57 protein-coding genes, 1 other RNA gene and 1 pseudogene (2 of these 59 cut by a window edge) are annotated in these 57,671 nt (G+C 46.3%); 42 read left to right on the top strand and 17 right to left on the bottom strand.

Going from position 1 to position 57,671, the window contains the following annotated elements; all coding sequences use genetic code 11:
* Positions 1-130: the 3' portion of a DUF4198 domain-containing protein gene (locus DK430_RS02205; RefSeq protein ID WP_109077488.1), read on the top strand. Its footprint begins 704 nt before the window's first position; 130 of the gene's 834 nt are visible here — the last part of the coding sequence; the start codon falls outside the window, past its left edge; its stop codon occupies positions 128-130.
* An 87-nt stretch (positions 131-217) separates the two neighbouring features.
* Here DK430_RS02205 and topA read toward each other — a convergent pair whose 3' ends face one another.
* Complete coding sequence (gene topA / locus DK430_RS02200; RefSeq protein WP_109077487.1) at positions 218-2,824, bottom strand: type I DNA topoisomerase; 2,607 nt, start codon at positions 2,822-2,824, stop codon at positions 218-220.
* A 98-nt stretch (positions 2,825-2,922) separates the two neighbouring features.
* Here topA and DK430_RS02195 point away from each other — a divergent pair, with 98 nt between their 5' ends.
* Entirely contained in the window at positions 2,923-3,819 is an 897-nt protein-coding gene (locus DK430_RS02195; RefSeq protein ID WP_109077486.1) for a LysR family transcriptional regulator, read from the top strand.
* 44 nt (positions 3,820-3,863) lie between these two features.
* Here DK430_RS02195 and DK430_RS02190 read toward each other — a convergent pair whose 3' ends face one another.
* The 4 genes from DK430_RS02190 to pepN all read right to left on the bottom strand — a co-directional run bounded on the left by DK430_RS02190 (position 3,864) and on the right by pepN (position 9,043).
* Complete coding sequence (locus DK430_RS02190; RefSeq protein WP_109077485.1) at positions 3,864-4,700, bottom strand: PHP domain-containing protein; 837 nt, start codon at positions 4,698-4,700, stop codon at positions 3,864-3,866.
* An 8-nt stretch (positions 4,701-4,708) separates the two neighbouring features.
* Positions 4,709-5,329, bottom strand: a complete 621-nt coding sequence (locus tag DK430_RS02185; protein ID WP_109077484.1) for a Type 1 glutamine amidotransferase-like domain-containing protein — start codon at positions 5,327-5,329, stop codon at positions 4,709-4,711.
* A gap of 12 nt (positions 5,330-5,341) precedes the next feature.
* Positions 5,342-6,361 carry a quinone-dependent dihydroorotate dehydrogenase gene (gene pyrD, locus DK430_RS02180; protein ID WP_109077483.1) on the bottom strand — a complete coding sequence of 340 codons (1,020 nt, stop codon included), beginning with the start codon at positions 6,359-6,361 and terminating at the stop codon, positions 5,342-5,344.
* Positions 6,362-6,433: 72 nt separating this feature from the next.
* On the bottom strand, positions 6,434-9,043 hold the full coding sequence (gene pepN / locus DK430_RS02175) for an aminopeptidase N (RefSeq protein WP_109077482.1): 2,610 nt from the start codon (positions 9,041-9,043) through the stop codon (positions 6,434-6,436).
* 164 nt (positions 9,044-9,207) lie between these two features.
* On the opposite strand from pepN, the gene purE reads away from it, so the two are divergent.
* The 4 genes from purE (at position 9,208) to DK430_RS02155 (ending at position 12,805) form a co-directional block, all read left to right on the top strand.
* Positions 9,208-9,705 (top strand): 5-(carboxyamino)imidazole ribonucleotide mutase, encoded by a 498-nt coding sequence (purE, locus tag DK430_RS02170; protein ID WP_109077481.1) that lies wholly within the window; start codon positions 9,208-9,210, stop codon positions 9,703-9,705.
* 277 nt (positions 9,706-9,982) lie between these two features.
* Positions 9,983-11,071, top strand: coding sequence for a 5-(carboxyamino)imidazole ribonucleotide synthase (gene purK, locus DK430_RS02165; protein ID WP_109077480.1), 1,089 nt, complete (start codon positions 9,983-9,985; stop codon positions 11,069-11,071).
* 89 nt (positions 11,072-11,160) lie between these two features.
* The gene (locus tag DK430_RS02160; protein ID WP_109077479.1) at positions 11,161-12,351 is read left to right on the top strand and encodes an amino acid aminotransferase; all 1,191 of its coding nucleotides are present in this window, start codon (positions 11,161-11,163) and stop codon (positions 12,349-12,351) included.
* Between the two features lie 193 nt (positions 12,352-12,544).
* Positions 12,545-12,805: a SemiSWEET family transporter gene (locus DK430_RS02155; protein WP_109077478.1), complete on the top strand. Its 261-nt coding sequence runs from the start codon at positions 12,545-12,547 to the stop codon at positions 12,803-12,805.
* 68 nt (positions 12,806-12,873) lie between these two features.
* Here the strand turns inward: DK430_RS02155 and DK430_RS02150 are convergent, their stop codons facing one another.
* Entirely contained in the window at positions 12,874-13,431 is a 558-nt protein-coding gene (locus tag DK430_RS02150) for a TetR family transcriptional regulator (RefSeq protein ID WP_109077477.1), read from the bottom strand.
* Between the two features lie 146 nt (positions 13,432-13,577).
* Between DK430_RS02150 and DK430_RS02145 the strand changes: the two genes are divergently transcribed.
* From DK430_RS02145 to DK430_RS02120, 6 genes are all read left to right on the top strand, one after another.
* Positions 13,578-14,555 carry an HlyD family secretion protein gene (locus tag DK430_RS02145; RefSeq protein WP_109077476.1) on the top strand — a complete coding sequence of 326 codons (978 nt, stop codon included), beginning with the start codon at positions 13,578-13,580 and terminating at the stop codon, positions 14,553-14,555.
* Positions 14,556-14,557: 2 nt separating this feature from the next.
* The gene (rbbA, locus tag DK430_RS02140) at positions 14,558-17,305 is read left to right on the top strand and encodes a ribosome-associated ATPase/putative transporter RbbA (RefSeq protein WP_109077475.1); all 2,748 of its coding nucleotides are present in this window, start codon (positions 14,558-14,560) and stop codon (positions 17,303-17,305) included.
* Position 17,306: 1 nt separating this feature from the next.
* A complete protein-coding gene (locus tag DK430_RS02135) occupies positions 17,307-18,434 on the top strand; it encodes an ABC transporter permease (protein WP_109077474.1) in 1,128 nt (375 codons plus the stop codon).
* A 20-nt stretch (positions 18,435-18,454) separates the two neighbouring features.
* Positions 18,455-19,870 (top strand): efflux transporter outer membrane subunit, encoded by a 1,416-nt coding sequence (locus DK430_RS02130; protein WP_109077473.1) that lies wholly within the window; start codon positions 18,455-18,457, stop codon positions 19,868-19,870.
* A gap of 232 nt (positions 19,871-20,102) precedes the next feature.
* Positions 20,103-21,137: an ABC transporter substrate-binding protein gene (locus tag DK430_RS02125; RefSeq protein WP_109077472.1), complete on the top strand. Its 1,035-nt coding sequence runs from the start codon at positions 20,103-20,105 to the stop codon at positions 21,135-21,137.
* 80 nt (positions 21,138-21,217) lie between these two features.
* On the top strand, positions 21,218-21,427 hold the full coding sequence (locus DK430_RS02120; protein ID WP_109077471.1) for a TOBE domain-containing protein: 210 nt from the start codon (positions 21,218-21,220) through the stop codon (positions 21,425-21,427).
* Positions 21,428-21,542: 115 nt separating this feature from the next.
* On the opposite strand, the pseudogene DK430_RS02115 reads toward DK430_RS02120, so the two are convergent.
* From DK430_RS02115 to DK430_RS02100, 4 genes and pseudogenes are all read right to left on the bottom strand, one after another.
* Positions 21,543-21,698 (bottom strand): annotated as a pseudogene (locus DK430_RS02115) (TonB-dependent receptor domain-containing protein); the annotation flags it as partial.
* Positions 21,699-21,817: 119 nt separating this feature from the next.
* Positions 21,818-22,567, bottom strand: coding sequence for an ABC transporter ATP-binding protein (locus DK430_RS02110; protein ID WP_109077470.1), 750 nt, complete (start codon positions 22,565-22,567; stop codon positions 21,818-21,820).
* A complete protein-coding gene (locus tag DK430_RS02105) occupies positions 22,564-23,577 on the bottom strand; it encodes a FecCD family ABC transporter permease (RefSeq protein ID WP_109077469.1) in 1,014 nt (337 codons plus the stop codon). Before DK430_RS02105 ends, DK430_RS02110 begins: the two co-directional genes overlap by 4 nt.
* Entirely contained in the window at positions 23,577-24,578 is a 1,002-nt protein-coding gene (locus DK430_RS02100) for an iron ABC transporter substrate-binding protein (RefSeq protein WP_109077468.1), read from the bottom strand. The genes DK430_RS02105 and DK430_RS02100 overlap by 1 nt, the downstream gene beginning before the upstream one ends.
* A 159-nt stretch (positions 24,579-24,737) precedes the next feature.
* On the opposite strand from DK430_RS02100, the gene DK430_RS02095 reads away from it, so the two are divergent.
* From DK430_RS02095 to ttcA, 3 genes are all read left to right on the top strand, one after another.
* Entirely contained in the window at positions 24,738-25,220 is a 483-nt protein-coding gene (locus DK430_RS02095) for a hypothetical protein (RefSeq protein WP_109077467.1), read from the top strand.
* 12 nt (positions 25,221-25,232) lie between these two features.
* Positions 25,233-27,227, top strand: a complete 1,995-nt coding sequence (locus DK430_RS02090) for a TonB-dependent receptor plug domain-containing protein (RefSeq protein WP_109077466.1) — start codon at positions 25,233-25,235, stop codon at positions 27,225-27,227.
* Positions 27,228-27,363: 136 nt separating this feature from the next.
* Positions 27,364-28,296: a tRNA 2-thiocytidine(32) synthetase TtcA gene (gene ttcA / locus DK430_RS02085; RefSeq protein WP_109077465.1), complete on the top strand. Its 933-nt coding sequence runs from the start codon at positions 27,364-27,366 to the stop codon at positions 28,294-28,296.
* A gap of 66 nt (positions 28,297-28,362) precedes the next feature.
* Here ttcA and ygiD read toward each other — a convergent pair whose 3' ends face one another.
* The 7 genes from ygiD to rnpB all read right to left on the bottom strand — a co-directional run bounded on the left by ygiD (position 28,363) and on the right by rnpB (position 35,298).
* A complete protein-coding gene (ygiD, locus tag DK430_RS02080; RefSeq protein ID WP_109077464.1) occupies positions 28,363-29,169 on the bottom strand; it encodes a 4,5-DOPA-extradiol-dioxygenase in 807 nt (268 codons plus the stop codon).
* 202 nt (positions 29,170-29,371) lie between these two features.
* Positions 29,372-29,860, bottom strand: coding sequence for an NlpC/P60 family protein (locus tag DK430_RS02075; protein ID WP_109077463.1), 489 nt, complete (start codon positions 29,858-29,860; stop codon positions 29,372-29,374).
* Between the two features lie 52 nt (positions 29,861-29,912).
* On the bottom strand, positions 29,913-30,209 hold the full coding sequence (locus DK430_RS02070; RefSeq protein WP_005543400.1) for an integration host factor subunit alpha: 297 nt from the start codon (positions 30,207-30,209) through the stop codon (positions 29,913-29,915).
* A gap of 3 nt (positions 30,210-30,212) precedes the next feature.
* Positions 30,213-32,603, bottom strand: coding sequence for a phenylalanine--tRNA ligase subunit beta (gene pheT, locus DK430_RS02065; RefSeq protein ID WP_109077462.1), 2,391 nt, complete (start codon positions 32,601-32,603; stop codon positions 30,213-30,215).
* Positions 32,604-32,622: 19 nt separating this feature from the next.
* The gene (pheS, locus tag DK430_RS02060; protein ID WP_109077461.1) at positions 32,623-33,612 is read right to left on the bottom strand and encodes a phenylalanine--tRNA ligase subunit alpha; all 990 of its coding nucleotides are present in this window, start codon (positions 33,610-33,612) and stop codon (positions 32,623-32,625) included.
* A gap of 254 nt (positions 33,613-33,866) precedes the next feature.
* The gene (gene htpX, locus DK430_RS02055) at positions 33,867-34,742 is read right to left on the bottom strand and encodes a protease HtpX (protein ID WP_109077460.1); all 876 of its coding nucleotides are present in this window, start codon (positions 34,740-34,742) and stop codon (positions 33,867-33,869) included.
* A 167-nt stretch (positions 34,743-34,909) separates the two neighbouring features.
* An RNA gene (rnpB, locus tag DK430_RS02050) (RNase P RNA component class A) lies at positions 34,910-35,298 on the bottom strand.
* A 190-nt stretch (positions 35,299-35,488) separates the two neighbouring features.
* On the opposite strand from rnpB, the gene DK430_RS02045 reads away from it, so the two are divergent.
* From DK430_RS02045 to trpB, 27 genes are all read left to right on the top strand, one after another.
* Positions 35,489-36,271, top strand: coding sequence for a hypothetical protein (locus DK430_RS02045; RefSeq protein ID WP_109077459.1), 783 nt, complete (start codon positions 35,489-35,491; stop codon positions 36,269-36,271).
* Between the two features lie 80 nt (positions 36,272-36,351).
* Positions 36,352-37,287, top strand: coding sequence for a KpsF/GutQ family sugar isomerase (locus tag DK430_RS02040; RefSeq protein ID WP_109077458.1), 936 nt, complete (start codon positions 36,352-36,354; stop codon positions 37,285-37,287).
* The gene (locus DK430_RS02035; protein WP_109077457.1) at positions 37,287-37,841 is read left to right on the top strand and encodes a KdsC family phosphatase; all 555 of its coding nucleotides are present in this window, start codon (positions 37,287-37,289) and stop codon (positions 37,839-37,841) included. The genes DK430_RS02040 and DK430_RS02035 overlap by 1 nt, the downstream gene beginning before the upstream one ends.
* A gap of 260 nt (positions 37,842-38,101) precedes the next feature.
* Positions 38,102-39,649: an anthranilate synthase component I gene (gene trpE / locus DK430_RS02030; RefSeq protein WP_109077456.1), complete on the top strand. Its 1,548-nt coding sequence runs from the start codon at positions 38,102-38,104 to the stop codon at positions 39,647-39,649.
* A 10-nt stretch (positions 39,650-39,659) separates the two neighbouring features.
* The gene (locus tag DK430_RS02025; RefSeq protein WP_109077455.1) at positions 39,660-40,244 is read left to right on the top strand and encodes an aminodeoxychorismate/anthranilate synthase component II; all 585 of its coding nucleotides are present in this window, start codon (positions 39,660-39,662) and stop codon (positions 40,242-40,244) included.
* A 56-nt stretch (positions 40,245-40,300) separates the two neighbouring features.
* A complete protein-coding gene (locus DK430_RS02020; RefSeq protein ID WP_005543439.1) occupies positions 40,301-40,693 on the top strand; it encodes a tautomerase family protein in 393 nt (130 codons plus the stop codon).
* A gap of 11 nt (positions 40,694-40,704) precedes the next feature.
* On the top strand, positions 40,705-41,706 hold the full coding sequence (gene trpD, locus DK430_RS02015; protein WP_109077454.1) for an anthranilate phosphoribosyltransferase: 1,002 nt from the start codon (positions 40,705-40,707) through the stop codon (positions 41,704-41,706).
* Positions 41,707-41,802: 96 nt separating this feature from the next.
* Entirely contained in the window at positions 41,803-42,081 is a 279-nt protein-coding gene (locus tag DK430_RS02010; RefSeq protein WP_109077453.1) for a type II toxin-antitoxin system RelE/ParE family toxin, read from the top strand.
* 15 nt (positions 42,082-42,096) lie between these two features.
* Positions 42,097-42,369: a HigA family addiction module antitoxin gene (locus DK430_RS02005; RefSeq protein WP_109077555.1), complete on the top strand. Its 273-nt coding sequence runs from the start codon at positions 42,097-42,099 to the stop codon at positions 42,367-42,369.
* Positions 42,370-42,377: 8 nt separating this feature from the next.
* Positions 42,378-43,808 (top strand): bifunctional indole-3-glycerol-phosphate synthase TrpC/phosphoribosylanthranilate isomerase TrpF, encoded by a 1,431-nt coding sequence (trpCF, locus tag DK430_RS02000; RefSeq protein WP_109077452.1) that lies wholly within the window; start codon positions 42,378-42,380, stop codon positions 43,806-43,808.
* Between the two features lie 359 nt (positions 43,809-44,167).
* A complete protein-coding gene (hybO, locus tag DK430_RS01995; protein WP_109077451.1) occupies positions 44,168-45,316 on the top strand; it encodes a hydrogenase 2 small subunit in 1,149 nt (382 codons plus the stop codon).
* A 1-nt stretch (position 45,317) separates the two neighbouring features.
* On the top strand, positions 45,318-46,358 hold the full coding sequence (gene hybA, locus DK430_RS01990; RefSeq protein WP_109077450.1) for a hydrogenase 2 operon protein HybA: 1,041 nt from the start codon (positions 45,318-45,320) through the stop codon (positions 46,356-46,358).
* Entirely contained in the window at positions 46,351-47,577 is a 1,227-nt protein-coding gene (hybB, locus tag DK430_RS01985; RefSeq protein ID WP_109077449.1) for a Ni/Fe-hydrogenase cytochrome b subunit, read from the top strand. The genes hybA and hybB overlap by 8 nt, the downstream gene beginning before the upstream one ends.
* A complete protein-coding gene (gene hybC, locus DK430_RS01980; protein WP_109077448.1) occupies positions 47,577-49,286 on the top strand; it encodes a hydrogenase 2 large subunit in 1,710 nt (569 codons plus the stop codon). The genes hybB and hybC overlap by 1 nt, the downstream gene beginning before the upstream one ends.
* A complete protein-coding gene (locus DK430_RS01975; RefSeq protein ID WP_109077447.1) occupies positions 49,286-49,774 on the top strand; it encodes a HyaD/HybD family hydrogenase maturation endopeptidase in 489 nt (162 codons plus the stop codon). Before hybC ends, DK430_RS01975 begins: the two co-directional genes overlap by 1 nt.
* 97 nt (positions 49,775-49,871) lie before the next feature.
* The gene (gene hybE / locus DK430_RS01970; protein ID WP_109077446.1) at positions 49,872-50,381 is read left to right on the top strand and encodes a hydrogenase-2 assembly chaperone; all 510 of its coding nucleotides are present in this window, start codon (positions 49,872-49,874) and stop codon (positions 50,379-50,381) included.
* Positions 50,382-50,410: 29 nt separating this feature from the next.
* Complete coding sequence (hybG, locus tag DK430_RS01965) at positions 50,411-50,686, top strand: hydrogenase maturation factor HybG (protein WP_109077445.1); 276 nt, start codon at positions 50,411-50,413, stop codon at positions 50,684-50,686.
* A gap of 95 nt (positions 50,687-50,781) precedes the next feature.
* A complete protein-coding gene (locus DK430_RS01960) occupies positions 50,782-51,066 on the top strand; it encodes a hypothetical protein (protein ID WP_109077444.1) in 285 nt (94 codons plus the stop codon).
* The gene (locus DK430_RS01955) at positions 51,066-51,488 is read left to right on the top strand and encodes a hypothetical protein (protein ID WP_109077443.1); all 423 of its coding nucleotides are present in this window, start codon (positions 51,066-51,068) and stop codon (positions 51,486-51,488) included. Before DK430_RS01960 ends, DK430_RS01955 begins: the two co-directional genes overlap by 1 nt.
* A gap of 201 nt (positions 51,489-51,689) precedes the next feature.
* Positions 51,690-52,103 carry a DUF2628 domain-containing protein gene (locus DK430_RS01950; RefSeq protein WP_109077442.1) on the top strand — a complete coding sequence of 138 codons (414 nt, stop codon included), beginning with the start codon at positions 51,690-51,692 and terminating at the stop codon, positions 52,101-52,103.
* A 247-nt stretch (positions 52,104-52,350) separates the two neighbouring features.
* The gene (locus DK430_RS01940; protein ID WP_109077441.1) at positions 52,351-52,617 is read left to right on the top strand and encodes an oxaloacetate decarboxylase subunit gamma; all 267 of its coding nucleotides are present in this window, start codon (positions 52,351-52,353) and stop codon (positions 52,615-52,617) included.
* A gap of 15 nt (positions 52,618-52,632) precedes the next feature.
* Positions 52,633-54,429 (top strand): sodium-extruding oxaloacetate decarboxylase subunit alpha, encoded by a 1,797-nt coding sequence (gene oadA / locus DK430_RS01935; RefSeq protein ID WP_109077440.1) that lies wholly within the window; start codon positions 52,633-52,635, stop codon positions 54,427-54,429.
* Positions 54,430-54,439: 10 nt separating this feature from the next.
* Positions 54,440-55,744, top strand: coding sequence for a sodium ion-translocating decarboxylase subunit beta (locus tag DK430_RS01930; RefSeq protein WP_109077439.1), 1,305 nt, complete (start codon positions 54,440-54,442; stop codon positions 55,742-55,744).
* A 268-nt stretch (positions 55,745-56,012) separates the two neighbouring features.
* Entirely contained in the window at positions 56,013-56,246 is a 234-nt protein-coding gene (gene vapB / locus DK430_RS01925) for a type II toxin-antitoxin system VapB family antitoxin (protein ID WP_109077438.1), read from the top strand.
* A 3-nt stretch (positions 56,247-56,249) separates the two neighbouring features.
* The gene (gene vapC / locus DK430_RS01920; RefSeq protein WP_109077437.1) at positions 56,250-56,648 is read left to right on the top strand and encodes a type II toxin-antitoxin system tRNA(fMet)-specific endonuclease VapC; all 399 of its coding nucleotides are present in this window, start codon (positions 56,250-56,252) and stop codon (positions 56,646-56,648) included.
* A 246-nt stretch (positions 56,649-56,894) separates the two neighbouring features.
* The gene (locus DK430_RS01910; RefSeq protein WP_109077436.1) at positions 56,895-57,659 is read left to right on the top strand and encodes an SDR family oxidoreductase; all 765 of its coding nucleotides are present in this window, start codon (positions 56,895-56,897) and stop codon (positions 57,657-57,659) included.
* A gap of 9 nt (positions 57,660-57,668) precedes the next feature.
* Positions 57,669-57,671: the beginning of a tryptophan synthase subunit beta gene (gene trpB / locus DK430_RS01905; protein ID WP_109077435.1), read on the top strand. The gene runs 1,197 nt beyond the window's last position; the window shows 3 of its 1,200 coding nt (coding positions 1-3); it begins with the start codon at positions 57,669-57,671; the stop codon falls past the right edge of the window.

The following is a 57,671-nucleotide window of genomic DNA, read 5'->3' as shown; positions in this document are numbered from 1 at the left end:
AGTGGTACATAAAACACCGTTTAATGACCCTAAGGTGTGTCAGCATTCGGCAAATTACGCCACTATCGTGCTACCGGTCGGTGAAAAACGTGCCGAATATAAACCTCGCGAGCACCATCACCACCACTAACATAGCTTTATGAATAAAAAGTGCGGTCAAAAATTTAAGTATTTTTTCGACCGCACTTTTTTCACAAAAGATGAAAGGGAATTTAAGTTATTTCTTCCGCTCTACCCATTTTCCATCAATAAAATCTACAATCCATTTCGTCGCTTTGCCATTCTTTTCAGAAGTCACATATTGACGTTTTTCCTTACGGCTAAAACGAATAATCGCTTCGTTGCCTTCCGGATCAGTTTGCGGCGCATCCGCCAAATAGCTTAACTTTTCCGGTAAACGATCACGATATAACGCTAACTCCGCCACTTTAGGCGCACGGGTTTCGCGGGATTTCGGGAAGTTATGGGCTGACATAAACACACCGCCGGCGCCATCCCGTAACACAAAATAGGCATCGGATTTTTCGCATTTCAATTCAGGGAAATGAATCGGTTCTTCTTTCGGCGGCGCGACTTCACCGTTTTTCAGAATTTTACGCGTATTATCGCACTGCGTGCACGCCATGTATTTGCCAAAACGCCCCAGTTTGAGGTGCATCTCGCCGCCGCATTTATCACATTCCACAATCGGACCGTCATAGCCTTTAATCTTAAACTTGCCTTCCTCGACCAAATAACCGTCACAATTCGGGTTATTGCCGCAAATATGCAGTTTACGATGCGGATCGATAATGTAGCTGTCCATCGCCGTACCGCATTTCGGGCAGCGTTTACGCTCCATCAGTGCTTTGGTTTCCGAAGCATCGTCTAATACGTTTAACAATTCTGCTTCCGGAATCAAATTAATGGTGGTTTTGCAACGCTCTTTCGGCGGCAAGGAGTATCCGGTACAACCTAAGAACACGCCCGTGCTGGCGGTTCTGATTGCCATATTGCGACTACAAGTCGGGCAACTGATATTCGTCTCGACCAAATTATTCGGGCGCATACCGCCTTCCAATTCGTCTAATTCCGCTTTTGTCAGTTGCGTAGAGAAATCTTTGAAAAACTGATTTAATTCGGTTTTCCAGTTTTTCTCGCCGGAAGCAATTTGGTCCAGCACATCTTCCATGTTGGCGGTGAAATCATAGTTCATTAAATCAGCGAAAGACTGATTCAAGCGATCGGTGACGATTTCGCCCATTTTTTCCGCATAAAAACGGCGGTTTTCCGTGCGTACATAACCGCGTTCCTGAATGGTGGAAATGATCGCTGCATAAGTGGAAGGACGACCGATACCGCGTTTTTCCAACTCTTTAACTAGCGCCGCTTCAGAAAAACGTGCCGGCGGTTTGGTGAAATATTGTTGTGGCTGAACGTCCTGTAAATTCAGTTTGTCATTAACGGCAACAGCCGGTAATGCCTGATCTTCGGAAGATTTACTTTGTTGCGGCAACACTTTCGTCCAACCGTCAAAGCGTAAAATGCGTCCTTTCGCCGTTAAAGTGTAGTCCCCTGCTGCTACGGTTAATGTGGTGCTGTCATATTGTGCCGCAGGCATTTGGCAAGCGACGAACTGACGCCAAATTAAATCGTATAAACGCACAGCATCTTTTTCCATTCCCGTTAAGTCATCCAAACCGACGTTAATATCGGATGGTCGAATGGCTTCGTGAGCTTCCTGTGCATTGTCTTTGCTGGAATAGAAATTGGGTTTTGCCGGTAAATAAGTTTGTCCGTAATGTTTTTCGATATAACCGCGCACCATGTTTAACGCGTCTTGGCTCAAATTAGTGGAGTCGGTACGCATATAGGTGATGTAGCCTGCCTCATACAAACGTTGCGCCAACATCATTGTTTTTTTTACACCAAAGCCCAAGCGGGTGCTGGCGGTTTGTTGTAAGGTTGAAGTAATAAACGGCGCTCTTGGTCTGGAACTGGTCGGCTTGGTTTCCAAATCGGAAATTACATAGTCGGATTTACTTAAAAAATCCACCACACTTTGCGCTTGTTCGGCATTCTTCGGTTCGAATTTTTTGCCTTTAAATTGCGTGACATCCAAGCGAATTTCATTGCCTTTCGGTGTGTTGGTTAAAACCGCAACTTCCCAGTACTCCTGTGGCACAAATGCCTTAATTTCACGCTCCCGTTCAACAATAAGCTTGACCGCCACCGATTGCACACGACCGGCAGACAAACCGCGCGCCACTTTTTTCCAAAGTAACGGCGACACCATAAAGCCCACGACACGGTCTAAAAAGCGACGGGTTTGCTGTGCATTAACGCGATCCATGTTCAAATGTTCCGGATGCTCAAAGGCTTGCTTAATGGCGTTTTTAGTGATTTCGTTGAACACCACACGGCTATAACGATCGTCATCGCCGCCAATCACTTCACGTAAGTGCCAAGCGATGGCTTCCCCTTCTCTATCCAAATCGGTTGCGAGATAAATATGATCAGCTTTTTTGGCGAGGGACTTCAGTTCGGCAACCACTTTTTCTTTGCCGGGTAAAATTTGATAGTTGGCTTTCCAACTGTGATAAGGATCAATGCCCATGCGTTTGACCAGTGCATCCTGTTCTTTCTTTTGTTTTACAGCCTGTTTTTCTTCCGCACTGAGTCCTTTGGTGGAAATGGCTTTGGCTTTTTCTCCGGTAGCGGAACCCACGGTCGGCAAATCGCGAATATGCCCCACACTGGATTTCACTACATAATTGTTTCCTAAATATTTATTAATGGTTTTCGCCTTCGCCGGCGACTCCACAATAACCAAGGATTTACTCATTATTATTACCTAATTCCGATTAATTTGTGTAAAATTGCCCGCTATATTGCTAACTATCTTCAAGCAGGTCAACTACTTTTTTCCAAAAGGCGCAATAAATGGACAAACTCAATGCAATTTCAATTTTTTGCAAAGTCGTTGAAACACAAAGTTTCACCCAAGCGGCGGCATTACAAAATATTTCTGTCGCCATGGCGAGCAAACTGGTTTCTCAACTGGAAGAACAACTAAAAACCCGTTTGTTACAACGTACCACCCGCAAAATCGTGCCGACGGAGGCCGGTAGTATCTATTATCAACGTTGCCAGCCTATTTTGTTGGAACTGGAAGATGCCGAATCCAGCATCAGCAACCTCTCTACCTCCCTGCAAGGCAATTTAACCGTTTCCGTACCACGGGATTTCGGCTTGCGATTCATCACCCCGAATCTTGCCCAATTTATTAAGGCGCACCCGAATTTGCACATGGAAATTGAATTTAATGATCGGGTCATTGATTTGGTGAGCGAGGGATTTGATTTAGCCTTGCGGATCGGTTATTTACAGGACAGCTCATTGGTGGCGAAAAAGATTGCTACCTCCTCCATGCACTTTGTGGCGTCTCCCGACTATCTGGCAACACACGGCATCCCGCAAACGCCGGAAGAATTGGAACACCACGACTGCCTTTTATATAAAGCCACCGGTAATCAAATTTATTGGGAATTCAGTAAATACAATAAAATTCAGCGCATCAAAATGCGCTCAAAGCTGGTGTGTAACAACGGCTTAACGCTTACCTCTTTATGTGTTGCCGGGCTTGGCATTATTAATTCACCACGCTTTTTTATTGAGGAAGAACTGGCTTCAGGTAAATTAGTGGAAATTCTGGCGGATTATCGCCAACAAGATTTGGATTTACATATTGTCTATCCGCACCGTCGCCATCTGGCAGCGAAAGTCAAAGCCTTCATCGATTTCATCAGCCAGCTGGATTTGTGTAAGGCGAAGCCGTAAAAGTGCGGTTGTTTTTTTAGGTGTTTTTTATGACCTTGTTTATTTTAAGCAAGGTCATTTTTTATATTCAGAACAAAAGGAATATGTTCAGGTAACGGGGCTAATCTGCCCAATTCCACCCAGGCGCAAGGAAAGTGAAAATCCGATCCCATGGAAGCTGCAAGTTGGTGTTCTTCCGCCAGTTTCACCAATAGCTGATACTGATCGCGGCTTTGTCCGCAACCGGAAATTTCCATCGCATCACCGCCCCATCCTTTGAAATTTTCCGCCAGTTTACGTACCCATTTCATCGTCATGGTATAACGCAACGGGTGCGCCAACACCGCCACGCCGCCCGCTTGGTGAATAATGTCGATGGTGGTCGGAATATCCGCCCATTGCGGCTTCACATAAGCGGATTTGCCCTGCCCCAAATAACGCTTAAAGGCTTGTCCGTCATTGGAAACCTTACCGATTTGCACCAAATGACGGGCATAATGGGCGCGGGTCACTTCGCCTTCTCCGGCTAATTTTTTAGCTTCCGCGTAAGCATTTTCCACGCCGATTTTTTCCAGTTTTGCACCGATCTCCTGCGCTCGAATATCACGTAAGCGGGCTTGTTCAATTAAAAGTGCGGTCATTTTTTCATGTGAAATATCAAATCCCAAGCCGACAATATGAATGGAGCGATTTTCCCACAAAGTTGAAATTTCTACACCGTTAATCAGCCGAATACCTAATTTTTCCGCCTGTTGTCGCGCCTCCGCCATACCGGCAACGGTATCATGATCGGTCAGCGCCAACACGTTCACGCCTTTTTCATGGGCACGCAATACCACTTCTGTCGGCGACAATACGCCATCGGAAGCGGTGCTGTGGCAATGTAAATCGTATTTGGTCATCGGCTTTCCTATGAATTATTTTGAATGACGTAATTATCCTCATCAACAATTACGGCTTGGCTATTGGTTAAAGGCAATAAATTCAATTTGGATTGATAAGTCTGAACGGTTTCCTTTGCGCTTTCTTCAAAAGGAAATTCGCCATAATGCGGAACAACGGCAAAATCAACTAAATTTAATGCCGTATAATCGCTCAAATCGGTAGCCACATTTTTATCATCCATAATTTGATTATATTCAATATCTAGGGCAGTAATAATGGCGCCGGCAGATTCACCGAGATAAATCATGCCCTCATTAATTCGGCTTTTTATAGCGGATAATAAATGCTTTCTTTTTAATTCTTGCAATAAATAAAAGGTATTGCCGCCGGAAATGTAAAGGTACGGCGTATGATTTAGTTTCTCTTTAATCACTTCTTCCGTTTCTTGGGCAATATCCAAAACATCGACTTCAAAACCTAATGTCTGAAAAATATTTTTTGCCTCATTGATGTATTCAACGTAGCTTTCCATATTACCGGCAGTGGGGATAAACAACACCTTTTGCGATAGGGAATGTTGTTGTAGAAATTGTGTAAAAAGATTTTCTACGCCCGCAAAATAAGAGGCTAAAAATAATGTTTTCATATTATTTCTCCGTTACTTAATCGCCTGAACCAAGTCTTTCACAAGTTTTGGTCCGTGGTAAATCAAGCCTGAATACACCTGTAACAGTTCAGCGCCCGCTTGGATTTTTTCTTGGGCATTTTGTACGCCGTCAATGCCGCCGCTGCCGATAATCGGGATTTGTCCTTTTAGCTCTTGGTACAAGCGACCGATAATTGCCGTGCTTTTGTGTTGTAATGGTTTTCCGCTTAATCCGCCCTGCTGTTCGGCATTCTTTAAGTTTGTGACGTTGTCGCGCGAAATGGTCGTATTGGTGGCAATCACACCGTCCATTTTATGCCGTAATAAGGTATCGGCAATTTGAATCAGTTCCGCCTCCGTTAAATCCGGTGCAATTTTCACTGCAATGGGAACATATTTGTTGTATTGCGTTGCCAGTTCTTTTTGGCGGGTTTTGATACTTTGCAGCAAATCATCAAAGTAATCACCGTATTGTAATTGGCGCAGATCAGGCGTGTTCGGCGAAGAAATATTGACGGTGATGTAGCCAGCGTAGTTATAGGCTTTATTCAAACAAATCAAATAATCGTCTTTGCCCTGCTCTAACGGCGTCAGTTTATTTTTTCCGATATTAATGCCAAGCACGCCGTCATAGTTGGCTTTTTTGACGTTTTCAATCAGGTGATCGATACCATAATTATTGAAACCGTTACGATTGATAATGCCTTCCGCCTCAATTAAGCGAAATTGGCGCGGTTTGGCATTCCCTTCTTGCGCCAAAGGGGTCACCGTTCCCACTTCAATAAAGCCAAAGCCCATGGCGCCGAAACCGTCGATAGCTTCACCGTTTTTATCCGCCCCCGCCGCCAAACCGATAGGGTTTTTAAATTTAATGCCCATGACGGTTTTTGGTGTACCTTGCGGGCAATTTAAAAGCTGTTTTAACAGGAAATGAAACGGCGGATATGCCGCCAAACCGAGGGCTTTTATGGCTAAGTTATGGGCGTTTTCGGCATCAAGGGCGAAAATCCCTTTGCGAATCAAAGAATACATACTCGTTTATCTCTCCGGATAGTTAACTGTCGAATGAAAAAGTGCGGTCAAAATTAACCGCACTTTTTGGTGTTACTGTAACGCTTTTTCGATTTTTTCGTATAAATCGCGGGATAAATCTTCCGTTTCGCTAATACGCTCCAGCGCGCGTTTCATCAAAGTTTGGCGCTGTGCGTCATAACGGGCGAAACGAATTAACGGTTCAATTAAACGGGAAGCCACCTGCGGGTTGGTTTTATTCAGTTTAATCAAAATATCCGTTAAGAAACGATAGCCGGAACCGTCAATTGCGTGGAAGGCTTTCAGGTTTTGCCCCGCAAAGGCGCCGATTAGGGAACGCACGCGATTCGGATTGTTGAAATTAAAGCTCGGATGATCCATTAACTGCATCACATTTTGCAACACATTGTCTTCCGGACGGGTAGCTTGTAATGCAAACCATTTATCCATCACCAAGCCGTCATGTTGCCATTTTTGTTCAAAATCGGACAACAGATTATCACGACAAGGCAGTTTTGCTTGTGTCGCCGCAGTTAACGCCGCTAATGTATCGGTCATGTTATTGGAATAAGTGTAATGTTTATTCACCAAATTATTGCCGATATTGGTATAAGCCAAATAGCTCAAGCAAACATTGCGCAGTTTGCGCAAGGCGATGTCTTGGCGCTCGATTTTGTACTCGTCCAAGCGAATTTGATTGTAGGTTTTAAACAACAATTCCTGCAGATTTTCCGCAATGGCGCGCGCCATAAATTCACGCACCGCACTGATCGCATCAGGGTCAATGGTTTTGAATAACTCGGCGAATTCCGTGGCTTTCGGTAAAGTTAAAATCAAGCTGGTAAGTTCGACATCTTTTTGATAATTGGTCAGAATTTGCTGCAATACGGCTACGGTTTCGGCAGAGAAATCCAATTCCACGCCTTGCTGATAGTTTGTTACGTTACGGCGTAATTCCGCATTCAGTAACATCTGTGCCGCATCCCATCGAATAAAGCCGTTTTCGGCGAATTTCACCAAGGTTATCAACTGCTGAGTTTTATAGTCGTAATCTAATTTCACCGGGGCAGAGAAATCGCATAACAGCGCCGGCACCGGTTTGGTATAAATATTGTGGAATTCAAAAGTTTGATCTTTTTGTGTGATGTTCAGCACATTGCCCACAACGCCCTCGGAATCATACAAGGTTTGCGCAACGCCGTTTTCATCATATAAGGCGATTTTCAACGGAATGTGTAAATTCACTTTTTCCATTTGATCAGCGGTCGGCGGCGTTAATTGAGACACTTGTAATTGATATACGTGGTTTTTTTCGTCATAACGATCGCTGATGGTCAGCTCAGGCGTACCGGATTGGCTATACCAACGGCGGAATTGTGCTAAATCCAAATCATTGGCACGCTCCATGGCAGACACAAAATCCTCGCAGGTCGCCGCTTTGCCGTCGTTTTCCGAAATATATAACTTCATGCCCTTTTGGAAGCCTTTTTCGCCCAACAAGGTATGCAACATACGAATCACTTCCGCGCCTTTTTCATACACGGTAACCGTATAGAAGTTATTCATTTCAATGACTTTTTCCGGGCGAATCGGATGCGCCATCGGACCGGCGTCTTCGGCGAATTGCACGGTACGCAGGAATTTTACGTTATTAATGCGATTCACCGGGCGGGAACCGGTGTCGGAAGAGAATTCCTGATCGCGGAATACCGTCAACCCTTCTTTCAAACTTAACTGGAACCAGTCGCGGCAGGTCACGCGATTGCCCGTCCAGTTGTGGAAATATTCGTGCGCGATCACACTTTCAATCGCCAGATAATCATCGTCCGTTGCCGTTTGCGGATTCGCCAGCACATATTTATCGTTAAAAATGTTCAGCCCTTTGTTTTCCATGGCGCCCATGTTGAAGAAGTCAACGGCGACAATCATGTAAATATCCAGATCGTATTCCAAATCGAAGCGTTCTTCATCCCATTTCATAGCGCGCTTCAGACTTTGCATCGCCCAGTCTGCACGGTCTAAATTGCCTCGATTAACATACAACTCCAACGCCACTTCACGTCCGCTTTTAGTCACGAATTTATCTTGCAGAACATCAAAATCCCCTGCCACTAAGGCAAACAAATAGCTTGGTTTCGGAAACGGGTCATTCCATTCCACCCAATGACGTCCGTCATCAAAATCGCCTTCGGCAATACGGTTGCCGTTGGAAAGTAGAAACGGGTATTTAGCTTTGTCGGCAGTGATTTTGGTGGTGTAACGCGCCAATACATCCGGGCGGTCTAACATATAGGTTATTTGACGAAAACCTTCCGCTTCACACTGGGTGCAAAAAGCCTCGCCGGATTGATACAAGCCTTGTAATGACGTATTTGCCGCAGGATTTAAAATGGTGGTAATTTCCAATTCAAATTGGTCTGCATCCACTTGCGCCAAGTCTAAGGTTAAGCTTTCGTGATCCTGTTGATATTGGGAAAACGGCTTGCCGTTTAATTTAATGGAAGAAAATTGGAAATCGTGTCCGTCTAAACGTAATGTGGTGCTCTTTTCGTTGAGACGTTGATATTGACTTGTAGCAACCACTAAGGTTTTTTCCGGCTCTAATTGGAAATCAAGGTAAATATCGGTGACGGTGAAATCGGGGGTTTGGTAATCTTTTCTGTATTTGGCTTTAGCGTACATAAAACGACCTAATTCTAAGGGCTAAAAATTGCTGTTAAGGATATGATTTTTAGCCCTCGGTTGCAAATGGATTTTCTTCCGTAAATTTATCGCAAACGTTTGCGCGTTATGCTATCCTAGCGCCGTTTTTTCTATTCGTTTTTCTATTTGATAATGAGGAAATCATGCCTTCAACCTCCCCGAAAATCGCCATCGTCATGGGCTCAAAAAGTGATTGGGCAACCATGCAGGAAGCCACTCAAATTTTAGATCAATTACAGGTTCCTTATCACGTTGAAATCGTCTCCGCCCACCGCACGCCGGACAAGTTGTTTCAGTTCGCCGAAAACGCACAGCAAAACGGCTACCAAGTCATTATTGCCGGAGCCGGCGGCGCGGCGCATTTGCCGGGCATGATTGCCGCCAAAACGATCGTGCCGGTACTTGGCGTGCCGGTGAAAAGTTCTATTTTAAGCGGTGTGGACAGCCTCTATTCCATCGTGCAAATGCCGAAAGGTATTCCGGTGGGAACCCTTGCTATCGGGCCTGCCGGCGCAGCGAATGCCGGTTTGCTGGCAGCACAAATTCTGGCGATGAACAACACAGAATTGGCACAACGCCTGCAACAGTTTAGACAGGCACAAACGCAAAGCGTATTGGAGAATCCTGATCCGCGCCTGTAAAAAACACCTAAAATTTTAACCGCACTTTTCATGTTGAAGATAAAAGTGCGGTCATTTTTTTCGTAAATCTTTCCTTCCCCTGCTTGCGGGGGACAAAACGCAAAGCGTTTTGAGCGTTGGCTTTGCCAACGACCCCAAAGGGGTGAGCAAGTAAGCCGTGCGAACTTGCGAATAACGTGCCCAAAGGGCAGAAGGGGGCAAATATTCCCCCCTCAGCCTTCGGCAGCTCCCCCCGTAAACGGAGGGAGCCAATATATTGTTAACCATTGAGATCCCTATGCAAAAATCCGCTCTCTACCCAACCGTTTACGTTCTTGGCAACGGACAGCTCGGCAGGATGTTACGCTATGCCGGCGCGCCTTTAGATATTCATGTGCAACCCTTGCCTTTCGATGCGCCAGTGTTTGAACTGTCGCCGAATGACATCATTACCGCCGAAATCGAACGTTGGGAACAAACACCGTTGACAACACTACTCGGCAACCACGCCAACTTCGTCAATCAAAAAGTCTTCGCACAATTAGCCGATCGCTTAAGTCAAAAAAATCTATTGGATAAGCTCAATATCGCCACGTCCCCTTGGTGTTTATTAAAAGAAAAAGCCCAATGGTCGGAGGTGTTTCAACATATCGGTGAGAAAGTGGTGGTAAAACGCCGCATGGGCGGTTACGACGGTCGTGGGCAATGGATTGTTACCGAGGCAAATAAAGAGCAAATTACCGACGATTTATTCGGCGAAACCATTGCCGAGCAATTTATTCCGTTCGATTATGAAATTTCTTTGGTGGGCGCCCGTTTCCGTAACGGCGAAACCCGCTTTTATCCGGTCACCCACAATTTGCAACAAAACGGTATTTTGCGTTACAGCGTGATGGATCCGAATTTCCCGCAACAAGCCGTTCAACAGCAGCAGGCAGAAGCTATGTTAAGCAAAATCATGCACGAGCTGAATTATGTGGGCGTAATGGCGATGGAATGCTTCGTGGTGGGCGATCAGCTTCTGGTGAACGAGTTGGCACCACGCGTACACAACAGCGGACACTGGACGCAACTCGGCTGCGCCGTTAGCCAATTTGAATTGCATTTGCGCGCCTTGCTGGATTTACCGACACCGGAATTAAACGTCTTTGCGCCGAGCGTGATGGTGAATTTAATCGGCACCGAGCATAATGCGCAATGGTTAAATACGCCGTTTGCCCAACTTCATTGGTATGGCAAAGAGGTTCGTCCGGGGCGCAAAGTCGGTCATATTAACCTTTCCCACCCGGATAAAAATGTCATCATTGCACAACTAAATAAACTCTCCCGCGAATTACCGGAAGACTATCAATCCGGCTTGCAATGGGCAAAAAATAAATTGCGTTAAATGACGGGCGACGGCTTGTCAAACCTCTGTTACAGCAGTATAAATAAACAGATTTTTACACAACAACACAACATCACGAGGATTATTCTATGTTTGAAAATATTGTTGCCGCTCCGGCAGATCCGATTTTAGGTTTAGGTGAAGCATTCAAAGCGGAAACCCGCGATAACAAAATCAATTTAGGCATTGGCGTATATAAAGACGCCAAGGGCAATACACCTATCGTAAAAGCGGTAAAAGAAGCGGAAAAACGCTTATTGGCACAAGAAAATACCAAAAACTACCTGCCGATTGACGGTGTTGCCGATTTCAACGCGCGCACCAAAGAATTGTTATTCGGCACCGACTCCGACATCGTGAAAAATAATCGAGCCAGAACCGTACAAAGTTTAGGCGGTACCGGCGCGTTACGTATTGCAGCGGAATTTATCAAACGTCAAACCAAAGCCCAGAATGTCTGGATTAGCACGCCGACCTGGCCGAATCACAACGCTATTTTCAACGCCGTAGGGATGACTATTCGTGAATATCGTTATTACAACCCGCAGACCAAAGGCTTGGATTGGGATAATCTTATCGCCGATTTAAGCCAAGCCGGCGAAGGCGATGTGGTGTTATTACACGGCTGCTGCCACAACCCGACGGGGATTGACCCGACACCGGAACAATGGGACAAATTGGCTGAAATGTCAGCGAAAAACGGTTGGTTACCGCTCTTTGATTTCGCTTATCAAGGTTTCGCCAACGGTTTGGAAGAAGACGCCTACGGTTTGCGCGCGTTTGCCAAAAATCACAAAGAATTGTTGGTGGCGAGCTCTTTCTCCAAAAACTTCGGGCTATATAACGAACGTGTGGGTGCTTTCACTGTGGTGGCGGAAACTTCTGACATCGCCGCAACCGCATTAACTCAAATTAAAACCATCGTTCGTACCCTCTACTCCAACCCGTCCGCACATGGTGCCGCCGCCGTTGCTCTTGTGTTAAACGACGCGCAGCTACGTCAGGATTGGGAAAACGAGCTCACCGAAATGCGTGACCGTATTAAACAAATGCGTCACCTTTTCGTGCAATTATTGAAAGAATACGGCGCGCAACAAGATTTCAGTTTTATTATCAATCAAAACGGCATGTTCTCTTTCAGCGGCTTAACTGCGGAACAGGTTGATCGCTTGAAAAATGAATTCGCTATTTACGCCGTGCGTTCCGGACGTATCAACGTCGCCGGAATCACTGAAGACAACGTTCGTTACCTCTGCGAAAGCATCGTCAACGTGTTGTAATTTTTCACCGCACTTTTAAAGCAAATAAACGGCATCAAAGGAAAATTTGATGCCGTTTTTTCTTATTTGATTACCTCTTAAAATCGTGATAATTCCTCATTAAAATTTATATTTTTTTACTTTTGGTTAAAAATAAGCTATAATACACTCCGTTATTTACTTATTTTTCATGATCTAAAGGAGAACAACATTAATGACAGACCAACGTTTTATTACGATTTTAAGCTGGGTTGCCACCTTTACGGCAGTGTGTATGTATGTGTCTTATCTTGAGCAAATCAGCCTGAATCTTGACGGGATAAAAGGCGGCACATTACAACCTCTGGCAACGGCGATAAATTGTAGTTTATGGGTGGCTTACGGATTATTGAAAAAAGAACGGGATTACCCGGTGGCGCTTGCCAATTCGCCGGGTGTGATTTTAGGGTTGATTAGCTTCGCCACGGCACTGTAAAAACACATAAAAAGATGACCGCACTTTCGCGATGAAAATCCAAAGTGCGGTCTCTTTTTCCGACGTTTTCACGCTTCCTGAACAACAAACATATCAAACACCGAATTCACATTTCTGATTAACGCCTCCACCTGCGGCATTTCATTTTTTTCAATAATGTACTTCAATATACCCAGCGTAATCGTAGCAAACAGATGCCCTTGGAAATCTAAGTCTTTTTCCGTAGGGACATTTTCCGTTTTCAAATGCTCCACATACTTTTCTTTCACCATATGATGAATGTCTTTGTATAAATGAATAGTCGGCGTTTCGATTTGACCTATCAGGTAAATCAGCTGGCGATACCGTTCAAAAAGAACCCGATTACTATCAATAAATGCGGTGGTCGGCACGGAAAAACGCTCTTTCAAACGCGCTTTCACCAAGGCTTTAAGTTCATCTACCAACACTTTCGCTACCGCATTTTTATTGGCGAAGTGCTTATAAAAGGTAGAACGGTTAATTTGCGCCACATCTAAAATATCCTGCACGGTCATGGCGTCAAAACCCTTTTTCTCCAGTAAGGTTAAGAACGCTTCGCGAATGAATTTATCCGTTCTAAGCACACGAATATCTTGATTATTCATCATTTCTCCTCAAATTGTCCGAGTTAAGCAACAAATTACGCCCTTTTATCTACTTAAGCAACAAATCGTTGCTTTTTGATGGTTGAGCAACTTTTGCCCTCTCTCTATAATCATTCGCATAAACCTCATTACATAAGGATAGAAACATGAAAAAAAGACATTTCGTGTTAGGTTTTATCGTTGGTATGGTGGCTGTTGCCATCTGGAAAAATCAACAATTACAAGCCGATGAATTGAGCGGTATTGCCGCCGTCAACGGACGCTTGGAATTAAAACGGTTGGACATTGCCACCCTGTATCCCGGCCGCGTGGAGGAAATCTTGGTGCAGGAAGGCGATGAAGTAAAAGCCGATCAACCGCTGGCACGCCTTTCCTCCAGCATTTCTCAAACACAGGTTTCCGGCGCGCAAGCACAAAAGAAACGGGCGGAAGATACCGTAAAACGCGCCCTTGCGGAAATGGATGCCCGTCGGCAACAAGCCAAAGTGGCGAAGTTGGAATTGGATAACGCTGCCAAACTACGCCGTGATAATCTCATTTCAAGCAGCGAATTAGAACGTCGCCAAGCCTCTTATAATGCTACGCTTGCCGCCGTGAATACCGCAGAAGCTGCCAAATCCGAGGCGGAGGCCGCTGTTGAACAAGCTCAAGCGCAGTTAGAACAAGCCCAATCGCAAAATACCGATATGCTGATTAAAGCCCCGAAAGCCGGACGGGTGGAATATCAAATCGCAGAGGTTGGCAATGTGCTTGGTGCCGGTGGCAAAGTGGTCAGTTTGCTTGATCCGACCGACACCTATATCAATGTGTTCCTCACCGCCAATCAAATGAATCAAATCCAATTGGGTGATGATGCCCGTATTGTGGTGGATGGCATGAGCGCCGTGTTCCCGGCAAAAATCACCTTTGTCGCCAACAACGCGCAATTCACACCGAAATCCGTGGAAACCACGGAAGAACGCGCCAAATTGATGTTTAAAGTGAAATTGCAAATTCCTGTGGAGACCGCCCTTAAATATAAGCCATTGCTTAAAGGTGGCATGACGGCGTTGGGTTATGTGAAATACGATCCGCAGGCGCAGTGGCCGGAAGGGTTGGCGGTGAAACTGCCGAAAGGTGAATAGCCATGAATGTTGCACCTTCGGCTGTCCCCCTTGCAGTAACAGTGGAGCATCTCTCACATTCATACGGAAAAACCACCGCACTTTCCGATGTCAGCCTACATATTCCGCGAGGTAGCACCGTCGGCTTAATCGGCCCTGACGGTGTAGGCAAATCGACGCTGCTTTCCCTCATCGCCGGCGTGAAAATAATTCAAACGGGCACGGTTCAGGTTTTTGATTTAAATGTTGCGGAGAAAAAAGCCCGCAACGCCCTTTCCCATAAAATCGCGTTTATGCCGCAAGGATTGGGGAAAAACCTGTATCTCACCCTTTCCATTTATGAAAATATCGATTTCCACGCCCGCTTGTTCGGGCTGGCCAAAGCACAACGAAAAGCTCGCATTCAGCGTTTACTCAATGCCACAGGCTTGGCGCCTTTTGCCGATCGCGCGGCAGGTAAATTATCGGGTGGCATGAAACAAAAACTTAGCCTGTGTTGCGCCTTGGTACACAGCCCCGACTTATTGATTTTAGATGAGCCCACCACCGGCGTGGATCCGCTCTCCCGTCGCCAGTTTTGGCAATTAGTGGACGATTTACGCCGAGAAGAAGACGGTATGACGGTTATTGTGGCAACAGCCTATATTGATGAGGCGGAACGTTTTGAACATATTCTCGCCATGGACGACGGCAAGCTGATTGCCGACAATCCGACCAAACAAGTGATTGCCGAAACGCAAAGTAAAAATTTGGAAGAAGCCTATGTCAAATTATTGCCACCGGAAAAACGCGGTGCAGAAAACGGCTTGCAGATTCCGCCCTTCCAGCCTGCTCCCAATGAACCACCGGTTATCACGGCAAAAGGGCTAACGAAAAAATTCGGTGATTTTGTTTCCGTCGATAACGTCAGCTTCACCATTCCGAAAGGGGAAATTTTCGGTTTTTTAGGTTCCAACGGTTGCGGCAAATCCACCACCATGAAAATGCTCACCGGGCTACTTGAACCGACGGAAGGCACAGCAACACTGCTCGGACAGCCCATTGATGCAAGCAATATCGAAACCCGCAAACGGGTGGGTTATATGTCGCAGGCATTTTCCCTTTATGAAGAACTTTCCGTTTATCAAAATCTGGAGTTGCACGCCAAACTCTACCAAATTCCGCGCGCACAATGGGCGCAATATGTGCAAGCCGTCATGCAACAATTCGACTTGGTGCATCTTGCCGATGAATATCCCTCTTCCCTGCCCCTCGGCATTCGTCAGCGTTTGCAGCTTGCCGCCGCCTGCTTGCATAAACCTGAAGTGCTGATTTTGGATGAACCGACGTCGGGTGTCGATCCTGCCGCTCGGGATATGTTTTGGGAATACCTCATTAAATTATCCCGTGAAGATAACATCACCATTTTCGTCACGACCCACTTTATGAACGAGGCGGCGCGTTGCGATCGCATTTCCTTTATGCACCGCGGGCGCGTGTTGGCGGTGGGTACGCCGGAGCAATTACGTCTGGAAAAGAAAGCACCGACGCTGGAAGAAGCCTTTATCCGCTATTTGGAAGAACAGGCGGACGACATTACCGCGCCGCAAACCGATAAAAGTGCGGTGGATTTTTCCGGTGTTTCTGCGACTTCACCGAGAAAAGGCTTCATTGCTTGGTGGTCGTTGGTGCGTACATTTGCCGTGCGCGAAGGCAAAGAGTTGTTACGGGACAGAATCCGTTTATTTTTTGCCTTGCTCGGACCGGTGATTATGCTGTTCGCCATGGCATCGAGTATTTCTTTTGATGTGCATCCTTCTAATTTTACTGTGCTGGATTATGACAACAGTTCGGAAAGCCGCCGTTTTATCGAATATTTTGATGGCTCCCGCTATTTTGTACGGCAACCGGACATTCATTCCGAGCAGGAAATTAATGCCGTGTTACAAGCCTCAAAAGTCAAACTGGTGATTGAAATTCCACCGAATTTCGGCAAAAAAGTCTTACGGCAAGAAATGCCGGAAGTGGGGATTTTCATAGACGGTGCGTTTCCGTCCACTGCTGAAAACCTGCGCGGTTCGGTAGTCGGCGTGATCACACAATATGTACAGGAAACCTTGACGCAGCAAGGCATTCGCATTCCAAACAATAACTTGCTGGAAACCCGTTTTGTCTATAACCAGGATTTCAAAAGTATTTTCGCCATGACGCCGGGCGTGATTATGCTCGCCATGATGTTGATTCCGTCTATGATGACGGCGTTAGGTGTGGTGCGGGAGAAAGAAATCGGTTCCATTATGAACCTTTACGGCTCCCCTGCCGACACGGTGCAATTTTTACTTGGAAAGCAACTGCCTTATATTCTGCTGGCGTTTATCAGTTACCTGATTATGGTGTGGATTTCGGTGATGGTCTTTAACGTGCCTGTGAAAGGCTCCATGTGGGCAATGACCTTGGGGGCGATTTTTATCATCACCGCGTCAACGGCATTCGGTTTGTTCGTATCCAGCTTCGTGAAATCACAGATTGCGGCGATTTTTGCCACGGCGATCATCGTAATTATCCCGACCATGAACTTCTCCGGCATGCTCTACCCGACCTCCACTTTGCCGTCGCATGTTTATATGATGGCACAGTTGTTTCCTGGCTATTGGTTCTTGCTCATTTGTTTAGGCGGTTTCACAAAAGGGCTGGGCTTCACGGATTTCCTTAGCAGCTATGCCGCATTGTTAGCAATTTATGTCGTGTATTTCTGCGGTGCGGTCGCCCTGCTCAAGAAACAGGAGAAATAACATGTTCAGATGGATAAAAAACGTACTTTATTTATCGGGCAAAGAATTGCGTAGCTTGTTCTCCGATCCAGTGCTTGTGGTGCTCATCATTTATATGTTCACCGTTGCCATTTACACCGTCGCCAATTCCATTACGTTGGAAGTAAAAAATGCGTCCGTCGCCATCGTGGATAACGACCGTTCCGCATTATCTTATCGCCTGCAACAAAGCCTAATTCCGCCCAACTTCCGCAAAGTGCACACGATTAACGCCCCTCAGGCGGATCGTTTAATGGATACGGGCGAATATACGTTCATTTTGGATATTCCGCCTAATTATGCGCGTGACGTACTGGCAGGGCGTAATCCGCCGATTCAGCTATTATCCGACGCCACGGCAATGACTCAAGCCGCCATCGGCGCATCCTATATTTCCCAAATTTTTCGCGGGGAAATTAACGATTTTTTGCACATTCGAACGAACAATAGCTTTCTCATTCAACCGACCATTAACGTGCTGTATAACCCTAATTTTTCCGGTAATTGGTTTATGGGCGGCATGAATATTGTGGGATATTTAAATTTGCTCACCATGTTGTTAGTGGGGGCGGCGGTAATTCGTGAACGGGAACGCGGCACGCTGGAGCATATTTTGGTCATGCCCGTGCGTTCCAGCGAAATTGCCATGGCTAAAATTCTGGCAAACGAATTGGTTCTGCTCACAGTGGTGGCGTTTTCGCTCTATTTTGTGGTGCATAAAATTATCGGCACGCCCTTGCCGGACGGTGCGTTTTTCTTATATATCTTGGGCTCGGCGGTGTTTATTTTCGCCATTGCCTCACTGGGCATCATGTTGGCGATTTTTGCCCCCACCATGCCGCAATTCGGCTTATTGGTATTGCCCGTGTATATCGTGATGTACCTGCTTTCCGGCACGATGTCGCCACTGGAAAATATGCCGGAATTCATGCAAAAACTGGTTCAGTTCTCCCCTACCGCGATTTTCGGCGCTTATGCGCAGGATGTGTTATTCCGAGGCGCAGGATTGGATGTGGTGTGGGACAAATTATTACAAATTGCAGCATTAGGCGCGTTATTTTTAGGCATCGCGCTTGCACAGTTTAAATCCATGCTGTCACGCCAAGGCTAAAGGTTAAGAAGGACAAAAGTATGACTCATCAATTCGGTTTTAAATTAACGTTAATCGCGGCGTTTATTTCGCTCTCCGCTTGTACGACAAAGGTTGATTTATCCTCCAGGGTGGAAATCCCTACGCAGTTTGAACAAACACAGAATGCCGCCACCGCTAAAAATGCGACGGAAATCGCCCGTTGGTGGCAAAACTGGCAAGATCCGCAACTGACACAATTAATCGAACAGGGATTGCAACATAACCTTGACATTGAAATCGCCAAAGCCCGCCTGTTGGAAGCGCAGGCAAACAGCCAATATACCCAAGCGGATCTCGGGCCGAAAGTCGGTGCCCAAGCTTCCGCCGGCTTAATTCATTCTCATGTGGAAAATCCCCTCACCCACCAATCTTATGATCGGTCAGGCAATGTGCAATCGGCGGGATTAACGGCAAGCTGGGAATTGGATTTTTTCGGCAAAAAACGTAGAGAGCGCGATGCTGCACAAGCCGCTGCGCTCGGTGCGCAACAACAGGTTTACGCTGCGCAAATGCTGGTTGCCGGACAAATCGCCGAAAGCTACGCCAATATTGCCGCGCTCACCCAACAAAACGCCCTACTGCAACAAAACGAAAAACTTCTGCGTCAATTAAAACACTATGTCGAAGGGCGTTTCCAAGCGGGACAAGCCAATGCCAATGATGTATTGCAGGTGGAAAGTCGAATCAGCGCCGTGCTGGCGCAACAGGCGACACTTGGCGCACAAATTACCGGCAACGAACGCGCTATCGCCATTCTTATCGGCAAACCGCCGCAAGGCTTTAAACTGAATAAAAGTGCGGTTGATTTTCTTGGCGTTTTACCCGCCGCACCAAATGGCGTCATGCCTGGTGATGTACTGGAACGTCGCCCTGATTTACGCGCCTATCGCGCCCAAGTGCAGGCTCTTGCAGCCAAACTCGCCTCCGCCAAAGCCGATCTCTATCCGCGCTTTGACATTCAATTTTTAGGACAAACCGGACGTATCGACATCAACACGGACATTCCCGATTTAAAAGGTTGGGGGAATTTACTGAGCTTAGACATGAATCTGCCGATTTTCACCAACGGACGCATTCAAGCCAATATTGACGCCGCCGACGCCCGCCTGAAAGCGGCGCTGTTACAATACGACAAAGCCTTATTACAAGCCCTTGCGGACGTGGATAACAGCTACCAAGCTCAAGCCGCCTTAAATCGGCAAACCCAACTACTGCAAACTGCCTACCAACAAGCCCAAAAACAAGCCGGCAACGCACAAAAATTATTCCGATACGGCGAAAAAACCTTAGATAATGCCTTAACGGCACGATTAACCGCACTGGATTACCAAAACCAACTGATTCAAAGCCGATTAGCCCGTGCGAAGAATTTGGTGAATTTGTATAAAGCGTTGGGGGGCGGTTGGCAGGAGTGAGTGTAAAACACTTAGAAATATGACCGCACTTTTATCAAATAAATAGAGCTTAATTAGTATCCGAACATACGATTTAAAGATAGCAAGATAAAAATAATGTATAAAAATCCATTAACTCTATTTAACTATTAACATTAAGCTGCAAGAAATTTGCTAAATGGATTTATGTTTATTGACGTGCCTGAATTACAACGTAAAATTTGCACTATTAGACATTTTTAAGGAGGTACTTATGACGATGAAAAAAATAACATTAAAACCGACCGCACTTTTTGCCGTTACGCTATTAGCATTTTCCGCACAAGCCAAAATTATTACCGATACGGACGGTAACAAAGTGGACATCCCTGACCGCGTTGAGCGCATTGCCGATCTTCAACAAGACAATAACCAAATCGTATTGCTTTTAGGTGGTGCCGATAAACTGGTAATAACTACTCCCTTAGCTAAAACAACACCTTGGCACAACGAGGTTTATCCGGAAGGAAAAAACGTGCCGGTATTAACCGGAGACGAAACGGTTCTAATTGAGAAATTATTGGCACAAAACCCTGATGTTGTACTCGTTTCTAAAAAATCCATGTTAAATAAAGTTAATCAGGCAGGTCTAAAAGGCGTGCGAGTAAACTTTCAAGACTTCGACGGACTAAAGAAAGCTGTGCGGATTACATCGGAGGTAATGGGCGGGAAGGCACCCGGAGTAGCGAAAAAGTATATTAGAGAATTAAATAATAATATCAACTTTGTGCACTCACGTATTAAAGACGTGAAAGATTCACAAAAACCGACTGTGCTACACATTACCGGCGGTGCCGATTTACTGAAAATTGACGGCGGTAATTCCATGATCGGCGAATGGATTCGTATGGCCGGTGGCAAAAGTGCGTTTCCGGATGAAGCCAATATGGTGGCTGTCACCATGGAATCGATTGTGCAAGCGAATCCTGACGTGATTATTATCGGCAGTAGCGGCAATCGGGCTCAAGCTGCCATTGAGAAAATCAAAGCGGATCCAAATTGGCAATCCATCCGTGCCGTGAGAAATAATCGTATTTATGCCAACCCGACAGGCACGTTCCCTTGGGATCGTTACAGCGTGGAAGAAGCTTTACAAATTCTCTGGGCTGCACAATTATTCCACCCTGAACGCTTCGCTGACTTGGATATGGTGACAAAAATACAGGATTTTTACCAAAGATATTATAATTACAGCCTTACCAGAGAGAACGTTCAGCAGATTTTAAAAGGGCTTCCACCTATTAAGTAGTATTGGTTTTTTTGTGAATTCTCTATAAAATACAAACTCTTTTAACCCGCCTATTTAGGCATTCTCATAAGGATATGCATATGAAAATCAGCGCAAGAAACCAATTAAAAGGTAAAGTCGTTTCAATCGAAACAGGTTCCGTCAACGCTATCGTTCAAATTGACATCGGTGGTGGCAACGTGATTTCTTCCACTATTTCAATTGAAGCGGTGAAAGAATTAGGTCTAACCGTAGGCAAAGATGCTTATGCGATTATCAAAGCCACATCCGTGATGGTTGGCGTAGAATAATTCATTCCCTATTTAAAAACGAAACAACCGTACTTGAAAAAGTGCGGTTGTTTTTTTATGTGTTTTACGTCCATAAAAAATGCGATGAAAACACACCGCACTTTTCACTACATTTTTAGAAGCTATATTTCAGATTCGCAAAATAGGAACGTCCGCGTTCATTATAGGTACGCGCCGTGCCGGCATTACGATAAATACGTTTATCTAAAATATTATTCACATCGACGCGTAGGCTGAAATTGTCGTTAAATTTATAGCCGACGTTTGCCCCCAAATGCCATATTGCACGAATATCCATCCGGCGTTTACCTCGCGCACCGCCCGGTGCACAGTACTTAAGGTTACACCCTGTGGTTTGGCAATAATGTTGGAAAATAGGTAATAAACAGATTAGAAAAGCAAATGTTCTTTTAACTGCTCCGTTGAAGTGCGGTAGATTTTCGCCAAGTTTTCTAAGGTTAAGAGTTCTTCCCTTGAGCCTTGTTGAAAGCCGTATTCCTGATCGAGCAATAAGATATTTTCCGCTAAGTACAAAGCTTGTTGCGGGTTGTGGGTGGTGATCAGTAAAGCCAAATTTTGCGCTTGTAATTGTTTGATTTTTTCCAGCACGCGAATTTGATTGCCGAAATCCAGGCTCGCCGTCGGCTCATCCATCACCAGTAACTTTGCCTGCTGCGCAATGGCGCGGGCGATGAGCACCAGTTGCTTCTCTCCCCCGCTCAACTGATGATAATACCGCTTGGCGAGATGCTCGATTTGCAGTTCGGCAAGGGCGGACAGTGCCAGTTCTTTGTCTTCCGCTTTCGGTGTTTGATACCACTTCAAAAACGCCGAACGCCCCATCAGCACCATGTCCTGCACCAAAAACGGAAACAAATGTTGGTGTGCCTGCGGCACATAGGCGATATTACGAGCCAATTCCCCTTGGCTGTAAGTCGAAAGCGGCTGTTGTCGCCAATACACGCCGCCCATTAACGGCGGCTGTAAACCGAGTAAGGTTTTTAGAAACGTACTTTTTCCCGCGCCGTTTGCGCCCAGCAGGCAACAAATTTGCTTTTCCTGTAAAGAAAAGTTGATGCGGTTAACTAAAATGTTATCGCCGTAACCGATGGCTAACTCACGGGTTTCCATTAACTTCATTGTCTGCCCCGCAATAATAAGTAAAGGAAGAACGGCGCACCGCAGGCGGAGGTGAGAATGCCGAGTGGCAATTCGATGTGGGCGACGGTGCGCGCTAAAGTGTCCGTTAAGAGTAAGAAACTTGCGCCGAGTAACAAGGAGGTCGGCAATAGCAAAATGAAATTCGCGCCCACCAATAAACGGGCGATGTGCGGCACCAGTAAACCGACCCAGCCGATAATGCCCGTCACGGAGACCGCACTTGCTGTGCAAATGGTGGTGAAAATAATCAAAATGTAACGGGTGGCTTTAATCGGCACGCCCAAACTGCGGGCTTCTTCTTCCTCCAAAGAAAGCAAATTTAATCGCCAGCGCAGTAAAAATAACGGTGCCATGCCGAGAATTAAAATCGGCGCCAGTTGCAATACATCCTGCGGACTGATGGCGGTTAAACTGCCCAATAGCCAAAAGGTAATGGAAGGCAGTTGGGTGAAGGGATCCGCGAGGATTTTCAGCAAAGAAATACCGGCGCCAAGTAAGGAGCCGATGGCAATGCCCGCAAGGACGAGCACTAAAATCGGGTCTTGATCTTTGCTGCGGGTGGCGATGAGAGAAACGCAAAACACCGCAAAAATACCGCCGAGAAAGGCAAAAAGCTGAATATAAAACATCGGCAAATTGTAAAAAATCGCCAGCGATGCGCCAAATCCCGCGCCGGCGGATACGCCCAAAATATCCGGCGACACCAGCGGGTTTTTAAACATACCTTGATACGTCGCGCCCGCACAAGCCAACGCCGCACCAACCAAACACGCCACGATAATACGCGGAGAGCGGATTTGCCACAATACGGTATGAATCGGCGAATCCGCATGACATTGGGAATCCAACGAACAGGTGATCGTTTGCCATAATTGCCCGGGTGAAACGGGAAATTTGCCGACGTTCAACGCAAGCAAAATACTGCTGATGAACAATCCAATCAGCAGCAAAAAGAAAAGATGTGGGGAACGCTGGATAAATCGTTGCATTATTTTCCTTGTTTCAGCAGTTGTTCCGCCTGCGCGTTTGACAGTTCAATGTGGTAAAACAATTGATAGAATCGTTGCACTTCCGGCACAAAATCCGCTATAGGCTTATTGCTTAACAGATGCTGCAACCAACGCACGCCAAGCAGGCGATTCAAACTCGGCGGCGAGTCCAGCCAACCGAAAGGCTGATTCGGAATGAAAAAAACGCGCTGATTTTTGACCGCACTTAATTGTTGCCACTGCGGATTATCTTTGATGGTTTGGAAAAATTCGGCATATTGAGTCAGGATAATATCGGGATCCCACAACAGAAGCTGTTCCATCGAGACTTGCGTTAAACCCTTGTGCTCCCCTTCCACCACATTGCGCAACCCCACCAGCTCCATAGCTTCTGTATGAATGGACCCTTTTTGTCCTGTTTGCAATCCGTCGGCGCTGCGCGCCAAATACGCGGTTGGCTGTAAAACACCGGCAAAAACGACCGCACTTTTTAGAGTTTCTTCCGCATATTGCGCCTGTTCTTCCGTTGTTTTCTCCTCCCCTAACAATTTTCCCAGTTCACGCAACGTGTTCGGCGTTTCGGCAAGTCTGCCGTCTAACAATAAATACGGCACGCCCGTTTGCGCGAACGTGCGTTTGGCTTGGTCGATGTAATTGGGTGTCACATTGCCCGCATCAATAATCAAATTCGGCTGCAACGCCACGATTTTTTCGGCGGAAAGCGTGCTGCCCTTACCGGCGATTTTACCGATGGTCGGCAAGGTCTGCTGTTCGGCAGGAAATAATTTGCCGCCTTGCGATGCCATGTTAAAGCCCGCCAGTCCCACCATTTTTTGCGGTGCAACAGACAGCAACAATACATCGCTCGGATTACCTGCGCTTAACACTTTTTCGATACGCTGTGGCGTCGGTAACTCTCCGGCAAGAAAGAAAACGGGACGTTCTTCCGCCCAAAGATTTGCGGTGAATAGCAAGAAAAACAACATTATCCATTTTTTCATCTAAATGTCCTTAAAAGTGCGGTCATAAAATCCGGTGGGTTTAAATTTTACCGAAACACTCTGTATTTTTGAATATATAACGAAAAATTTGCTAGAATATTTCTGCTATATCTTTTGATATATATCGTTAAATTTTTCTAAAGTTCTGTTGGAGGCATCATGAAATTTGAAGTGATCTACAAATTCTTGCTGTTGTGTACGCTGGTTATCAGTTTATTGTGCGTGGTGATAAGCGGCGCGGGACTGTTTTACGGTTGGCAAATGGGGGCGCTCTTTAATATTCATGTGAGCTTTGCCGTATTGTTGGTCGTCGCTTTATTACTGCATATTCTTAATCGAAAAAACAAACTGGTGAAAATCAATACGCAATTCGCCGATTTGGTGCGACACAACAAATACCCGAGTTATTGCAATTTGGACCGGCTGATTATGACTTTCGAGCATTTTTCCATCGCACAAATTGCCGAACAGTTAAATCTCGATTTAGATACTTTGCTGAAAGAACTCGCAGAAGGAAAAATAAACGTTAAAAATTTCCACTGCACTTTACGGGAGAATTTTCCGCACAATGATGAAAAGATTTTTGCCGCCGTCACCATTGCGCTGCAACTTCGCTTCACTTCTCATTTATCATTAACTTAAAAGGACATTAAGATGAAAAAAACACTGCTTTGCACCGCCATCGCCATGGCTTGCGCAACAACGTATGCCGAAGAGGTTTTCACCCTCGGACAAATTGAGGTGATTGCCGAGAAATCTACGGATTTAAGCACAGCCCGTATTGAGCGATCTGATTTGCAAAAAAACAACCAAATCCGCGTCTCCGACGTAGCCAAAACCACACCCGGCGTCTTTTTAGATCGTAGCGGGGCGCGCAATGAATATAATTTGTTGGTGCGCGGTTTTGATTCACGTCGCGTGCCGATTTTTATCGACGGCATTCCCGTGTATGTACCTTATGACGGCAATATGGACATCGGGCGTTTCACCACTTTCGATTTATCCCGCATTGATATTTCCAAAGGCGCAAGCTCCGTTCTCTACGGCGCCAATACCTTAGGTGGCGCAGTAAATCTGATTACCCAAAAACCGACCAAACCTTTTGAAGGTTCTATCGGTTACGGTTTTGCCCACGGTAGAAGCGGCGACACCGCCACCAACCAAACTTATTTTAACTTGGGTACGAAACAAGACTATTTCTACGCGCAATTAAGCGGCTCCTTCCTTAAAAAGCAAGGACTACAGCTTTCCCGTCATTATCGTCAAGTTAACCCGAACGGCGATGACGGCGGTCGTGCGGAAAATTCAGTACAACGGGATAAAAAATTGAGCTTGAAAGTGGCGTTCACACCGAATACGACTGATGAATATGCGTTGGTGCTTTCTACGCAAAAAGGCAGAAAACAATCGCCGCGCTATTCCGGTGAAGATAATTTTGCAAGATATTGGCGCTGGCCGATGTGGGATAAAGACAGTATTTATTTCTTATCACACACGGAATTCGGCACGAATAACCTTTATTTAAATACCAAAGTGTTCTATGACGCTTTCAAAAACGATTTGCGCGCTTTTGACGATGCTTCTTTTAGCACTCAACGAAGAAATTCAAGTTTCAATAGCTATTACCGTGATTATTCCTATGGTGCAGGCTTTGATTTAGGAGGCGATTTAACGGAAAAAGACAGTGTAAAATTTTCCACGATTATCAAATATGACGTTCATCGCGAACATGATAACAATGATCCGGTCGCGGTAGATAAAGACCACACTTACAGCTTCGGTTTGGAAAATACTTACCGTTTCACCGACCAAACGAAGCTGATTGCCGGCGCAAGCTACGATAAACGGCAATCAAACCGCGCAGAAAAATATGAAGGCCAATGTGTTTCAAGCGGACAACGTCATGTCATCTGCCCGTTTGATATTGGCAATAAACACGCGTTTAATTACCAAATTAAATTGTCACATAGCTTTGATCAACGGGACGAATTTACTCTCGGTTTCGCCAAGAAAACCCGCTTCGCTACCATGAAAGAACGTTATTCCCGAGGTTTAGGCAGACGCCCTAAAGCGCCGAATCCATTCTTAAACCCGGAAAGCGCTTATCACTATGAAGCCGGTTATATGCGGACATTTGGTGATTGGTTAAGATTAGACGGCGCGCTATTTTATTCCGAAGTGAGGGAGGCGATTAATGAAGTCAATATTGGTCGTAGCACCAATCAATTCCAAAACGTCGGCAAAGAAACTTTCAAAGGCGTTGAACTTGCGGCAGCGATTTTTGCCACCGATAACCTCACCTTCGGGGCAAACTATACTTACCTCTTAGCCAAAAATAGAACGGACGATCGTATTGTTACCGATGTGCCGAAACACAAATTCTTCGCTTATGCGGATTGGAAAATTGTACCGAATGTGTCCCTTTACATCAGCCAAGAAGCTGAACATGGTCGTTATTATCTTGATGGTAACAACACCGTCAAACTCTCAGGCTTCAGCAACACTAATGCAAAAGTCACCTATAACGTGACAGACCAATTTACCGTAGAAGCCGGTGTGTCCAACCTATTTGATAAAAACTACTACTATCAAGCAGGCTATCCGGAAGAAGGTCGTGTATATTTCTCGAATTTGAAATATAGCTTCTAATCTCTTTATTAACGGCATTAATTATTGAGCCCTGTATTTCTCGGGGCTCGATTCTTTTTTGCGTAACAAGAAAATTACACAAACCCTATCGGCTCATATATAATTAGCCGTTTTTTAAGCAACCCGATACAAATCAATGATGACGACAACGCAAACCGAAAAGAAACAAAGCTACAATTTCAACAAATTACAAAAACGCCTACGCCGCAACGTGGGCAATGCTATTGCCGATTTCAATATGATTGAAGAAGGCGACAAGGTGATGGTGTGCCTTTCCGGTGGGAAAGACAGCTATACCTTGTTGGATATTCTGCTAAATTTACAACAAAATGCGCCGGTGAATTTCGACATTGTGGCGGTGAATTTAGACCAAAAACAACCGGGATTTCCGGAGCACATTTTGCCTGAATATTTGCAAAGTATCGGTGTGGATTACAAAATCGTGGAAGAAAACACTTACGGCATCGTGAAAGAAAAAATTCCGAAAGGCAAAACCACCTGCTCCCTTTGCTCCCGCTTGCGTCGCGGCATTTTATACCGCACCGCAACGGAACTCGGCGCCACCAAAATCGCCTTGGGACACCATCGTGACGACATGCTCGCCACCCTCTTTCTCAATATGTTCTACGGCGGAAAATTGAAATCCATGCCACCGAAACTGATTTCCGATGACAGCAAACAAATCGTCATTCGCCCGCTGGCATATTGCAAAGAAAAGGACATCGAAAAATACGCCGTGGCGAAACAATTCCCGATTATTCCTTGTAATCTGTGCGGCTCGCAACCGAATTTGCAACGCCAAGTGGTGAAAGATATGTTGAATACCTGGGATCGCCAATATCCGGGGCGTTTGGAAACCATGTTCAGCGCCATGCAAAACATTACCCTTTCCCATTTATGCGACCCGAAACTGTTTGATTTCAAAGGCATTAAGCACGGGCAAACCCTTGAGGGCGTGGAAGGCGATACGGCATTCGATGAAGAAAACATCACACCGATGCAATTTGATGATGAAGATCAGGCTGATTTCAGCGAACATGAAATGATTGCGTTTAAAGAGGTGAAGTAAAAAACGTTGGGAAAAACCACCGCACTTTTCTTTCCTTGGGGCGGATTCTGTGCCCGCCCCTGCAAATCATGAATTTAACGATGTTTCTCCCACTAATACGGACGTCATACTAATCGAACCGCCCACCAGCACATCATTAAAAATCGTGACATCATCGGTCTCCTCCCGCATCGCCATCACATATAACAGCGGCAAATAATGCTCCGGTGTCGGTACGGATAACTGCGCCGCCTCGCCGAATTGTTCAAAATGAACCAAGGCGTTCAAATTATTTTCGGCAATTGCCTGGTTAATTTGATCGCGGAAAGCAAATGCCCAATCATAACCGGCGCCGATTTCATCGACATGTTCACGACTCATGGCACGCAAATTATGCACGATGTCGCCGCTACCTAAAATCAGCACGCCCTGCTCCCGTAACGGGGCTAATTTTTTGGCGAGTTCAACATGCCATTGTGGCGATTTCGTAGCGTCTAAACTCAGTTGCACCACAGGTATATCGGCTGCCGGATATAAATGCTTCAACACCGCCCAAGCACCGTGGTCAAAACCGCGTTCCGGATCTAACTGTAACGCCTCATCTTTCAGCAATTCTTGCACCTGTGTTACCAGTTCGGCACTGCCTGGCGCAGGATAGTCCACTTGGCTCAAGGCTTCCGGGAATCCGTAAAAGTCATAAATCATCGGCGGATTCGGGTGGCTCATGATGTGCAATCCTTTGCCGTACCAATGGGCGGAAATACATAAAATGGCTTTTGGTTTGGCAAAACTTGCGGTGACATGGGCAAAATTTTGGTTAAACGGATTCTGTGCATCAAGCGCATTCATTGGGCTACCGTGTCCTACAAACAATGCAGGCATTTTATTATTCATAACATTCTCTCCTAAAAAATTAATTTGGTGGGAGTATTATGATGTTATTTATTTGGAAATAAAGAGTGGTTTTAGAATAGATGTATTTACTGATGGTTAATAATTAATAAAACGCCGCCAAAAAGCACCGCACTTTTTAAACTATCAAAACAAAAAATCGCGGTATTACACCACGATTTTTTGATAGAGAATTTATACAGGACTAGATTCGTCTCGCCTGCCAATAGACTTTGCGCCAATAGTCGCTATTCAAGGAAGAATAAATCACACCGCCTTTGGTTGACGCGTGCAGGAATTTATCTTCTTTCACATAAATCCCCACATGATAACCGTGTGGACCGCGACCGGTTTTAAAGAACACCAAATCACCGGTTTGAATATCGCCTTTTTCGATATATTGACCGTAATTTGCCTGATCTTTGGTTTGACGCGGCAATTTAATGCCGAAACGATCAAAGAACGTGGTTTGCACGAAGCCCGAACAATCCACCCCGCTACGGCTTTGTCCGCCGATACGATAAGGCGTGCCAGCCCATTCATATTGCTGCTCGCTTAATAACGCAATCGCCATAATGGGATCGTTAATTTGACCTTTATAATTAATCCGCGAGGATTTATAAGTTCCGCCGGAACAGGCTGCCAATGTGAAAACGCCAACACAGATCACTAAAGATTTCAAAGAAATACGCATAAATCATCCATAATAAAAAGCTACCGACAAAACACTGCGGTAGCTAATTGAGTTACGCTTTCGGTTTAACCTTTTCAACCCGATTGCGTAATTTTTGTCCCGGCTTGAACACCACCACGCGACGGGCGGAAACCGGTACGCTTTCGCCGGTTTTCGGATTTCTGCCCGGACGGGACGCTTTATCGCGTAATTCAAAATTACCAAAACCGGATAATTTCACGTCATTTCCTGTTTCCAAAGCAACACGGATTTCTTCAAAAAAGCTTTCGACCAAATCCTTTGCTTCACGTTTACTGAGATGGAATTTCTCAATAAGATTTTCGGCGAGTTCTACTTTAGTTAATGTCATAGTTTAATCTCTCAAGTAAGCATTAAAACGTTGTTTTAACTCAGATAATACCGTTGAAATTACCGCGTTGATTTCATCTTCTTCAAGGGTTTTTTCATTATCTTGAATTACTAAGCTGATCGCTAAGCTCTTATGGCCTGTAGCAACACCGGTTCCGTGGTAAACATCAAATAAATTGATTTGGGTGAGTTTGTCTCCTCCTGCCACCCGACACGCTTCCAACACATCATTTGCAGGGACATTATCCGCAACCACAACCGCTAAATCGCGACGGTTAGCCGGGAAACGGGAAATTTCTTTCGCACGGGCGACTTCTCGATGAGAAATATGTGCAACCGAAATTTCACATACAAATGCCTTTCCGGTAAGACCAATTTTTTGCGCGATGGTCGGATGAAGCTGACCGATAAATCCGATTTCTTCACCGTCCAACATAATTGCCGCAGATTGACCCGGATGCAATGCTGTGTATGATTTTGCTACAAATTTTGCTCGATTTCCAGCAGAACTTAACGAAAGTAAGTTTTCAATGTAACCTTTCAGATCATAAAAATCTGCCGGAACCGCTTTTTCGCTCCACTGCTCGTTTGCTTTGGAACCCGTCATCACGGCGGCAAACACCTGCTCCTGACGCACGCCGAATTCGGCATTTTCATCCGGAATAAAGCGTAACCCGTGTTCAAACAAGCGAACGCGATTTTGTTGGCGATTTTGGTTATAAATCACCGCACCCAATAACCCGGTTAATAAGGAAACCCGCATTGCAGACATTTCAACGGAAATCGGATTCGGTAACACCATCGGTTTAATTTCAGGATGCAACAGACTTTGTACTTTAGGATCAACGAAGCTATAAGTAATGGCTTCATAAAAGTCACAACTGGTTAGAGCGGATTTAATGCGAGATAGTTCAATATCCGCTTCTTTATGTTCGCGCATACGTAAATGCGCCAGCGGTGCATTATTCGGAATGCTGTTATAGCCGTAAATACGGGCGATTTCTTCAATCAAATCTTCAGCGATTTCAATATCGAAACGCCAAGATGGCGCAATTGCCGTCCAAGTGTCGTTAGCATAAGAAACCTGTAAGCCAAGACGTCGTAAGATATCTGTGACGGTTTCGGTATCAATATGATGTCCGAGTAACGCATCTAATTTGTGACGTTGTAATGTTACTTGCTCGCGTTTCGGTAAATATTGTGCATGAGCCACTTCACAGATTTCACCGGCCTCACCGCCGCAGATGTCGAGTAAAAGTGCGGTTGCTCTTTCCATCGCTTTACGTGGCAATTCAAAATCCACACCACGTTCAAAACGGTGGGAGGAATCAGTGTGCAAACCATATTGACGGGCGCGACCGGTAATCGCTAACGGTGCAAAGAATGCGGCTTCTAAAATCACGTCTTTTGTGCTTTCTGCATTCACACCACTTGCTTCGCCACCGAAAATGCCCGCCATTGCCAATGCGCCGTTTTGATCGGCAATAACTAAAGTGTTCGGCTGCAGTTTCGCCGTTGTGCCGTCCAATAACACCAATTCTTCATTTTCTTTCGCCATACGCACCTGAACAGGCTGCGCGACTTTCGCCATATCGAAAGCGTGCATCGGTTGACCTAATTCAAGTAACACGTAGTTCGTCACATCTACAATCGGGTCAATGGAACGAATGCCGCAACGGCGTAATTTTTCCTGCATCCACATCGGTGATTGAGCTTTGACATTCACATTTTTTACCACACGCAATAAATAACGCGGACAGGCTTCAGGCGCCGATACCTCAATTTGCACTTTATCACTGATGGTCGGTTGAACCGTATCAAAGTGCGGTGGATTTTCGTGGAGTTTGTTTACTACCGCCAATTCGCGCGCCACGCCGGCAATGCTTAAACAATCGGCGCGGTTCGGCGTCAAACTGATTTCAACGGCGTTGTCGTCTAATTTCAAATAATCACGCAAGTTCACACCAATCGGCGCATCTTGCGGTAATTCGATAATGCCGTTGTGGTCGTCAGAAATGCCCAACTCACTAAATGAGCAAAGCATGCCTTCGGAAGGTTGTCCGCGTAATTTGGTTTTCTTGATTTTAAAATCGCCCGGTAATACTGCGCCTTCCACGGCACAAGCCACTTTCAAGCCTTGACGGCAATTCGGTGCGCCGCATACGATGTCCAATAAACGCTCGCCGCCCACATTGACTTTGGTGACACGTAATTTATCCGCATCGGGATGTTGCGCGCATTCCACCACTTCGCCAACAACAACGCCGCTGAAATCGCCGGCAACGTTTTCCACACCGTCAACTTCCAAACCTAACATCGTAATTTGGTCGCAAAGTTGTTCCGTGGAAATTGCCGGATTAACCCATTCGCGTACCCATTGTTCACTAAATTTCATACCTATCTCTCACTCAAAATTATTTAAACTGTTTCAAAAAGCGCAAATCATTCTCGAAGAATGAACGTAAATCCGTGACGTTGTAGCGTAACATAGTTAAACGCTCTACGCCCATGCCTACCGCGAAACCAGAATATTCGTTCGGGTCAATACCGACATTGCGTAACACGTTCGGATGCACCATACCGCATCCCAACACTTCCAACCATTTTCCGTTTTTGCCCATCACATCCACTTCGGCGGAGGGTTCGGTAAACGGAAAATAAGACGGACGGAAACGCACCTGCAAATCTTCTTCAAAAAACGTCCGCAGGAAATCGTGTAACACGCCTTTTAATTCGGTGAAATTGGCATGTTTATCCACATACAATAATTCGATTTGATGGAACATCGGCGTGTGCGTTTGGTCGTAGTCGTTACGATAGACACGACCCGGCGCCATAATGCGAATCGGCGGCTGTTGTTTTTGCATGGTACGAATTTGTACGCCGGAAGTTTGGGTTCTGAGCAATAATTCGGGATTAAACCAGAACGTATCGTGATCGGCGCGTGCCGGGTGATGTTTGGGGATATTTAACGCATCGAAATTGTAATAATCGCTTTCGATTTCAGGGCCGGATTCTACGGAAAAACCCAACTCGGAGAAAAATTTGGTGACGCGTTCAATGGTAATGGAAACCGGGTGCAATCCGCCCATTTCCACTTTACGTCCCGGCAAGCTCACATCAATGCGTTCATTTTCCAATTTGGCATCTAATAAGGCTTGTTCCCACTCCGCTTTTTTCGCGTTTAAAAAATCCAATGCCGCTTGTTTGGCTTCGTTAATTTTTGCGCCCACCGCCGGACGCTCTTCCGCCGCTACATTGCGCAGTTCTTGCATTAATTGGGTAAAATGCCCTTTTTTACCAAAATACTCCACCCGAATTTCATCAAGCGCCGCAAGGCTTTTATCTTCAATGTTGTCTATGGCATTTCTTGCTTTATCCACAAGATCTTTAAGATGCTGCATAAATATCCTCTGTCATGTTCGATTTATCTGAAAAAATGCCTGCAATGATAATATTAACTGCTTAGAAAATCACGCGATTTATCAGGTTTCTAGCAAATTAATCGTTATGTGGAGAGAATGCGGATGAAAAACACCGTAAAAAATGACCGCACTTTTGGTATTGAAGGAAGTTTTGGTGCTGAATCTATTAAGCTCATTTCTTATGGACAAAAAAATAGAGGCTTAAAAAAGCCTCTATAGATTGGAATCAAATTTTACAGTTGACGTAATTGTTGTAACGCTTCAATGCGTTTTTCTAACGGCGGGTGGCTTAGAAATAACTCTTTCAAACCGCCGCCGCGTTTACCGTTAATGGCAAATGCCGCTAAGGCGGAGCCTTCCAATTCCTGCGGTTCATGCAAACTTTGCAAGCGCTTTAACGCATCAATCATTTTTTGTTTGCCCACCAACTCTGCCGAACCGGCATCCGCTCTGAATTCGCGCTGGCGGGAGAACCACATGGCGATGATGCTTGCTAAGAAACCGAATACCACTTCCAACACCATGGAAACCAGGAAATAAATGCCGGAATTGCTTGAGCTTTCGCTGCCTTGATTACGGGAATTGGCGACGACGTTGGCGATTATACGGGATAAGAAGATCACGAAGGTATTGAGTACGCCTTGCAATAACGCCATGGTGACCATATCGCCGTTTTTGATGTGGCTCACTTCGTGCGCTAATACGGCTTCCGCTTCGCCACGGGTCATTTTATTTAACAGCCCGGTGCTCACTGCGACTAAGGAGTTATTTTTACTCGCGCCGGTGGCAAAGGCGTTCACATCGGCAGAATGATAAATCGCCACTTCAGGGCGCGGCAAACCGGCACGTTCCGCTTGAGAATACACGGTATCCATCAACCAACGTTCCGTTTCATTGCGCGGTTGTTGAATCACTTCCGCACCCACAGCACGAATCGCCATGGTTTTGGACATGAATAAGGAAATAATGGAACCGGCGAAACCGAATAACGCCGCGAAAATCATTAAGCCTGACGCATCACGGGCTTGAATGCCGGTTAAGGATAAAATGATATTAAAAACCAACAAAACCGCCATGTTGGTCGCTAAGAAAAGTAAAATGCGCATCATAGACAAAAACTCCCTAAATAAAATAATAACGAAAATACGCTTGCTTATAATGGCGATAAAAACGGGAAAATCAAGTATGCCGATGAATTTTATAAAAAAGAACGGTGATGTTGCTTGGAAATTGCGCTGAAAAGTGCGGTTGGTTTTAGCGATGTTTTTTGAAAAGAAAATAGAGTCGGTCGATAAGCCGGGTTCTGTCGTGGACAATCATTCATCTAGGCGCACATTTACACATACGCTCAAGCAACCTACCCGAATCCTGAACGGGCCATTCATTGGATTCCTATTTGGTCTTGCTACGAGTGGAGTTTACCCTGCTGCCAACCGTTACCGGCGGCACGGTGCGCTCTTACCGCACCCTTTCACCCTTACCTGATCCCTTGCGGGCCATCGGCGGTTTGCTCTCTGCTGCACTTGTCGTAGGCTCTCGCCCCCCGGACGTTATCCGGCACTCTGCCCTGCGTAGCCCGGACTTTCCTCCCGCCTACTTGTCCCCCAGTTTACGCTTGCGCGACGTTAGAGGCTTCAATAGACCGGCGATTGCCTGACCGACTCAGACGCGCAGTATAGTATAAATTCAGCGCGAAATATAGCGTTAAAAGTGCGGTTGTTTTCTTAAATGTTTTTTCGCATTAAAAAATTTCGTGAAAAATGACCGCACTTTTTGCCTGCAAATATTGAATTACCGCGCGCTAAAGCGTATAACCTACTGCGGAACTCTGATATTGAATATTGATAAGCAAACTATGAAATCGAATACGACAATGACACCGACCCTTACGGTGAATACGCATTACAACCGACAAAAAACCGACGTGACGTATCAACGGGGCAATGAGGTTATTTTTCATCGCGTTTTCAACGCCTTTGAATACATGTATAAAAACTTTGACGGTAAACTATTGATTCAATTTTGCAACTGCAAAGGTCAGCAAGAAAGCGGAAAGCTGATGTTTATCGATATGCCAAGCGGGAAAACGCAGTTTTGTGTCACACCGGAATTCGGTCGTCAAAAAAAATTCAAATGGCGCGATCATCAACTTTTTGTGGTGCTCCCTTATGGCGAATTTGCCATTAACGAGGAAGGGAAATTGAAGGACAGAACGGCTTTTCTGCGCGCTTGGGTAGAAACCGGCGCAATCGATATTATCCCGCCGCTACGCGAATTATTTGAAAAAATCGACCAATCTTACGACGCCCTACTTTGGTATCAATGCGAGTTGGACAGCTATATTTATAGCCATCAACGCCATCTGCACGCCCTCTCAAAAATCAGCGAAGCCCTCAAACTGAAAGGGGAAATCTGCGAATTTCAGTTGGATTTTTACCGCGCATTTCGCTCCTACACCTTAGCCGATAAAATCAATCCTAATATCGCCGTACAAAAAAATCTGGAACGGGTTGCCAAACGCCTCAGCCCCGATTTGATGGATTCCATGAATTTAACCCTCGGCTTGTACGCCAACGCCATGATTCGCATGAACAAAGATGTGAAAAACGTGGCGTATAAGAAATATAGTGTTAAGTAGAAAGTTAGGCTAGAATGAGCGCCATGAAAAAACACGCCTGAAAATGACCGCACTTTTTGCGCTAACACAAGGAAACTTCAATGGATTATTTACAAATCGCCCGGGAGACCCTGAGCGTTGAAGAAAACGCCCTCGGGCAGCTGAAAGAAAGATTGGACGGCACGTTTGCCGACGTGGTGGATTTGATTCTGAACTGCAAGGGACGCTTAGTCATTGGCGGGATCGGCAAATCAGGCTTGGTTGGCAAGAAAATGGTCGCCACCTTTGCCTCCACCGGCACGCCAAGTTTCTTCTTACACCCGACGGAAGCCTTTCACGGCGATTTGGGGATGCTGAAACCCATTGATGTGGTCATGCTCATTTCTTACAGCGGCGAAACGGACGATGTCAACAAACTGATTCCAAGCTTGAAAAACTTCGGTAATAAAATCATCGCACTCACCTCCAATAAAAATTCTACCTTGGCGCGTCATGCGGATTATGTGTTGGACATCACCGTAGAACGGGAAGTTTGCCCGAATAATTTGGCGCCGACCACTTCCGTAGTTGTCACCATGGCGTTAGGCGATGCGCTTGCCGTGTGTTTAATGCGCGCCCGCGATTTCCAACCGGAAGATTTCGCCAAATTTCATCCAGGCGGCAGTTTGGGTCGTCGTTTGTTGTGTCGCGTGAAAGATCAAATGCAAACCCGCTTGCCGGTTGCAGCTTTAAATACTACCTTCACCGACTGCTTAACCATCATGAACGAAGGCAGAATGGGCGTGGCGTTGGTGATGGAACAACAGCAATTACGCGGCATTATCACCGACGGCGACATTCGTCGCGCTTTAACAGCCAACGGTGCCAACACCTTAAATAAAACCGCACAGGAATTGATGACATCCCACCCGAAAACCATTCATCAAGACACTTACCTTTCCGAAGCGGAAAATTATATGAAAGCGCATAAAATTCATTCTTTGGTTGTGGTGGATGACGCACAAAATGTCGTGGGTTTAGTGGAGTTCTCAAGCTAATGACAACGGAATTAATGGAAAAATTAAAACAGGTGAAGTTTGTCATCACCGACGTGGACGGTGTTTTAACGGACGGTTTATTGCATTACGACGCCAACGGCGAAGCCCTCAAAAGTTTTCATGTGCGCGACGGTTTAGGCATTCGGATGTTGATGGAAGCCGGCGTTCAGGTCGCCGTATTATCAGGACGCGATTCCGCAATTTTACGCAAACGCATTGCCGATTTAGGCATTAAATTAGCGTTTTTAGGTAAACTGGAAAAAGAAAGCGCCTGTTTGGAATTATGCCTTCAGGCGGGCATTGAACCTGCACAAACCGCCTACATCGGCGACGACAGCGTTGACCTCCCCGCCTTCGCCGTTTGCGGTGTGTCCTTCGCCGTTGCCGACGCACCGGAATACGTCAAAGACTGCGCCGATTACACCTTAGGGTTAGGCGGCGGTAAAGGCGCCTTTCGTGAAATGTCCGACATGATTCTCAACGCCCAAGGTAAGGCGGCAATTTATAACTCCGCGCAGGGATTTTTGAAAACGGTGAAGAAGATGGCGCAATGAAAAACGTTTTAAAAATTACTCATAAATCACTTATGTGATTTACTCGCTCCTTCGGAGCCGTTGGCATAGCCAACGTTCAAAAAACGTTGTTTTTTGTGACCGCACTTTTTGATTGATACAACGGGCGGGCACGGAACCCGCCCCTAGTCTTCTCTCAACAATTCCCACAATTCTTCAACAAAATATTGATTTCTCCTTGACTTTCAATTCTTGTACTAGTTTAATAGTGCAAAATTTATTTCAGTTTTAAGGAAATGAGAATGTCCTCCGCTTTTATCCAAACTTTTACGCAAAACGTGTCTTATCACAGCGATCCGACCGCGATTTTCGCCACATTATGTGAAAACAAACCGAATACCCTGCTTTTAGAATCCGCCGAAATTGCCAGCAAAAACAGCCTGAAAAGTTTATTACTCGTCAGCGCCGCCATGAAAATTTCCTGCTTGGGGCAACGCGTGACCTTTTACGCCTTAACCGACAACGGCGCAGCAGTATTGCCTTTCATCGAGCAAAAACTCTCGGCGCATGTGAACGTGGTATCCAAAATCAATCATGAATTGCAAGTGGAATTCAAACCTGCCGACAGCAATGCAGACGAAGACAGCAAATTATTGGCGGCGGGCATTTTCGACGGATTACGTTGCTTCACCGAACTTTATCAAGCAAGCCCGTTGCCGGTGTTCTTAGGCGGTTTGTTCGCCTATGATTTGGTGGCGAATTTCATCCCGATGGGAAACATCAAATTGCAGGACGACGGCATCAACTGCCCGGATTACTGTTTTTATTTAGCGGAACAGTTACTGGTGATCGACCATCAATTGCAACAGGCGGAATTGCAAACTTTCTGCTTCGCGCAAAATTCATTAGCGAGCTTGCAACAAAACGCACAAGACATTGCGAAAAAACTCCTCGAAATTCGACCGCACTTAAATCTCAAACCGGCGTCTACCGAGGTTTCCATCAACTTGGATGACGATAAATTTAAGAAAATTATCGAACGCCTGAAACAGCATATTTATTGCGGCGACGTGTTCCAGATCGTGCCGTCCCGCCGTTTTTCACTGGAATGCCCAAATACTTTGGCAACTTATCGTCAGCTCAAACAAAACAATCCGAGCCCGTATATGTTCTTCATTCAGGACGAGGATTTCACCCTGTTCGGTGCGTCGCCGGAAAGTGCGCTGAAATATTCGCAAGCCACCCGTCAACTGGAAATCTATCCTATCGCCGGTTCCCGTCCGCGCGGTTTTGATGCCCACGGCAATATTGATCCGGAATTGGATTCCCGCTTAGAACTGGAATTGCGTTTGGATCATAAAGAACAGGCGGAACATCTGATGTTGGTGGATTTGGCGCGTAACGACATTGCCCGCGTATGCGAAAGCAAAACCCGCCATGTAAAAGATTTAATGCAGGTGGATCGCTATTCGCACATTATGCACCTGGTTTCCCGCGTGGTAGGCAAACTGCGCCCTGAGTTGGACGCCTTACACACCTACCAAGCCTGTATGAACATGGGTACGCTGACCGGTGCGCCGAAAATCAAAGCCATGCAGTTAATTTATCAATTTGAACAACAAAAACGCCACAGTTACGGCGGTGCGGTGGGGTATTTGCAATCCGACGGCAATTTTGATACCTGTATCGTGATTCGTTCCGCTTTCGTGCAAAACGGTATCGCTCATGTGCAGGCGGGCTGCGGCACGGTGCTGGATTCCGATCCGCAAATGGAAGCGGACGAAACCCGCCACAAAGCCCGCGCGGTAATTAACGCCATCGTGCAAACCAACCATAAAGCGAATCAATAGGAGTTCAAGCATGGCAACCATTTTATTTTTAGATAACTTCGATTCCTTTACTTACAATTTAGTGGATCAATTTCGCGGTTTGGGACATCAGGTGCATATTTACCGCAACGATTGCGATTTGGACGTGTTAGAAAAAACCGCTCTGGCACAACCCGACACCATTCTTGCCCTCTCTCCGGGGCCGGGCACGCCTGAGGAAGCGGGCAACATGATTCCGTTAATCAAGCGCTTAATCGGCAAAGTGCCCATGTTAGGCATTTGTTTAGGGCATCAAGCCTTAATCGAAGCCTTCGGCGGCAAAGTGGTTCACGCCGGTGAAATTCTGCACGGCAAAGTCTCCCGCATTGAACACGATAACCAAGCCATGTTCAACGGCTTAAGCAACCCGATGCCGGTGGCTCGCTACCATTCCTTGATGGGTATTAATCTGCCCGACGAGCTGATCCCGAACGCCGGCTACAACGGCATAAACATGGCAATTCGCCACCGCACTTTACCGATTTGTAGCTTCCAATTCCACCCCGAATCCATTTTGACGGTGCAAGGGGCTCAATTATTGGCGCAATCGGTGGAATGGTTGTTGGAGCGAAAATAATGAAGCGATTCCCCTCTTTAGCAAAGAGGGGGATTTTAAATAGAAAAGGACAAAATATGATCACAGTATATGGTTTAAAACGTACCCTTTCCCCGCGCAAATCTGCCGTGGCGGAGGTTATCTATAACTGTCTGGAACTCGGTTTGGACGTTGCCAAAGGAAAGCACGCGTTACGCTTTATTTGCTTGGAAGATGACGATTTTTATTACCCGCACACCGCAAACCGCAGTGATAATTACATGGTGATTGAAATCAATTTAATGCAAGGGCGTTTGGAACAAACCAAAAAACGCCTGATCAAAATGCTGTTCAGCGAATTTGAATACAAATTAGGCATCAGCCCGTTTGATGTGGAAATTACCATTAAAGAACAACCGGCGCATTGCTGGGGCTTCCGTGGCATGACCGGCGATGAAGCGCGCGATTTGGATTACGACATTAATAAATAAGGACAACGATGATGGAAAACCAAGCTCTGTTAGAAAAACTTTATAGCGCACAAACTTTAACCGCCGCCGAAAGCGAAACCTTATTTAACGCCATTATGCTGGGCGAATTAAGCAACGAGCAAATCGCCGCCATGTTAATCGCCTTAAAAGTGCGCGGCGAAACCATTGACGACATCAACGGCGCCGTCTTAGCCGCCGTGAAAAACGCCAAACCATTTCCGACGCCGGACTACCCGTTCGCCGACATCGTGGGCACGGGCGGGGACGGCGCCAATACCATCAATATTTCCACTGCCTCCGCAATTGTAGCGGCAAGTTGCGGTGCCAAAGTGGCAAAACACGGCAACCGCAGCGTTTCCAGTAAAACCGGTTCGAGCGATTTATTAACCGCACTTGGTGTGAATATTTCTATGAGCGCAGAACAAGCCCGCCGCGCGTTAGACGACATCGGCATCTGCTTCCTGTTCGCACAACAATATCACCCGGGCTTCAAATATGTCGTGCCCGTGCGCCAAGCTTTAAAAACCCGTACGCTGTTTAATATTTTAGGCCCGCTCATTAACCCAGCGCGCCCAAAACGTCAGTTGCTCGGTGTTTATTCGCCGAACCTCATTGAGGTTTACGCACAAACCGTCGCCCAATTAGGTCATGAACACACCATTATTGTGCACGGTAGCGGCTTAGACGAAGTGGCGATCCATGGTACGACGGAAGTGGCGGAAGTGCGCAACGGCAAGATCGAACGTTATACCTTAACGCCTGAAGATTTCGGTTTCCCAATCAAACCGCTGGAAAGCCTGCGCGGCGGCGAACCGAAAGAAAATGCGCAAATGATCACCGCACTTTTACAAGGCAAAGGAAAAGCAGAACACAACCAAGCCGTCGCCATGAACACCGCCCTCTTATTGAAATTGTTCGGACAAGAAGACATTAAACATAATGCGCAGCAGGTATTGGATGTCATTGCACAGGGTAAGCCGCTTGAAACATTGCAGAAATTGACGGAGTATTGATTACAGAAGGGACTTTTCTTTTTATTAATTGTAAAGAATCACTTTACAGTCAGCGTTCTGAATTGTATAGTCTCCCGATACAAATAGGCATAACTAATGATTTTATCTTTCAAACATAAAGGTCTTGAACTTTTTTTCAAAACCGGTTCAACTGTAGGTATTCAAGCTAAACACGCCAAGAAATTAAGTCTTCAACTTGCAACTTTAAACAATGCGGAAACGCCGCTTGCGATGAGTGTTCCCAGTTGGAATTTGCATAAACTCAAAGGTGATTTGGAAGATCACTGGTCTGTGAGTGTAAATGGAAATTGGCGTTTAACGTTTAAATTTGAAAATGGTCATGCTGAAGTTGTGGATTATCAGGATTACCATTAAGGAGCAAAAATGAGAATGTATAACCCACCTCATCCGGGAGAACTTTTAAAAGAATATATTGATGGTATTAGCGTAACGGATGTCGCTAAAAAATTAGGTGTTTCACGCGTCACGCTTTCTCGGATCTTGAACGGAAAGGCTAGTATTACACCCGAAATGGCAGTGCGGTTAAGCGAATTATTAAATAATACAACACCTAAATTATGGCTGGGTATGCAAGCGGATTATGATCTATGGCAAATCGAACAGCAACACGCCGTCTTCAATGTACAACCTTTATTTAATTAACGAATAACATGATCACACAAGACTTCTCCAAACCCCTTGAGGCTGCCACGGTGCTACAAAAAATCGTGCTCGACAAAGCTGACTGGGTGAAAGCCAAAGCGGCGGCATTTCCGTTAAGCGAATTTCAAAAAAACATCGAAAAATCCGACCGCTCTTTTTATGACGCATTGGCAAAAGGCACACACCAAAAACCGGCGTACATTTTGGAATGTAAAAAAGCCTCCCCTTCCAAAGGATTAATTCGCAGCGAATTTAAGCCGATGGAAATTGCGCTGGTGTATAAAAATTACGCGAGCGTGATTTCCGTGCTCACCGATGAAAAATACTTCCAAGGGGATTTCGCCTATATCAAACAGGTGCGCGACGTTGTCACACAACCGGTGTTATGCAAGGACTTCATGATCAGCGAATATCAGGTGTATTTGGCGCGTTACCACCAAGCGGACGCTATTTTACTCATGCTTTCCGTGGTGAACGACGACACTTATCGCATCTTGGCAGATTTGGCGCATTCCCTCGGCATGGGCGTGTTGACGGAAACCGGCAACGAAGAAGAATTTGAACGCGCCTTGGCGTTAGGCGCAAAAATTATCGGCGTAAACAATCGCGATTTGCATGATTTAAGCGTCGATTTAAACCGCGTGGTGGCATTAACCGCCAAATATGCCGACCGCATCCCTGCCGATGTGCGCATTATCAGCGAATCAGGTATCTATAACCATCAACAAGTGCGCGAATTGCAACAAATCGCTCACGGTTTCTTAATCGGCAGCAGTTTAATGGGCAGCCCCGATTTAAATAACGCCGTACGAGAAGTGATTTTCGGCGAAAACAAAGTATGCGGCTTAACCCGTGCGCAAGACGTGAAAACCGTGTACGAAAACGGTGCATTATACGGCGGGCTGATTTTCGTGGAAAACTCCAAACGTTGCGTGAGTTTGCGTCAGGCGCAAGAGCTTGTCACCGCCGCGCTGTTGCGTTTTGTGGGTGTATTCCAGAATCAGGACATGGACTTTATTGTGAAAATCGCGCAGCAGTTACAACTTTATGCCGTTCAACTGCACGGCGACGAAACATTGGCATTTATCACCGCACTTCGCGCACGATTGCCTGAAACCACGCGCATTTGGAAAGCCGTTTCTGTGGATGTCACCCATAAAAGTGCGGTGGTTTTTGACGACGTTTCCGAGATTGATCGTTTCGTGTTCGACAGCAAATCCGGCAACCAACAAGGCGGCACCGGCGCCACTTTCGATTGGTCGCTGATTCCGCCGCATTTGAAGCACAAAATCCTCCTCGCCGGCGGCATTAATTCCGACAACATCGAATCGGCATTAGCGCAACATTGCGCAGGTGTGGATTTAAATTCCGGCGTAGAAAGCGCACCGGGCATTAAAGAAGCGGAAAAAGTGCGGTCGGTTTTTGCGAAGATTTTATAGCGCTATATTTCAACGAATAAATGATGGCGCGCGTCTCCTGACGCGTGCCTTTTTTATCTTGAAAAATCCATTTTTTATTGCAAGCATGTGTCGGGAGATGTGCGCTATCAAAGTGCCTTTATTTTTTATTAACTGTCTCTATGCATATTTTCACTCCAAATGAAATCCCATACCCATTTCTAGTTACAATCTATTAACAAATGAGAATAAATCTCAATTAAACAACAAAAACAATAAGTTACATCGTATCCTCTTACAAAAAGTGCGGTCATTTTTGATAACGATCAAATAAATTTCATTGTCTCAGGCATATCATATTCACAATAACCATATAAAACGTGTGAATTTGGAGTGATGATATGCAACGAAGTGATGGTTTATTTTCCGCGTTGGCGGATGTTTCCCGTCGGGATTTTATGAAATTATGTACCGCACTGGCGGCAACAATGGGGTTGAGCAATAAAGCCGGCGCGGAAATGACGGCAGCGTTAACCGCGCCGGCACGCCCGCCGGTGATTTGGATTGGCGCGCAAGAATGTACCGGTTGTACCGAATCTTTATTACGCGCCACCCACCCGACAGTGGAAAATCTGGTGCTGGATTTAATTTCGCTGGAATACCATGAGGTCCTTTCCGCCGCCTTTGGCGAGCAAGCGGAAGAAAATAAACATAACGCGTTGCATAAATACAAAGGCAAATATGTTTTGGTAGTTGACGGTTCCATTCCGGTGAAAGACGGCGGCGTGTATTGCATGGTTGCAGGCAAACCTATTGTGGAACATATTCGCGATGCCGCCAAAGATGCTGCCGCCATCATTGCCATCGGTTCCTGCGCTGCCTGGGGCGGTGTGCCGTCCAGCGGCGGCAATCCGACAGGCGCCAGCAGTTTGGCGGAAGTGTTACCGAAAGGCACACCGATTATCAACATTCCCGGCTGTCCGCCTAATCCGCACAATTTCCTCGCCACCGTGGCATACATCATTACCTACAAAAAACTGCCGGCAATGGATCATCTCAATCGTCCGTTGTTTGCTTACGATCGCCTAATTCACGAAAACTGCTATCGCCGACCGCACTTTGATGCCGGACGTTTCGCCAAAGAATACGGCGATTACGGCCATCGCCACGGCTGGTGTTTATATCATCTGGGCTGCAAAGGGCCGGAAACCTACGGCAACTGCTCTACCCTCGAATTTTGCGATGTGGGCGGCAATAACTGGCCGGTGGGGATCGGGCATCCTTGCTACGGTTGTAACGAAAAAGGCATCGGTTTCACCAAAGGCATCTTCCAATTAGCCAATGTAGAAAACCCGACGCCACGCGTGGAAAAACCCGATGTGAATAACACGGAAGGCACCGGCGCCACCATGACCGCCATCGGCTTATTGGGCGGTGCGGCGGCAATTTTGGCGGGCGTCGCGGTGGTGACCTTGCGTGAATTAAGCGTTCAACACAAAGCCCGCGCCGAAGCTAAAGCGGCGGAAAACGAACAACATACAGGTAAATAAGATGGATAGACGCAAATTTCTGAAAGCAGGTTTGCTTGGCGGAATCGCTTCCGGTTTACCTGTGGCGAACGTTCGGGCAAACGAAAATTTACCGCCGATTCCGACCGCACTTGGTATGCTGTATGACTCTACACTCTGTGTCGGTTGTCAGGCTTGTGTCGCCGAATGCCAAAATGTAAATCGTACGGCAGTGAATCCGAAAGGCGAACAAACTTGGTCGAATAACGACAAGCTCACACCCTTCACGCGCAATATCATTCAGGTTTGGAGCGACGGAGACGGTAAAAACAAAGACCAAACGGAAAACGGCTACGCTTACATTAAAAAACAATGTATGCACTGTGTTGACCCGAACTGTGTCGCCGTTTGCCCGGTGCAGGCGCTGACCAAAGATCCGAAAACCGGCATTGTGAAATACGACCCCGACATTTGCACCGGCTGCCGTTATTGCATGGTGGGTTGCCCGTTCGATGTGCCGAAATACGACTACGACAATCCTTTCGGCGAAATCAGCAAATGTGAGCTATGTAACCAAAAAGGCTTGGAACGTATCGACAAAGGCGAATTGCCCGGCTGTTGTCACGTTTGCCCGACGGGTGCCATCATTTTCGGTACGCGGGAAGAATTATTAGCGGAAGCCAAACGCCGCTTGCGTTTAATTCGCGGCACGGAATACGACTACCCGCGCCAGCACGTCAACAGCAGCGACAAATACCGCGCCACCGTGCCGGCGTATCAATATCACATTTACGGCGAAACGGAAGGCGGCGGCACGCAGGTGCTGGCATTAAGCGGCGTGCCCTTTGAAAATCTCGGTTTGCCGCCGTTAGATGAAATCGCCACCGGCACCCGTGCGGCGCATTTACAGCATTTCCTCTATCGCGGTCTGGCGTTACCGTTAGTAGCGCTTGCCGGGCTGACCATCATGACCTACAAAAATATGCACGGCGATAAAATTGCCGAACGCATTGCCGCGCAAAAAGAGGCGATGCGTCAGGCGCGCAAAGAAATTGAAGAAGCGGAGGATGAGCATCATGAGTAATCCACGTCCGGTGGGCGGTCGCCTGATTTCTGCCGCCATTATTTTCTTCGCGCCGTTAGCCGTATTATGTGCTTTGTTGATTATCAAACGGCTGGTTTTCGGTATCGGTTCCGTTACCGCCTTAAACGGCGGCTATCCTTGGGGGTTATGGATCGCCTTTGACTTGCTCGTCGGCACAGGATTTGCCTGCGGCGGTTGGGCGTTAGCCTGGACGGTATATATTTTCAACAAAGGGAAATATCACGCTTTGGTGCGCCCCGCCCTGCTTGCCAGCCTGTTCGGTTATTCCCTCGGCGGTTTATCCATCACCATTGATATGGGTCGTTACTGGCATTTGCCGTATTTCTATGTACCGGGTCAATTCAACACCAACTCCGTGCTGTTTGAAACGGCATTTTGTATGACCGTGTATATCATTGTGGTGACATTGGAATTCGCCCCCGTGTGGCTCGGTTTCCTCGGTTTGAAAAAATGGTTTAACAAGCTTAACAAAATCATGTTTTTCATTATCGCCCTGGGCGCCTTGTTGCCGATGATGCACCAATCGTCCATGGGTTCTTTGATGATTGTTGCGGGTCATAAAGTCCATCCGGTATGGCAAAGTTATGAGGTGCTGCCGATTTTATCCTTACTGACTGCCTTCATTATGGGCTTTTCCATTGTGATTTTCGAAGGCTCCTTGGTGAAAGCCGGTCTTGCCGGTAAAACGCCGGACGAACGACACTTATTCACCCAACTGGCACGCGTCACCGCAGGCTTAATTTTCTGTTTCCTTGTAGTGCGCTTCGGCGAATTGATTTATCACGACAAACTCAAATTGGTGTTCGGTTTTGACAAATTAACCAAATTTGAAGCCTGGATGTTCTGGATGGAAATCTGGTTGATGGTGTTGCCGTTACTCACCCTTTTCCTCGGGGAGAAAAAATCCGATTCCCGCTGGTTGTTTATTTCGGCGTTAAGCATGCTACTCGGCGCCGCATTGTGGCGGATGAACTACTCGCTCATCATGTACGATCCGGGCAACGGCTACAAATATTTCCCGTCAGCGGAAGAATTGCTTATCTCAATCGGTTTCGTCTCCATTGAGGTGTGCGCCTACATCTTGATTGTTCGTCTGTTCCCGGTTTTGCCGGTCTTTAAAGAAAAACACACAGAAGAATCAGAAAAAATTATTGCCGAAAAAGCGGCATTCAGTAAAAAACTTAGCGGAGCAGAATAATGTCAGAAAAAAAACGTATCTCAATTGACCCGATTACCCGTATCGAAGGCCATTTGCGTATTGATTGCGAAATTGAAGACGGCAAAGTCACCAACGCCTGGTCCTCCGGCACCATGTGGCGCGGCATGGAGAATATCGTCAAAGGTGCGGATCCCCGTGACGCTTGGATGATCATGCAACGTATCTGCGGCGTATGCACCACCGTGCACGCCATCATCAGCGTGCGAGCCGTGGAAGACGCTATCGGCGCCAAAGTGCCGGTAAACGCCCAATATATTCGCAACATGATTCTTGCTGCGCACAGCATTCACGACCATATCGTGCATTTTTATCAACTTTCTGCCATGGACTGGGTGGACATCACCGCTGCGCTACAAGCGGATCCGGAAAAAGCCGCCGATATGCTGAAAGGCGTTTCTACTTGGTCGCTCAACAGTGCCAATGAATTCCGCAATGTGCAGAAAAAAATTCAGGCATTGGTGGATAGCGGACAGCTCGGCATTTTCGCCAACGGCTATTTCGGGCATCCGGCAATGAAACTGCCGCCGGAAGTGAACCTCATCGCTGTGGCGCACTATTTGCAAGCCCTTGAATGTCAACGTGACGCCAATCGCGTGGTGGCGTTGCTCGGCAGTAAAACCCCGCACATTCAAAACTTGGCTATCGGCGGCGTGGCGAACCCGATTAATTTGGATTCTCAAGCGGTACTCAATCTTGAACGCCTGATGTTCGTAAAAGCCTGTATTGATCGCCTCACCGACTTTATCAATCAAGTATATAAAGTGGATGCCGCCGTGTTCGCCGCCTACTATCCGGAATGGCTCAGCCTCGGCAAAACCTCCGGCAATTATTTGTCCGTGCCGGAATACCCGATTGACGCGGACAATTCCCAATTTATGCTGAAAGGCGGTTACATCGAAAACGCCGATCTCTCCACCTTCCGCGCCATCGACCGACAAAAAGACGACTTTGTGGTGAAAGGCATCAAAGAAAGCGGCAAACACGCTTGGTATGAAGACGACGAAGCGTTGGAACCTTGGGCAGGATTAACCCGTCCGAAATACACCGGCTGGCAGGACGACGGCAAATATTCCTGGGTAAAAGCGCCGACGTTCTACGGTAAAGTGGTGGAAGTGGGCCCGCTCGCCTACTTAATGTGTGGCTTGGCGTCCGACAACAAACCGACTGTCAGCCATTTCAATGAATTAAAAGGCATTTACGAAAAATTAACGGGCAACAGCTTAACCACCGACCAACTGCACTCCACCCTCGGACGCATTATCGGCCGCACCGTGCATTGCTGCGCCATCAACGACATTTTAAGCGCCCAATGGCAAATGCTCATTGATAACATCGGCAAAGGCGACACTACCGCTTACATCAAAACGGACATCCCGGCAAACGGCGAATTTAAAGGCGTCGGCTTCGGCGAAGTGCCGCGCGGCATGTTGTCTCACTGGGTCGTCATCAAAGACGGACGCATTGAAAACTATCAAGCCGTTGTACCGTCCACCTGGAACTCCGGACCGCGTAACGAAAGCGACCAAATGGGGCCTTACGAGCTTTCCATTATCGGCACGCCGGTAGCCGATCCGACCAAACCGTTGGAAGTGGTGCGCACAATCCATTCCTTCGACCCTTGTATGTCCTGCGCGGTGCACGTGGTCAACACGGAAAACGGCGAAGTGACCGAAGTGAAGGTGTTGTAATGAAGCCGTTGATTCTTGGCGTCGGCAATATTTTGTTAAGCGATGAGGGCGTGGGCGTGCGCGTTGTGCAGGCACTTGAAAAACGCTCTGAAATTCAACCGCACTTTGACCTCATCGACGGCGGCACCTGCGGCATGGAATTGCTGGATGTGATGGCAAATCGCGATCATTTGATTATCATCGATGCCGTGCTTGCCAATAAACAACCGGGCGAAATCATCGTGCTACACGACGAGCAAGTGCCGACCTTCTTCTCGCGCAAAATCTCGCCGCACCAACTCGGCATTTGCGATGTGCTTTCCGCGTTAAAATTAACGGATGAATTCCCGCAACATCTTTGTTTGATTGGGATTCAGCCGGAAACGCTAGAGCCCCAAATTGCTTTAAGTGAAACTATTCAAAAACAATTTCCGGCGATTTTTGAGACGCTTGATCGCGTTTTGAATAAATATGGCTTCTCATCCGTGGGTAAGTATACCCACGGTTAGGCATTGTCGTTCCCCTTTGGGGAACATTACTCTTGCCCCAAAGGGGCAAAATCATAACTAACCTAGGGTATACTTACCCTAGGTTAGGGTAAATATTATGTACCGACACGAAAAAACATCTGAAAAAACCACCGCACTTTTAACCCCGATTGCCGGCTTTGAAGAAAATCCGACAGACCTTTTCCTTACGGAAATGCAAAAAATCGTGCCTGAAATGCGAGATTTGCCGTTCTTCCATCACGGCATTGAATGCTTCTGTCCGAAATTTGTGTTATTTGAAGGACAATGGGTCGGCACGGTGTTGACGCCATGGATGATGAGCGTGGTCATTCTGCCCGGTCCGCAACAGGTTTGGGAACCGCGCGAATTAGGCGACAAAATCACCGTGCAACTGCCCTACAAAGTGCTCACGTTCACCGTCAGCGGTGTAAAAAACGTGCCGCAATATTTAAGCTGTTCGTTGCATTCTCCTCTCGACCCGAATTTAACCCAAGCACAAGCCGTACAACTCACGCAGGATTGTTTGCGCATGATTTTATCCATGCCGACAAAAGCGCCAAAATTTGATCCGGATCGCCGAAACCTGTTTAAAGCCATGATAAAATAAGCGCAATTTTCAAATGGAGTGAATGAATTATGTGTTTAGGTGTGCCCGGTCAAATCGTGAAAATCGGCGACAGCGCGCTACAACTCGCCACTGTGGATGTGTGTGGCGTACAACGCGAAGTCAATATTTCCCTCATCTGCAACGACGACCCGAAACCGCTCCTCGGCAAATGGGTCCTCGTCCACGTCGGCTTCGCCATGAGCATCATCGACGAAGAAGAAGCCAAACAAACCCAAGAAGCCCTGCTTGCCATGAGCCAGCTGGAACATGAAGTGGGGGATTTTTTGGGGTTGAATCAGGGTTGAATAGGAGGTGACATCTATTAAAAAAATAACTATATCTGTATAATTAATACTCACCAATGATTAATATTATTTAACTCTTAACAAGGACCAATAAAATGACCTTACTAAAAAAATATCTAAACGACATTAAACAAAATGATAAATATAAAGCATTATTAGAAAATGCCAAAAATGAGAAAGAAATAAATGATGCCATTGATAAAATAGAGTCAGACATCTCACCAAAAACTAAAGAAGAACAATTAAAAACATGGAAAAGTTTATATAAAGCATATGAATTACTCCCTGCAAATGAAAGCCTAGACAATGGGAATTTTTATGCTCTTATGAAACTAAAAAAGGAAAAAATTTCAGCCAAATTAACAAATAAGGGAAAATAATGGAAATTTTAACAACAGTAATTTCAATTTTAGCATTTGTACTTTCTTTATGTTCATATAGAAACTCTAAAAAACATCAAGAAAAATCAAATGACCTTAGCGCACTAAATATAGTAACTCAGCTTCAAATAGAAATTTCGAAAAAGCAAATTTCACTTATCGATCAAAAAGTAGATACTAAAGAGCAAGGACTAGAGTTTAATGCAAAAACTGAAGATTTTTTAAATTTGTTAGAATTACTTTCAATATATATATTGAGTGCTAATCTTGATGAAGATTTAATGAAAGTTATATATAAAGACGTTATTATTCAAGCTATTGAGCAAAATGATGAATTTTTTGGAGCAGCTTCAAAGTATAAGAATATTAAACAACTACATGATCAGTGGACTTCGGATAGACTAGCTCAACCGAAAAAATAAGTTCCCTCTGCTGGCGCAAGCGTCCTTCGCTTGTGCCTTTTTAATTTTCACGAACCTAAATTTTCAGCACAAGCGTGGGCGCTTGCGCTATCGTTACGTTTAAATAATCTTATAGCCCAATAAAAATCCAAATCCCCTTCAAAATCAAATAAAAAAAGAATACAATCGCGCTCCTTATTCACACAACCTGAGGTAAATCACATGACTACAGAAAAAGAACTAAGTCCTAAATGGCAAAAACGTTTTGATTTTTTCGATAAATACGGTACTCGCTCTAACAGCCCTGAATATAAAGCGGCTTACAAGGCACTTCCGTTTAAAGAAAAATTATCCCTTCAACAGAACTTTATCGCATTCTTTTTTGGGTTATTTTATTTTTTCATATTAGGCTTATGGCGTAAAAACATAACGTTAATCGGTATTATCTTTATCAGTGGAGTCATACTTTATTTTGTTGAAGAAACAATGCAATTGTCAGAAGAGCAAATTAGAGCCATTGATAAGGGATTTCAATTCGGTTTTGCCGCGTTGTATTCACTTATTGCCAATAAAGCCTATTACTTGCACAAAGTAAAAGGCTCTCGTAGCTGGAACCCTTTTGAAGGCGGTTTATAACCACTCTCCCGCTGGCGCAAGCGTCCTTCGCTTGTGCCTTTTTATTTCCACGAATCTAAATTTTCAGCACAAGCGTGGACGCTTGCGCTATCGTTACCTTGAAAACATCTAAAATCTACCTCAAAAAACCACCGCACTTTCCCTGCTCCACTCCTCCATCAGCCCAAATTATGATCTCAATCACGGTTTTGTGAAAACGAATCCGCTAGAATGAAACTCCCATTTCAAAAATATGAGGAAACGACTAATGACTTCGGCAGAACTTTTCGGTGAAGGAATTAATCTGATGTTTTCAGGGATGGGTTTTGTGTTGGTCTTTTTGCTCATTTTGATTTGGGCGATCGGGCTGATGTCAAAACTTATCAACAAATATTTTCCCGAGCCTCAACCCTCGCCAAAAACTCCCAAAAATTCCACCGCACTTTCTGCGGCTCCCACTGACGATTTTGAGCGTTTGCGCCCTGCGATTGCAGCGGCTATCGCGCACCATCGCCGTACCCAACAGTTCAAATAAAACAAGGATTTTGCTATGACTAAAAAAATTAAAATGACCGAACTGGTGCTTCGTGATGCCCACCAATCGCTTTTCGCGACCCGCTTGCGTCTTGATGACATGTTGCCGATTGCCCATGAATTGGACGACATCGGTTATTGGTCGCTGGAAGCTTGGGGCGGTGCGACATTTGACAGCTGTATTCGTTTTTTGGGTGAAGATCCGTGGGTGCGTTTGCGCGAGTTGAAAAAAGCCTGCCCGAAAACCCCGTTACAAATGTTGTTGCGCGGTCAAAATCTTCTTGGTTATCGCCACTATGCCGATGACGTGGTGGAACGCTTTGTAGAACGTTGCGTGGCGAACGGTATGGATGTGTTCCGTGTATTCGATGCGCTCAACGACCCGCGCAATATGAAAGCGGCATTGCAGGCGGTGCGTAAATTCGGCGGTCACGCGCAAGGGACATTAAGTTACACCACCAGCCCGGTGCACACCATGCAAACTTGGCTCGACACCACCGAACAATTGCTTGAAATCGGTATCGACAGCCTTGTGATTAAAGATATGTCAGGTATTTTGAACCCGATGGCGGCCGCTGAGTTAGTACGCGAAATCAAAAAACGTTTCGATGTGGAATTGCATTTGCACTGCCACTCCACCACCGGTATGGCGGAAATGGCATTGTTAAAAGCCGTTGAGGCGGGCGTGGACGGCATTGATACGGCGATTTCCTCTATGTCCGGCACTTACGGTCACCCGGCGACTGAGTCCTTGGTGGCAACCTTACAAGGCACCGAATACGACACCGGTTTAGATATTCCGCGTTTAGAAAAAATCGCAGCGTACTTCCGTAATGTGCGTAAAAAATACGCAAAATTTGAAGGTCAACTTCGTGGTGTGGACAGCCGAATTCTGGTGGCGCAAGTGCCGGGCGGCATGCTCACCAATTTGGAAAATCAATTAAAACAACAAAATGCCTCCGATAAACTGGATTTGGTGTTGGAAGAAATTCCGCGCGTACGCAAAGATTTGGGCTACATTCCGTTGGTGACTCCGACCTCACAAATCGTCGGTACACAATCCGTAATCAACGTGCTCACCGGCGAACGCTACAAAATCATCGCCAAAGAAACTGCCGGCATTTTAAAAGGCGAATATGGCAAAACCCCGGCGCCGGTAGATAGCGCATTGCAAGCCCGTGTATTAGAAGGCGCTGCGCCGGTAACGGATCGCCCTGCCGATCACATCGCCCCTGAAATGGCGAAAATCGAAGCGGACGTTGCCGAACAAGCCAAAGCGAAAGGCGTGAAATTGTCTGACAATGCGGTGGACGATGCGTTAATCGTCGCCCTCTTCCCGCAAATCGCTTGGAAATTCCTAGAAAATCGCAACAACCCTGCCGCCTTTGAACCGGCACCGACCGGCAAAGAAAGTGCGGTAGAAAATAAACCTGTTTCTAAAGCCGCACCTGCTGCGTCCGGTTCTGCGATTTACACCGTGGAATTGGAAGGCAAAGCCTTTGTGGTGAAAGTCAGCGAAGGCGGTGATATTTCTCATGTGGCAACTACCACACCACAAGCGGTTCCACAAGCCGCACCTGCGCCGGCACCAACAAGCGGCGGCACACCGGTGACTGCACCAATGGCAGGAAATATTTGGAAAGTAGTGGCAACAGAAGGACAAACCGTCGCAGCAGGTGATGTGTTGTTCATTCTTGAAGCCATGAAAATGGAAACCGAAGTGAAAGCGGCGCAAGGCGGTACGGTGCGTGGCATTGTGGTGAAAGCGGGCGATGCGGTCGCGGTGGGTGATACCGTCATGACCCTCGTTTAAGGAGTTACCTATGGATAGCATTATTGCATTAATTCAAGGTATGGGGCTGTTCCATCTGCAATGGGGGCAGGCGGTGATGATCGCCATCAGCCTGCTCTTGTTGTGGCTTGCCATTGCGCGCAAGTTTGAGCCGTTGTTGCTATTGCCTATCGGTTTCGGCGGATTGTTATCCAACATTCCCGAAGCCGGGCTTGCCATGACCGCTTTGGAAAACCTGCTCCATCTCGGTTCTCCGGAACAAATCGCCGTGATCGCCGCACAGCTGGGTGTGGCGCCTGATCCTGCGGTGATTAAAACAGCGCTGGCTTCCGCACCGATTTCCATGATGAATCAGTTGGAAACCCTGTCTATGGATATGGGTTACAGCGCGGGCATTCTGGCATTGTTCTATAAAGTCGCTATCGGTTACGGCATTGCGCCTTTGGTGATTTTCATGGGCGTAGGCGCCATGACAGATTTCGGTCCGCTCTTGGCAAATCCGAAAACCCTTATGCTGGGTGCAGCCGCGCAGTTCGGTATTTTCGCCACCGTGCTCGGTGCTTTAGGACTGAATTATTTCGGCATTATCGAGTTCACTCTGCCACAAGCTGCGTCTATCGGCATTATCGGTGGCGCGGACGGCCCGACGGCGATTTACCTCACCAGTAAACTCGCACCGGAACTGCTCGGTGCCATTGCCGTGGCAGCCTATTCCTATATGGCGTTAGTGCCGTTGATTCAACCGCCGATCATGAAAGCTTTAACCACAGAAGAAGAACGCAAAATCCGCATGACTCAAATGCGCCATGTGAGCAACCGCGAAAAAGTGTTGTTCCCGGTAATTTTGTTGTTGCTCGTCGGCTTATTGTTACCGGATGCCGCACCTTTATTGGGGATGTTCTGTTTTGGTAATTTAATGCGCGTCAGCGGCGTGGTCGAACGTTTGAGTGACACCACCCAAAACGCGTTGATTAATATCGTCACCATCGTGCTCGGCTTGTCCGTAGGTTCGAAACTCATTGCCGATAAATTCCTGCAACCGCAAACCTTAGGGATTTTAATCCTCGGTGTGATTGCTTTCGGTATCGGCACCGCAAGCGGTGTGTTAATGGCGAAATTAATGAACAAATTCAGCAAAAACAAAATTAATCCGCTCATCGGCTCCGCCGGGGTTTCCGCTGTGCCAATGGCGGCGCGTGTATCCAATAAAATTGGACTCGAAGCGGATCACCAAAACTTCCTGCTCATGCACGCCATGGGACCGAACGTTGCCGGTGTTATCGGCTCCGCCATTGCCGCAGGGGTGATGCTGAAATATGTGGGCGCGATGATGTAACGTTAAAAACGTTGCGGAAAAGCACCGCACTTTTCTTCACTTAAATTAAATAGATGGCGCAAGCGTCTTTCGCTTGTGCCTTTTTCTGCCTAACGTAATGAATATCAGCACAAGCTGTGGACGCTTGCGCTATCTTTTTGAACCTTTTTCTTCCATCTAGAATCCATCTCGAAAAACGACCGCACTTTCGCTTTTATCAATGTCGCTTTAATTCCCTTTCCATCTGGTATATACTTCAGGTGAATACATTTTATCCACGGAGGAAATGATGCAAGAAGCCGCGATTTTTATGACCAATAAAAGCCAAGCTGTGCGCCTGCCGGCAAATGTACGCTTTGCCGATAATGTGAAAAAAGTGATAGTTCGAGTGGTTGGCAATGAACGAATTCTGACCCCCATTGAACAAACTTGGGACAGTTTCTTTTTTGCCGAAAATCAAGTCAGCGATGATTTTATGCCAGAACGGGAAATCGGTTATCAAACGGAACGTGAGGAACTCTAACCCATGCTGAATTATATGTTGGATACCAATATCGCCATTTATGTGATCAAACACCGCCCCGCGCAGGTTGCGCATATTTTCAATCAAAATGCCGGACGAATGTGCGTCAGCGTGATCACCGTTTCCGAACTTTATTACGGTGCCGAGAAAAGCCAATTTCCCGCTCGCAATATTGCCGTGATTGAAGATTTTCTTTCCCGTTTGGAGATTTTGCCGTACACGCCAAAAGCCTCCGCCCATTTCGGCAACATCAAGGCGCAACTTGCCAAGCAGGGAAAAATCATCGGTGAAAATGACATACATATTGCCGCGCACGCAAGAAGCGAAGGATTGGTGTTAGTCAGCAATAATGTAAGGGAATTTGAACGAATTGAAGGATTGCGTTTGGAGAATTGGGTTTAAATTTATGCCGGCGCAAGCGTCCTTCGCTTGTGCCTTTTTCTGCTTAACAGAATGAATATCAGCACAATCGTGGACGCTAGCGCTATCATTTTATGTTTTTCTTCGACCTAAAATCCATCTCGAAAAATGACCGCACTTTTGTCTCCCATCTTTCAAATTTCTTGATAAAAGTTCTATATTTTTTTGTACTAGTGTAGTAGTATGTTCCGCATTCGCACAGATTCAACAGAATAGGGAGAGATAATCATGACAAGAATTGCATTGGTTACAGGGGCGACCGCCGGGTTTGGTAACGCCATTTGTCGCACCTTATTAAACGCCGGTTATTTGGTGATCGGCACCGGCAGAAGACGCGAACGTTTAGCGCAATTGCAACAAGAATACGGCAAACACTTCTTCCCTCTCGCCTTCGATATTTCCGACCGTCACGCCGCCGAAACCGCCTTAAAAACCCTTCCGCCGGAATGGCAAGCCATTGATTTGTTGGTGAATAACGCGGGGCTTGCCCTCGGTTTGGAATCCGCCGATAAGGTCAATTTGGACGATTGGGAAAAGATGATCGATACCAATGTGAAAGGCTTGGTGACCATGACCCGTTTGATCTTGCCGCAAATGGTGGCGCGCAATCAGGGGCATATCATTAACTTTGGCTCCATTGCAGGCACTTATCCTTATCCGGGCGGCAATGTGTACGGCGGCACCAAAGCCTTTGTGAAACAATTCAGTTTAAACCTGCGCGCCGATCTTGCCGGCACCAATATTCGCGTCTCCAATGTAGAACCGGGTCTGTGTGGCGGTACGGAATTTTCCAATGTGCGTTTTAAAGGCGATGACGCCCGTGCGGAAAAACTCTATGAAAACGTGCAATATGTCACATCGCAGGACATTGCCAATATCGTGCTGTGGCTCAATCAACAGCCGGAACACGTCAATATTAACCGAATCGAAGTGATGCCGACGGCACAAACTTTCGCACCGCTTAACGTTGCAAGAAATTTAAATTTAGATTAAGGAAACAGCATG

This window comes from Aggregatibacter kilianii (genome assembly GCF_003129965.1).
Taxonomy (GTDB): Bacteria; Pseudomonadota; Gammaproteobacteria; order Enterobacterales; family Pasteurellaceae; genus Aggregatibacter; species Aggregatibacter kilianii_A.
The sequence above is the reverse complement of the archived record's forward strand: the minus strand, read 5'-3'. Positions and strand labels throughout refer to the sequence as shown.

Coding starts and splice junctions, on each gene's coding strand:
- topA (WP_109077487.1), bottom strand. CDS start 2,824: ATGAGTAAATCCTTGGTTATTGTGGAGTCGCCGGCGAAGGCGAAAACC.
- DK430_RS02195 (WP_109077486.1), top strand. CDS start 2,923: ATGGACAAACTCAATGCAATTTCAATTTTTTGCAAAGTCGTTGAAACA.
- DK430_RS02190 (WP_109077485.1), bottom strand. CDS start 4,700: ATGACCAAATACGATTTACATTGCCACAGCACCGCTTCCGATGGCGTA.
- DK430_RS02185 (WP_109077484.1), bottom strand. CDS start 5,329: ATGAAAACATTATTTTTAGCCTCTTATTTTGCGGGCGTAGAAAATCTT.
- pyrD (WP_109077483.1), bottom strand. CDS start 6,361: ATGTATTCTTTGATTCGCAAAGGGATTTTCGCCCTTGATGCCGAAAAC.
- pepN (WP_109077482.1), bottom strand. CDS start 9,043: ATGTACGCTAAAGCCAAATACAGAAAAGATTACCAAACCCCCGATTTC.
- purE (WP_109077481.1), top strand. CDS start 9,208: ATGCCTTCAACCTCCCCGAAAATCGCCATCGTCATGGGCTCAAAAAGT.
- purK (WP_109077480.1), top strand. CDS start 9,983: ATGCAAAAATCCGCTCTCTACCCAACCGTTTACGTTCTTGGCAACGGA.
- DK430_RS02160 (WP_109077479.1), top strand. CDS start 11,161: ATGTTTGAAAATATTGTTGCCGCTCCGGCAGATCCGATTTTAGGTTTA.
- DK430_RS02155 (WP_109077478.1), top strand. CDS start 12,545: ATGACAGACCAACGTTTTATTACGATTTTAAGCTGGGTTGCCACCTTT.
- DK430_RS02150 (WP_109077477.1), bottom strand. CDS start 13,431: ATGAATAATCAAGATATTCGTGTGCTTAGAACGGATAAATTCATTCGC.
- DK430_RS02145 (WP_109077476.1), top strand. CDS start 13,578: ATGAAAAAAAGACATTTCGTGTTAGGTTTTATCGTTGGTATGGTGGCT.
- rbbA (WP_109077475.1), top strand. CDS start 14,558: ATGAATGTTGCACCTTCGGCTGTCCCCCTTGCAGTAACAGTGGAGCAT.
- DK430_RS02135 (WP_109077474.1), top strand. CDS start 17,307: ATGTTCAGATGGATAAAAAACGTACTTTATTTATCGGGCAAAGAATTG.
- DK430_RS02130 (WP_109077473.1), top strand. CDS start 18,455: ATGACTCATCAATTCGGTTTTAAATTAACGTTAATCGCGGCGTTTATT.
- DK430_RS02125 (WP_109077472.1), top strand. CDS start 20,103: ATGACGATGAAAAAAATAACATTAAAACCGACCGCACTTTTTGCCGTT.
- DK430_RS02120 (WP_109077471.1), top strand. CDS start 21,218: ATGAAAATCAGCGCAAGAAACCAATTAAAAGGTAAAGTCGTTTCAATC.
- DK430_RS02110 (WP_109077470.1), bottom strand. CDS start 22,567: ATGAAGTTAATGGAAACCCGTGAGTTAGCCATCGGTTACGGCGATAAC.
- DK430_RS02105 (WP_109077469.1), bottom strand. CDS start 23,577: ATGCAACGATTTATCCAGCGTTCCCCACATCTTTTCTTTTTGCTGCTG.
- DK430_RS02100 (WP_109077468.1), bottom strand. CDS start 24,578: ATGAAAAAATGGATAATGTTGTTTTTCTTGCTATTCACCGCAAATCTT.
- DK430_RS02095 (WP_109077467.1), top strand. CDS start 24,738: ATGAAATTTGAAGTGATCTACAAATTCTTGCTGTTGTGTACGCTGGTT.
- DK430_RS02090 (WP_109077466.1), top strand. CDS start 25,233: ATGAAAAAAACACTGCTTTGCACCGCCATCGCCATGGCTTGCGCAACA.
- ttcA (WP_109077465.1), top strand. CDS start 27,364: ATGATGACGACAACGCAAACCGAAAAGAAACAAAGCTACAATTTCAAC.
- ygiD (WP_109077464.1), bottom strand. CDS start 29,169: ATGAATAATAAAATGCCTGCATTGTTTGTAGGACACGGTAGCCCAATG.
- DK430_RS02075 (WP_109077463.1), bottom strand. CDS start 29,860: ATGCGTATTTCTTTGAAATCTTTAGTGATCTGTGTTGGCGTTTTCACA.
- DK430_RS02070 (WP_005543400.1), bottom strand. CDS start 30,209: ATGACATTAACTAAAGTAGAACTCGCCGAAAATCTTATTGAGAAATTC.
- pheT (WP_109077462.1), bottom strand. CDS start 32,603: ATGAAATTTAGTGAACAATGGGTACGCGAATGGGTTAATCCGGCAATT.
- pheS (WP_109077461.1), bottom strand. CDS start 33,612: ATGCAGCATCTTAAAGATCTTGTGGATAAAGCAAGAAATGCCATAGAC.
- htpX (WP_109077460.1), bottom strand. CDS start 34,742: ATGATGCGCATTTTACTTTTCTTAGCGACCAACATGGCGGTTTTGTTG.
- DK430_RS02045 (WP_109077459.1), top strand. CDS start 35,489: ATGAAATCGAATACGACAATGACACCGACCCTTACGGTGAATACGCAT.
- DK430_RS02040 (WP_109077458.1), top strand. CDS start 36,352: ATGGATTATTTACAAATCGCCCGGGAGACCCTGAGCGTTGAAGAAAAC.
- DK430_RS02035 (WP_109077457.1), top strand. CDS start 37,287: ATGACAACGGAATTAATGGAAAAATTAAAACAGGTGAAGTTTGTCATC.
- trpE (WP_109077456.1), top strand. CDS start 38,102: ATGTCCTCCGCTTTTATCCAAACTTTTACGCAAAACGTGTCTTATCAC.
- DK430_RS02025 (WP_109077455.1), top strand. CDS start 39,660: ATGGCAACCATTTTATTTTTAGATAACTTCGATTCCTTTACTTACAAT.
- DK430_RS02020 (WP_005543439.1), top strand. CDS start 40,301: ATGATCACAGTATATGGTTTAAAACGTACCCTTTCCCCGCGCAAATCT.
- trpD (WP_109077454.1), top strand. CDS start 40,705: ATGGAAAACCAAGCTCTGTTAGAAAAACTTTATAGCGCACAAACTTTA.
- DK430_RS02010 (WP_109077453.1), top strand. CDS start 41,803: ATGATTTTATCTTTCAAACATAAAGGTCTTGAACTTTTTTTCAAAACC.
- DK430_RS02005 (WP_109077555.1), top strand. CDS start 42,097: ATGTATAACCCACCTCATCCGGGAGAACTTTTAAAAGAATATATTGAT.
- trpCF (WP_109077452.1), top strand. CDS start 42,378: ATGATCACACAAGACTTCTCCAAACCCCTTGAGGCTGCCACGGTGCTA.
- hybO (WP_109077451.1), top strand. CDS start 44,168: ATGCAACGAAGTGATGGTTTATTTTCCGCGTTGGCGGATGTTTCCCGT.
- hybA (WP_109077450.1), top strand. CDS start 45,318: ATGGATAGACGCAAATTTCTGAAAGCAGGTTTGCTTGGCGGAATCGCT.
- hybB (WP_109077449.1), top strand. CDS start 46,351: ATGAGTAATCCACGTCCGGTGGGCGGTCGCCTGATTTCTGCCGCCATT.
- hybC (WP_109077448.1), top strand. CDS start 47,577: ATGTCAGAAAAAAAACGTATCTCAATTGACCCGATTACCCGTATCGAA.
- DK430_RS01975 (WP_109077447.1), top strand. CDS start 49,286: ATGAAGCCGTTGATTCTTGGCGTCGGCAATATTTTGTTAAGCGATGAG.
- hybE (WP_109077446.1), top strand. CDS start 49,872: ATGTACCGACACGAAAAAACATCTGAAAAAACCACCGCACTTTTAACC.
- hybG (WP_109077445.1), top strand. CDS start 50,411: ATGTGTTTAGGTGTGCCCGGTCAAATCGTGAAAATCGGCGACAGCGCG.
- DK430_RS01960 (WP_109077444.1), top strand. CDS start 50,782: ATGACCTTACTAAAAAAATATCTAAACGACATTAAACAAAATGATAAA.
- DK430_RS01955 (WP_109077443.1), top strand. CDS start 51,066: ATGGAAATTTTAACAACAGTAATTTCAATTTTAGCATTTGTACTTTCT.
- DK430_RS01950 (WP_109077442.1), top strand. CDS start 51,690: ATGACTACAGAAAAAGAACTAAGTCCTAAATGGCAAAAACGTTTTGAT.
- DK430_RS01940 (WP_109077441.1), top strand. CDS start 52,351: ATGACTTCGGCAGAACTTTTCGGTGAAGGAATTAATCTGATGTTTTCA.
- oadA (WP_109077440.1), top strand. CDS start 52,633: ATGACTAAAAAAATTAAAATGACCGAACTGGTGCTTCGTGATGCCCAC.
- DK430_RS01930 (WP_109077439.1), top strand. CDS start 54,440: ATGGATAGCATTATTGCATTAATTCAAGGTATGGGGCTGTTCCATCTG.
- vapB (WP_109077438.1), top strand. CDS start 56,013: ATGCAAGAAGCCGCGATTTTTATGACCAATAAAAGCCAAGCTGTGCGC.
- vapC (WP_109077437.1), top strand. CDS start 56,250: ATGCTGAATTATATGTTGGATACCAATATCGCCATTTATGTGATCAAA.
- DK430_RS01910 (WP_109077436.1), top strand. CDS start 56,895: ATGACAAGAATTGCATTGGTTACAGGGGCGACCGCCGGGTTTGGTAAC.